At 41.0% G+C, this 57,671-nt stretch carries 33 protein-coding genes, 3 tRNA genes and 3 pseudogenes (2 of these 39 running past the window's edge); 17 read left to right on the top strand and 22 right to left on the bottom strand.

The window, feature by feature from the left end:
* A protein-coding gene (gene pfkA / locus ACDG22_RS07825) for a 6-phosphofructokinase (protein ID WP_040312041.1) crosses the window boundary here: on the bottom strand, positions 1 to 551 show its 5' portion. 430 nt of this gene lie to the left of the window's left edge; only the first 551 of its 981 coding nucleotides appear in the window; its start codon is at positions 549 to 551; its stop codon lies off the left edge, out of view.
* A gap of 301 nt (positions 552 to 852) precedes the next feature.
* On the opposite strand from pfkA, the pseudogene ACDG22_RS07820 reads away from it, so the two are divergent.
* A pseudogene (locus ACDG22_RS07820) lies at positions 853 to 1,368 on the top strand (family 43 glycosylhydrolase); the annotation flags it as partial.
* Positions 1,369 to 1,600: 232 nt separating this feature from the next.
* On the opposite strand, the gene ACDG22_RS07815 reads toward ACDG22_RS07820, so the two are convergent.
* Positions 1,601 to 2,947 carry an IS1380-like element IS616 family transposase gene (locus ACDG22_RS07815; RefSeq protein WP_004295325.1) on the bottom strand — a complete coding sequence of 449 codons (1,347 nt, stop codon included), beginning with the start codon at positions 2,945 to 2,947 and terminating at the stop codon, positions 1,601 to 1,603.
* Positions 2,948 to 3,188: 241 nt separating this feature from the next.
* Between ACDG22_RS07815 and erm(F) the strand changes: the two genes are divergently transcribed.
* Positions 3,189 to 3,989, top strand: a complete 801-nt coding sequence (gene erm(F), locus ACDG22_RS07810; RefSeq protein WP_004295323.1) for a 23S rRNA (adenine(2058)-N(6))-methyltransferase Erm(F) — start codon at positions 3,189 to 3,191, stop codon at positions 3,987 to 3,989.
* 202 nt (positions 3,990 to 4,191) lie between these two features.
* On the opposite strand, the gene ACDG22_RS07805 is transcribed toward erm(F), so the two are convergent.
* Positions 4,192 to 5,016, bottom strand: a complete 825-nt coding sequence (locus ACDG22_RS07805; protein WP_004295324.1) for a class D beta-lactamase OXA-347 — start codon at positions 5,014 to 5,016, stop codon at positions 4,192 to 4,194.
* 240 nt (positions 5,017 to 5,256) lie between these two features.
* Between ACDG22_RS07805 and ACDG22_RS07800 the strand changes: the two genes are divergently transcribed.
* The gene (locus tag ACDG22_RS07800; protein WP_004295325.1) at positions 5,257 to 6,603 is read left to right on the top strand and encodes an IS1380-like element IS616 family transposase; all 1,347 of its coding nucleotides are present in this window, start codon (positions 5,257 to 5,259) and stop codon (positions 6,601 to 6,603) included.
* Positions 6,604 to 6,837: 234 nt separating this feature from the next.
* Positions 6,838 to 8,046: pseudogene (locus ACDG22_RS07795) on the top strand (family 43 glycosylhydrolase); the annotation flags it as partial.
* Between the two features lie 96 nt (positions 8,047 to 8,142).
* Here the strand turns inward: ACDG22_RS07795 and ACDG22_RS07790 are convergent.
* Together ACDG22_RS07790 and ACDG22_RS07785 are read right to left on the bottom strand one after the other, a co-directional pair.
* Complete coding sequence (locus ACDG22_RS07790) at positions 8,143 to 8,493, bottom strand: hypothetical protein (RefSeq protein WP_227994662.1); 351 nt, start codon at positions 8,491 to 8,493, stop codon at positions 8,143 to 8,145.
* 57 nt (positions 8,494 to 8,550) lie between these two features.
* Positions 8,551 to 8,799 (bottom strand): lipocalin-like domain-containing protein, encoded by a 249-nt coding sequence (locus tag ACDG22_RS07785; protein ID WP_227994664.1) that lies wholly within the window; start codon positions 8,797 to 8,799, stop codon positions 8,551 to 8,553.
* Between the two features lie 94 nt (positions 8,800 to 8,893).
* On the opposite strand from ACDG22_RS07785, the gene ACDG22_RS07780 reads away from it, so the two are divergent.
* Positions 8,894 to 9,376: a hypothetical protein gene (locus ACDG22_RS07780; protein ID WP_083779575.1), complete on the top strand. Its 483-nt coding sequence runs from the start codon at positions 8,894 to 8,896 to the stop codon at positions 9,374 to 9,376.
* A 262-nt stretch (positions 9,377 to 9,638) separates the two neighbouring features.
* Here ACDG22_RS07780 and ACDG22_RS07775 read toward each other — a convergent pair whose 3' ends face one another.
* Entirely contained in the window at positions 9,639 to 10,298 is a 660-nt protein-coding gene (locus tag ACDG22_RS07775; RefSeq protein ID WP_007569128.1) for a DUF4840 domain-containing protein, read from the bottom strand.
* Between the two features lie 247 nt (positions 10,299 to 10,545).
* Here ACDG22_RS07775 and ACDG22_RS07770 point away from each other — a divergent pair, with 247 nt between their 5' ends.
* The gene (locus ACDG22_RS07770; RefSeq protein ID WP_442439631.1) at positions 10,546 to 11,265 is read left to right on the top strand and encodes a NigD-like protein; all 720 of its coding nucleotides are present in this window, start codon (positions 10,546 to 10,548) and stop codon (positions 11,263 to 11,265) included.
* A gap of 234 nt (positions 11,266 to 11,499) precedes the next feature.
* Here the strand turns inward: ACDG22_RS07770 and ACDG22_RS07765 are convergent, their stop codons facing one another.
* From ACDG22_RS07765 to ACDG22_RS07725, 9 genes and pseudogenes are all read right to left on the bottom strand, one after another.
* Positions 11,500 to 13,722, bottom strand: a complete 2,223-nt coding sequence (locus ACDG22_RS07765) for a glycoside hydrolase family 3 C-terminal domain-containing protein (RefSeq protein ID WP_270230836.1) — start codon at positions 13,720 to 13,722, stop codon at positions 11,500 to 11,502.
* A gap of 27 nt (positions 13,723 to 13,749) precedes the next feature.
* Positions 13,750 to 16,266 (bottom strand): glycoside hydrolase family 2 TIM barrel-domain containing protein, encoded by a 2,517-nt coding sequence (locus ACDG22_RS07760; protein WP_370858835.1) that lies wholly within the window; start codon positions 16,264 to 16,266, stop codon positions 13,750 to 13,752.
* Positions 16,267 to 16,271: 5 nt separating this feature from the next.
* The gene (locus tag ACDG22_RS07755) at positions 16,272 to 19,154 is read right to left on the bottom strand and encodes a TIM-barrel domain-containing protein (RefSeq protein WP_270212570.1); all 2,883 of its coding nucleotides are present in this window, start codon (positions 19,152 to 19,154) and stop codon (positions 16,272 to 16,274) included.
* 153 nt (positions 19,155 to 19,307) lie between these two features.
* Positions 19,308 to 23,330: a two-component regulator propeller domain-containing protein gene (locus ACDG22_RS07750; protein ID WP_442439629.1), complete on the bottom strand. Its 4,023-nt coding sequence runs from the start codon at positions 23,328 to 23,330 to the stop codon at positions 19,308 to 19,310.
* Positions 23,331 to 23,689: 359 nt separating this feature from the next.
* The gene (locus tag ACDG22_RS07745; protein WP_270230840.1) at positions 23,690 to 25,393 is read right to left on the bottom strand and encodes a cellulase family glycosylhydrolase; all 1,704 of its coding nucleotides are present in this window, start codon (positions 25,391 to 25,393) and stop codon (positions 23,690 to 23,692) included.
* A gap of 78 nt (positions 25,394 to 25,471) precedes the next feature.
* The gene (locus tag ACDG22_RS07740; protein WP_270230841.1) at positions 25,472 to 27,274 is read right to left on the bottom strand and encodes a hypothetical protein; all 1,803 of its coding nucleotides are present in this window, start codon (positions 27,272 to 27,274) and stop codon (positions 25,472 to 25,474) included.
* Positions 27,275 to 27,288: 14 nt separating this feature from the next.
* Positions 27,289 to 29,022 (bottom strand): RagB/SusD family nutrient uptake outer membrane protein, encoded by a 1,734-nt coding sequence (locus ACDG22_RS07735; protein ID WP_178270172.1) that lies wholly within the window; start codon positions 29,020 to 29,022, stop codon positions 27,289 to 27,291.
* A gap of 26 nt (positions 29,023 to 29,048) precedes the next feature.
* Positions 29,049 to 32,222: a SusC/RagA family TonB-linked outer membrane protein gene (locus ACDG22_RS07730; RefSeq protein WP_270668964.1), complete on the bottom strand. Its 3,174-nt coding sequence runs from the start codon at positions 32,220 to 32,222 to the stop codon at positions 29,049 to 29,051.
* A gap of 221 nt (positions 32,223 to 32,443) precedes the next feature.
* Positions 32,444 to 34,852 (bottom strand): annotated as a pseudogene (locus ACDG22_RS07725) (glycoside hydrolase family 127 protein).
* A 254-nt stretch (positions 34,853 to 35,106) separates the two neighbouring features.
* On the opposite strand from ACDG22_RS07725, the gene ACDG22_RS07720 reads away from it, so the two are divergent.
* On the top strand, positions 35,107 to 37,263 hold the full coding sequence (locus tag ACDG22_RS07720; protein WP_270212577.1) for a glycoside hydrolase family 3 C-terminal domain-containing protein: 2,157 nt from the start codon (positions 35,107 to 35,109) through the stop codon (positions 37,261 to 37,263).
* Between the two features lie 220 nt (positions 37,264 to 37,483).
* Here the strand turns inward: ACDG22_RS07720 and ACDG22_RS07715 are convergent, their stop codons facing one another.
* Both ACDG22_RS07715 and ACDG22_RS07710 read right to left on the bottom strand, forming a co-directional pair.
* A complete protein-coding gene (locus ACDG22_RS07715) occupies positions 37,484 to 39,487 on the bottom strand; it encodes a glycoside hydrolase family 2 protein (protein ID WP_370858834.1) in 2,004 nt (667 codons plus the stop codon).
* 17 nt (positions 39,488 to 39,504) lie between these two features.
* Positions 39,505 to 40,260, bottom strand: coding sequence for an SGNH/GDSL hydrolase family protein (locus tag ACDG22_RS07710; RefSeq protein ID WP_270230224.1), 756 nt, complete (start codon positions 40,258 to 40,260; stop codon positions 39,505 to 39,507).
* 243 nt (positions 40,261 to 40,503) lie between these two features.
* Here ACDG22_RS07710 and ACDG22_RS07705 point away from each other — a divergent pair, with 243 nt between their 5' ends.
* The 4 genes from ACDG22_RS07705 to ACDG22_RS07690 all read left to right on the top strand — a co-directional run bounded on the left by ACDG22_RS07705 (position 40,504) and on the right by ACDG22_RS07690 (position 48,605).
* Positions 40,504 to 42,066, top strand: coding sequence for a glycoside hydrolase family 43 protein (locus ACDG22_RS07705; RefSeq protein ID WP_270230223.1), 1,563 nt, complete (start codon positions 40,504 to 40,506; stop codon positions 42,064 to 42,066).
* 2 nt (positions 42,067 to 42,068) lie between these two features.
* Positions 42,069 to 45,089, top strand: a complete 3,021-nt coding sequence (locus ACDG22_RS07700) for a glycosyl hydrolase family 95 catalytic domain-containing protein (RefSeq protein WP_270230222.1) — start codon at positions 42,069 to 42,071, stop codon at positions 45,087 to 45,089.
* A gap of 38 nt (positions 45,090 to 45,127) precedes the next feature.
* Positions 45,128 to 47,476 (top strand): glycoside hydrolase family 3 N-terminal domain-containing protein, encoded by a 2,349-nt coding sequence (locus ACDG22_RS07695; protein WP_118485268.1) that lies wholly within the window; start codon positions 45,128 to 45,130, stop codon positions 47,474 to 47,476.
* Positions 47,477 to 47,879: 403 nt separating this feature from the next.
* Positions 47,880 to 48,605, top strand: coding sequence for a hypothetical protein (locus tag ACDG22_RS07690; protein WP_270230219.1), 726 nt, complete (start codon positions 47,880 to 47,882; stop codon positions 48,603 to 48,605).
* 87 nt (positions 48,606 to 48,692) lie between these two features.
* Here ACDG22_RS07690 and ACDG22_RS07685 read toward each other — a convergent pair whose 3' ends face one another.
* From ACDG22_RS07685 to ACDG22_RS07670, 4 genes are all read right to left on the bottom strand, one after another.
* Complete coding sequence (locus ACDG22_RS07685) at positions 48,693 to 49,277, bottom strand: hypothetical protein (RefSeq protein WP_007568822.1); 585 nt, start codon at positions 49,275 to 49,277, stop codon at positions 48,693 to 48,695.
* Between the two features lie 11 nt (positions 49,278 to 49,288).
* The gene (locus ACDG22_RS07680) at positions 49,289 to 49,768 is read right to left on the bottom strand and encodes an RNA polymerase sigma factor (RefSeq protein WP_040312015.1); all 480 of its coding nucleotides are present in this window, start codon (positions 49,766 to 49,768) and stop codon (positions 49,289 to 49,291) included.
* A gap of 333 nt (positions 49,769 to 50,101) precedes the next feature.
* Positions 50,102 to 50,186, bottom strand: a tRNA-Ser gene (locus ACDG22_RS07675).
* Between the two features lie 100 nt (positions 50,187 to 50,286).
* Complete coding sequence (locus tag ACDG22_RS07670; RefSeq protein ID WP_007566665.1) at positions 50,287 to 51,504, bottom strand: transposase; 1,218 nt, start codon at positions 51,502 to 51,504, stop codon at positions 50,287 to 50,289.
* A gap of 358 nt (positions 51,505 to 51,862) precedes the next feature.
* On the opposite strand from ACDG22_RS07670, the gene ACDG22_RS07665 reads away from it, so the two are divergent.
* The 5 genes from ACDG22_RS07665 (at position 51,863) to ACDG22_RS07645 (ending at position 55,348) form a co-directional block, all read left to right on the top strand.
* The gene (locus ACDG22_RS07665; RefSeq protein WP_040312017.1) at positions 51,863 to 53,158 is read left to right on the top strand and encodes an L-cysteine desulfidase family protein; all 1,296 of its coding nucleotides are present in this window, start codon (positions 51,863 to 51,865) and stop codon (positions 53,156 to 53,158) included.
* A 94-nt stretch (positions 53,159 to 53,252) separates the two neighbouring features.
* On the top strand, positions 53,253 to 53,903 hold the full coding sequence (locus ACDG22_RS07660) for an RNA-binding domain-containing protein (protein ID WP_270230217.1): 651 nt from the start codon (positions 53,253 to 53,255) through the stop codon (positions 53,901 to 53,903).
* Between the two features lie 57 nt (positions 53,904 to 53,960).
* Positions 53,961 to 54,590: a hypothetical protein gene (locus ACDG22_RS07655; RefSeq protein WP_007568829.1), complete on the top strand. Its 630-nt coding sequence runs from the start codon at positions 53,961 to 53,963 to the stop codon at positions 54,588 to 54,590.
* A 15-nt stretch (positions 54,591 to 54,605) separates the two neighbouring features.
* Positions 54,606 to 55,202, top strand: a complete 597-nt coding sequence (locus ACDG22_RS07650; RefSeq protein WP_270230216.1) for a uracil-DNA glycosylase family protein — start codon at positions 54,606 to 54,608, stop codon at positions 55,200 to 55,202.
* Positions 55,203 to 55,275: 73 nt separating this feature from the next.
* A tRNA-Trp gene (locus ACDG22_RS07645) sits at positions 55,276 to 55,348 on the top strand.
* 357 nt (positions 55,349 to 55,705) lie between these two features.
* On the opposite strand, the gene ACDG22_RS07640 is transcribed toward ACDG22_RS07645, so the two are convergent.
* Positions 55,706 to 55,790: transfer RNA gene (locus tag ACDG22_RS07640), tRNA-Ser, on the bottom strand.
* 156 nt (positions 55,791 to 55,946) lie between these two features.
* Here ACDG22_RS07640 and ACDG22_RS07635 point away from each other — a divergent pair.
* Positions 55,947 to 57,671: the 5' portion of an endonuclease MutS2 gene (locus tag ACDG22_RS07635; RefSeq protein WP_270230215.1), read on the top strand. 786 nt of this gene lie beyond the right edge of the window; the window shows 1,725 of its 2,511 coding nt (coding positions 1-1,725); it begins with the start codon at positions 55,947 to 55,949; its stop codon lies beyond the right edge, outside the window.

Genomic DNA, 57,671 nt, shown 5'->3' with positions numbered 1-57,671 from the left:
CTGTTTTGTGCCAGAAAACCGGCATCACGTCCCATCACTTCAACGAAGAAAATACGATCGTGTGAAGTTGCTGTATCACGAATCTTATCCACACAGTCTACAATTGTGTTCAAGGCTGTATCATATCCGATAGTAGAGTCCGTTCCATACAAATCATTATCAATAGTTCCCGGCAAACCGATGCAAGGAACATCAAACTCATTGGCAAATATCTGCGCTCCGCTTAATGAACCGTTTCCGCCGATTACAACCAATGCATCAATACCAGCAGCTACCATATTATCGTATGCCACCTTACGGCCTTCGGGAGTCATAAAGTCTTTCGAACGTGCAGTCTTCAAGATTGTTCCCCCACGCTGGATAATGCTGCTGACATCCTGAGTCGTAAGTTCCTTAATCTCATTACGGATCAAACCTTCATACCCTCTGTAAATACCTTTCACAGTATAACCGTTACAAATGGCACTGCGAGTCACAGCACGAATCGCTGCATTCATTCCTGATGCATCACCACCTGATGTCAGGATACCAATACACTTAATTTGTTTCATAATAACTCGTTTGTTGAATTTTCCAATTCCTAAATATTCTAAAAACAGTCCCCAAAAGTAGAACATTTCTACAAAACAAAGTAATCCGTATGTATAAATAACTATAAAAAGACAGTTTTCACGTCCGATAGAACATAGTATAATCTATGTTACTTATTTTTTCAAATACCGTACATATCCTCAATATTTACCTGACACGCTGGTACATAATGTTATCAATAGAACAATATTTGCAACATAGCTGTCAATCTCCAACAACATAAATCCATATTTTTGCAACAAACATTAATTCAAATCAACAATGAAAAAACACATCCGTCTACTCACATTAGCAGCCATAAGTCTGGCAGGATTTACTTATGGCAACCAGCTTCAGGCTTCATCACCCGATAATGCCATTTTCAGTCATTTCACCTATACCGGACAGGACAAAGTTTATAACGATAACAAGCTTTCAGCAAATGAATTTTATAGTCCCATATTACAAGGATGCTATCCAGATCCTAGCATTTGCCGAAAAGGAAATGATTATTATCTGGCATGCTCTTCATTTGCCGTCTATCCGGGAGTACCTATATTCCATTCTACTGATCTGGTAAACTGGAAACCGATAGGTCACGTCCTCGAACGTCCTTCACAACTAAAACTACAAAACTGCAAGATCAGTGAAGGTATTTATGCCCCCACTATCCGATATAATCCATACAACGATACTTTCTATATGATTACGACCCATATCGGAGGAGGATTGGGGAATATCATTGTGAAAACATTCGATCCGGCAAAAGGCTGGAGCGATCCTATCAAGCTAACCTACATTATTCATAGTGGATTCATTTCAGGTTATCAAAACAGATATGGGGACAATCTGAAGCCTCCAACTAATGTCTATCATCGAATGACCGCTTGATGTAGAGTTATAATCCTGTCCGAAGCCTTGATTTCGGCATGCTCAGGTCTGATTATCACGTCCATTTTTATGGAGCGGATATGACTTATAAGTCCGATTACAGAATCGGACTCAGGTTGATTTCAGATTATTCCACTTGTCAGGCAGAGAGTCTCGTCAAGGCTTGCGACAAAGCTTCAAGGTGTCGATGGTGTGGGGAAAAGCTGAACCTTATAAAAGTCTTTTTTTCGACTATGAAGACGGCACTCAGCATAATCCGCTTCATGAAGCTGTCCATCGTGAAGGCGCCGACCTCTGTATTGGAGAAAGCCTTCGACCTGAGACGGTATGCGGTCACATATGCCGCGCCATATAGAAACAGCCGGAACATATTGGCTCTGAAAGAACTGCACGACATCCTGTCGGCTCGAAAATACTTCAGGTCTTTTATCCATAGCTCCATTGTGCCGCGCTTACAGTAACGTCGATATACTGTCTCGGGCTTGTTGTTACGGTTGCTTGTGACTATGAAGCGGACGTTTACACCCTTGTCGGAGACTTCGATTTTTGCAATCACCCTCTGTCTGTATTTCCATGATTTGGCTTTGTACTCAAAGCTGTAGTAACGGCGTACATCCTCATGGTGAAGTTCGAAATCCCCCTTGGCACGGCGCAATTGCTTGTCGATTTTCTTCATAAGCGCAGGATTGCCCGACAGCCCTGTGATAAATCTCACATAAAGATGTGTCTTGACCCAGTCCATAAACTCATGGCTGCAGAAATGACTGTCCCCGCGGAGTTCTATTATTGTGTGAGGCCATTCCTTATGGATGTATTCAATGACTCTGCGCAGTATACCGAAGATGTTCAGCGACTTGTTGCGTCGTCCCGGTCTCAGTAGAGGAAGTATCAGCTTGCCGTTCATACCGTCGAAAATAACCATCGGCATGTAGCAGTATTCGTCATAGTAATCATTGAACAGCGACAGCTGCTGCGCCCCGTATGTGTTGGCATTTGTATCGTCAACGTCAAGAATAATCTTACGCGGAGCTTTGTCGAAGGATGAGATGTAGTCCTTGACAAACAGTTCTGCTATTTTCCATAAGGTCCTTTTGTCAATATGATTCTCAAGCCGTGTCATCGTCGGTTGTGAGCACAGGCCGGGATCCGATGCCTTGCGGCCCACGCTCATCTTAAGGGCACTGTCGTGGCGCAGGCGGTCGCAGTCGTTGGCATCCTCGTAGCCGCACATTATCTGTCCGACACGCTGGCAGACCATCTCTTCGTAGGAATGCTGTACGAAAAGTTGATTTCGATAATCCGGAATTAGGCGCGCTATCTTTCGCGCTATGCTGTCTTTCATTAGACCGACAAGCACCAGTCCTCCATTGGACGAGATGTCCGGGGCATTGAAATCGACCTGAATTTTCCTGTCAGGAAGCACGTCTTGAAAAGAAAAAAGATTTTTCTCTTGACTGACTCCGTTATTTGTTGTATCTTTGCACATGAGAACGCCGGTATTAAGTTTATTTTTAACACCTTAAAGTTAATGCTTTTCTTGCAAATATACAAGAAGGGCGTTCTCTTTTTTGTGGAGACTATGAATTATTCAGGTTAGCACTTAACCTGCCATTTTGCCAATGCGATGTTATGTGAAGGAATTTTTAGTATCTTTGTATTCAAATAATTCACATTTTATGTATTTCTCCACGATTTGAATTCAAGTATTCACCTGTAAGAAGTTACTAATGACAAAAAAGAAATTGCCCGTTCGTTTTACGGGTCAGCACTTTACTATTGATAAAGTGCTAATAAAAGATGCAATAAGACAAGCAAATATAAGTAATCAGGATACGGTTTTAGATATTGGGGCAGGCAAGGGGTTTCTTACTGTTCATTTATTAAAAATCGCCAACAATGTTGTTGCTATTGAAAACGACACAGCTTTGGTTGAACATTTACGAAAATTATTTTCTGATGCCCGAAATGTTCAAGTTGTCGGTTGTGATTTTAGGAATTTTGCAGTTCCGAAATTTCCTTTCAAAGTGGTGTCAAATATTCCTTATGGCATTACTTCCGATATTTTCAAAATCCTGATGTTTGAGAGTCTTGGAAATTTTCTGGGAGGTTCCATTGTCCTTCAGTTAGAACCTACACAAAAGTTATTTTCGAGGAAGCTTTACAATCCATATACCGTTTTCTATCATACTTTTTTTGATTTGAAACTTGTCTATGAGGTAGGTCCTGAAAGTTTCTTTCCACCGCCAACTGTCAAATCAGCCCTGTTAAACATTAAAAGAAAACAGTTATTTTTTGATTTTAAGTTTAAAGCCAAATACTTAGCATTTATTTCCTGTCTGTTAGAGAAACCTGATTTATCTGTAAAAACAGCTTTAAAGTCGATTTTCAGGAAAAGTCAGGTCAGGTCAATTTCGGAAAAATTCGGTTTAAACCTTAATGCTCAAATTGTTTGTTTGTCTCCAAGTCAATGGGTAAACTGTTTTTTGGAAATGCTGGAAGTTGTCCCTGAAAAATTTCATCCTTCGTAGTTCAAAGTCGGGTGGTTGTCAAGATGATTTTTCTGGTTTGGTGTCGTCTTTTAAGCTGCCGCATAACGAAAAATGGTAGCCGTAGTTGCCGGATTTACAGCACTTTCGTATCAATTTAGCACTTCGGTTCGTTAAAAGCACCAAAGTATCAAGTTGGCACGAAAGCCGGCAATTATCGGCTACCATATGTTAGTGGCATTTATCATTTCATTATATTCATTTGCTTTAACGCATTTTTTGTTACATTAATTCTCGATGAAATAAAATCATCAACATTCAATCCGTCTGTCGGAATTACATTTGTTGCAAAAAAATAAACATTAGATTTTGTTTCAACATAACCAACAAACCAACCATTATATTTTTCTTCTATCGAACTTAATCCAGTCTTACCGCTTAAAATGTAATTTTCAGTTCGCTCAATTTCCATAATATTTTTGACAATCTTTATTGTCCTATCAGAAATTGGAAATTTTGAAAAATAGAATTTCCTTAAAAAGTCGATTTGTTGTTTTTGAGATATTTTTGAATTTCCTTCAAGCCAAAAATTGTCAATCGTTAAACTGTCAAAAATCATATTTTTATACTCAAATTTTTCTAAATATTCTTTCATTTTAATTGTTCCGATTTTCCTTGCAATTTCCTGATAGCAAGGAACACAGGAAATTCTAAAAGCATCTTTAAATGATAAATCTTTTTCCCAAATATCCATTTTTCTCTGCTCGCCATTCCATTTTAAAATAGTTGTATCATTTTCAATAATGCCTAATTCAACAGCAATTATAGAATTTGGAATTTTGAATGTTGATGCAGGTAATTTTCCGTTTTTAGCCCAATCAAAGTCATTTGAGTAAAAAGTATTCTTGTCGTTATCATAAATTAGAATTGAACCATTTACTTGAAAACTATCTAAAATTTTGTCAAAATCAGAAATTTCTGTTTCAATTATGTTTTTATTCGTTGTTGTGTTACAGCAAACAAATAAAAATATCATTGAAATAAAAACTACAAATAAAATATTTTTCATTTATTGTCTAATTATCGTTTGTTTTTGTTGCCACTAACGGGAAACGCATTGGCGAAGTGGCGGATAAATTGGACAAAAAGTTCAATTTAGCAGTGACGTAGCCGATGTGTTTCCACAGAAGCTAAATTATTAACCTGAATAATTCATAGTCTCCACAAAAAAGAGAACGCCCTTCTTGTATATTTGCAAGAAAAGCATTAACTTTAAGGTGTTAAAAATAAACTTAATACCGGCGTTCTCATGTGCAAAGATACAACAAATAACGGAGTCAGTCAAGAGAAAAATCTTTTTTCTTTTCAAGACGTGCTTCCTGACAGGAAAATTCAGGTCGATTTCAATGCCCCGGACATCTCGTCCAATGGAGGACTGGTGCTTGTCGGTCTAATGAAAGACAGCATAGCGCGAAAGATAGCGCGCCTAATTCCGGATTATCGAAATCAACTTTTCGTACAGCATTCCTACGAAGAGATGGTCTGCCAGCGTGTCGGACAGATAATGTGCGGCTACGAGGATGCCAACGACTGCGACCGCCTGCGCCACGACAGTGCCCTTAAGATGAGCGTGGGCCGCAAGGCATCGGATCCCGGCCTGTGCTCACAACCGACGATGACACGGCTTGAGAATCATATTGACAAAAGGACCTTATGGAAAATAGCAGAACTGTTTGTCAAGGACTACATCTCATCCTTCGACAAAGCTCCGCGTAAGATTATTCTTGACGTTGACGATACAAATGCCAACACATACGGGGCGCAGCAGCTGTCGCTGTTCAATGATTACTATGACGAATACTGCTACATGCCGATGGTTATTTTCGACGGTATGAACGGCAAGCTGATACTTCCTCTACTGAGACCGGGACGACGCAACAAGTCGCTGAACATCTTCGGTATACTGCGCAGAGTCATTGAATACATCCATAAGGAATGGCCTCACACAATAATAGAACTCCGCGGGGACAGTCATTTCTGCAGCCATGAGTTTATGGACTGGGTCAAGACACATCTTTATGTGAGATTTATCACAGGGCTGTCGGGCAATCCTGCGCTTATGAAGAAAATCGACAAGCAATTGCGCCGTGCCAAGGGGGATTTCGAACTTCACCATGAGGATGTACGCCGTTACTACAGCTTTGAGTACAAAGCCAAATCATGGAAATACAGACAGAGGGTGATTGCAAAAATCGAAGTCTCCGACAAGGGTGTAAACGTCCGCTTCATAGTCACAAGCAACCGTAACAACAAGCCCGAGACAGTATATCGACGTTACTGTAAGCGCGGCACAATGGAGCTATGGATAAAAGACCTGAAGTATTTTCGAGCCGACAGGATGTCGTGCAGTTCTTTCAGAGCCAATATGTTCCGGCTGTTTCTATATGGCGCGGCATATGTGACCGCATACCGTCTCAGGTCGAAGGCTTTCTCCAATACAGAGGTCGGCGCCTTCACGATGGACAGCTTCATGAAGCGGATTATGCTGAGTGCCGTCTTCATAGTCGAAAAAAAGACTTTTATAAGGTTCAGCTTTTCCCCACACCATCGACACCTTGAAGCTTTGTCGCAAGCCTTGACGAGACTCTCTGCCTGACAAGTGGAATAATCTGAAATCAACCTGAGTCCGATTCTGTAATCGGACTTATAAGTCATATCCGCTCCATAAAAATGGACGTGATAATCAGACCTGAGCATGCCGAAATCAAGGCTTCGGACAGGATTATAACTCTACATCAAGCGGTCATTCGATGATAGACATTAGTTGGAGGCTTCAGATTGTCCCCATATCTGTTTTGATAACCTGAAATGAATCCACTATGAATAATGTAGGCTAAACTTCGACGGAATAGATCCGTCTATCTTTTTCGATGACGACGGTAAAGCTTATATAGTGCATAATGACGCTCCCGAACAGGCTTTATATGAAGGACATCGAGTAATTAAAATCTGGGAATATGACGTGCAAACAGACCAAATAATAGCCGGAACAGACAAAGTTATAGTAAATGGAGGTGTTGACATCACCAAAAAACCAATATGGATAGAAGCTCCTCACCTATATAAAAAAGAAGGCAAATATTATCTGATGTGTGCAGAAGGAGGTACGGGCGACAACCATTCGGAAGTAATTTTTATCAGTGACAGTGCTACCGGACCGTTTGTTCCGTCGAAACAGAATCCGATTCTTTCGCAAAGACATCTTCCGGCAAACCGTCCGGATAAGGTCGACCGGGCAGGACATGCCGATATAACAGACACTCCTTCCGGAAAATGGTACGGAGTATTTTTAGCTGTACGCCCTAATGAATGCAACCGAGTTAATACTGGAAGAGAAACCTATATACTGCCTGTCGACTGGTCGGAAGAGTTTCCCGTTTTCGAAGGTGGCATGCAAGCGTTGCAACCCAAATTAAAAATGCCTGATGGTGTAAAAAACCAGACGGGAACAAACGGGTTTGTTCCCAACGGAAACTTCACATTTACAGATAACTTGAATTCACTCCCACTCGATAACCGATGGGTAGGCATTCGTGATGCCCGTGAAAAATTTATCTCAATAGGAGAAAACGGATTACAAATAACTCCTTATGCTACTGACATAACAGAGGCAAGACCAACTTCAACACTTTTTTTCCGCCAGCAACACAACTGCTTTACGGCTTCTGTAAACCTGCAATATAAACCGACAGCAGAAAATGAACTTGCCGGAATGGTGTGTTATCAGAAAGAATCGTTTAATTATGTATTCGGGATAACCCGAAAAGGAAATGAATGTTACTTACTGCTTCAGCGTACAAATAATGGAAAATCGGAAATCGTTGCTAATACTCCTGTCGATATGCAACAACCCTTATATTTACAGATACAAGCCGAAGGAGATAAATACACATTCAACTATTCTACCGATGGACATTCTTTTAAAAATTTAGGAGGTATTGTTTCCGGAGATATTCTCTCAACTAATGTAGCTGGCGGATTTACAGGAAATATGATTGGGCTATATGCTACGTCTGCCAATATGGCTCATCCTCAATAAACAGGTAAGCAATTATCAGCAAAATCCCGGCTCCTCTCTAATAGAAAATGAGCCGGGATTTTGATATATATCAGATAAAAGAGTTTTCTGCTGCAACTATTTAGCAGAAAGTTTGTCGATTTTTACAACTTCGTACACTCCATCGTACTCTGCAGCAAAACCTTCCTGCGATTTACCCATATCTCTTACCTCTAGTTCTGCATGCACAGGTACTCCATTCTTTTGTCCTTTAGTCAGTTCATCATACTGCTTGTAAAGCTCTCCGGTTTTGTCTATCACCCAATAGCAAACAGTATCTCCATCAGCAACAAACGACCGGACTTCATGAGCTATAATCAGCTCTCCTTTTACAGAAATTGTTTCTTTTTGTTGTGCAGGCAATGCTGTCTGAGAGGTCTGTGCCTCATCACTTCTGGAATAGGAATATACCGTACCGTTTTTCTCCAAAAGTAAAGTTTTATCAGACAAATCTTTAATCACCAATGTATCAGAAAAAGCAATCGTCTAGTGGTTGCCAATACTTTTACCGGCGAAAATAAGTACATCCCCCTCTTTTTTCCATGATTCATACTGAAGAGTAGCCATATTTATAGAAGAAGCTGTTCCATCGGGCTCAAGAACAAAACCCTGCTGCATATTTTCCATACCCGGTACAGGTTCAACCCATGCACCTTCTATACTGGCTCCGTTACATGCCGGAAGTAAAGCCATACAACCTAAAGCCATTGTGCTTATCCAAATAAGATTCTTCATAACTTTTATTAATTTAATATTGAATTTAAAATGCAATTTATCAAGAAAATATCGAATCTGCAAAAACTGAATCTAAAGATAATTTAATGCACGCCTGAAAAATCGAGTAGGAGGAAAACGAAGTAGTTTTCTTCCTACTTTCGTTTTCCGACCTCTCACACCACCGTACGTGCCGTTCGGCATACGGCGGTTCTTTACTATGGATGCCTTTCGTATTCTTCGAAAGACACTTCCACGACATCTTCTTCAACCATCCATTTGTAGGTCTGCGCTCCTTTATACCCTTCGGATTCCGTCCTATCTCTTTAAAGGTAGCCCAATACTTCTGTTTTGGTTTTATGCATTCGTTCCAACAAACGGTAGTTTTCAGTTATGCCGTTTAAATAAAGTTTGGTCCTTCCCTATAGGCATACATGCCTTGGGTACTACGACCTCTGCTGACTTCTCACGGCAAGCTTTACTCCATCATGGTACTTCGAATCATTCATCCTCACCATATGTCCGTGAGACCTCCTCGGATAAGGGTATTAACTTTCAATCTTATGTCTGCTCCATTTACACTAACCGTCCCGAATAGCTATAGGGCTTTAGTTTGTTTCGCAACCTTACCCACGGTCATATGCCTTATATGAAGTTTCTGTTCGTCAGACCAGATGTTTGCCGCCAGCTTCTTTCAGATTCCAACTCGCGATGGACACCCTTGCTTTTGGCTGTATGATTCCCGCTATTAGGGCTCATTGGGGACTTGCACCCGTTAGCTAATACTCATGCCGAGCATACGAAAAAAGATAATGCCCGTAAAAACCGGGCATTATCTTAAAAACAGAAGCATAACCTTATCAGTTTTTCTTAAGTTCAAAATCGAATGTTGCCGGAACAAAACCAGGCAATGCAACAGGTTCATTGTCACCTTCACCCAACGAAACTTCAGGGACATAAATCTTGAACTTCAGATTTGTTGTTTCTACTTCGTAATTCGCTCCATCAACCGGAGATACTTTAACCTCAATATGTAAATTCTGAGCCTCTCCACCTTCAGTTTCCGACGGAATTGATACATTCAGTTCCAAAGGCTTCGGATCGAGAACGAATAAAATACTATCTTTTTCTGTATTCAGTTCCGGTTCGTATCCTATCTTATAACTTACATCACCTACTGCTTCTACAATCTTATTCGCAGTTTCCTCATCACCAACAATATCAAGTACAATATCTTTTATCGGGAAACTGTCAAAATAAACAGTATCATTGTCCACCTTTACCGCAACATCTGTGCCCTCAGGAGTATCTTCTCCTCCATCAGTTCCGTCTTCCGTTGTAGTAGATTCGGTCAGATAAAACATTTTTCCTGTATAATTGCCAAACATATGATCTGTTGTCACTTCGACAGGAGGTGTCGGAGTTGTTTCGTCGTCATCACTGCAAGCTACAAAGCCCAAAGAACATCCAAGCATCAGCATGGAAATAAATAAACGGTTCAGTTTAATTTGTTTTTTCATTTCTCTAATTTTTCGTTTGAAACTTCAATTATTAGTTTTATCAGCTGACACATAAAAAATGTCAGGCAACAAGTATTACCGCACAAGTTTATAGAGAAAAATAAATAAAATTTTTATTGAAGAATTTTAACATTTAGCCATGCAGGATTCATATCAATTCATCATTTAGAGAGTAAAAAGCCATTTAATGTTCAACAAAAAAACATATATTATGAAAACTCATTTTCCATTTTGCAAGGGATTTATAATGGCAGCAGCACTGACAAGCATTATGGGATTGTCATCTTGCCTGGATGACGATGATGAAAACTATTATAATATTAATTATCCTAATGCACTGGTTACTGTTAAGAGTGATGCAAATGATAGTTTTTTCCTCCAGCTGGATGACAGTACAACACTGCTACCGGTAAATCTCGCATCTTCTCCCTTTGGAGATAAAGAAGTGCGTGCTCTTGCCAATATAGAAGAAGTAGATGAACCGAGCGGAGCATATACTAAAGCTGTACATATTAATTGGATAGACAGCATTCTCACCAAACCGATAGCTACTGACTTGGGAGAGGAAAATGACCAGACTTACGGAACAGACCCTGTAGAAATAGTTAAAGACTGGGTAACAATAGCAGAAGACGGATATCTGACCTTACGATTCCGTACTGTATGGGGAGCAGGATCTCAACCTCATTTTGTAAACCTATTACTGGGAAATAATCCTGACAATCCGTATGAAGTAGAATTCAGACACAACGCATATGGAGATACATACGGCGAGTCTGGAGATGCACTGGTAGCATTTAAGCTGGACGGGCTTCCTGATACAGAAGGAAAGACAGTAAAGCTTACTCTCAAATGGAAATCATTCAGCGGAGATAAGTCTGCAGAATTCGATTATTGTACACGTAAATCGCTGGCTCCTCAGAACTCAGCAATTACATCTGTAAGAAGCAATTACAAACTCAAGTAACCCCTTTATAAATATATAGATACACTTAAAGAAGACAAAAACCTAGAAAATGTCCCGGTAGCATGATTTTCCATATTCTAAATAACCGCATACCATAACTTTTATCATGCTTACCGGGACTTTTATTGTAATATGTTATCCCTACGTATTATACAATCTTCACCAATTGATCCCTTTCCTATTGAAAAAATATTGGTTGCCGAAAACCATGTCCCGACAACCAATAACGAATCTTTATTTACACTCAAATTCCACAATATTTTGCGTATCAGCCGATGAAGAAGATATATAAGCTTTAAACTTGCCCGGCTCTGCAACCCATTCATGTTTGCGATCATCAAAGAATTGTAAGTCCTCCGGTTTTATCGTAAAAGTTATTTCTTTTTCTTCACCTGGTTGAAGTGAAACTTTCTGAAATCCTTTTAACTCTTTCTGCGGGCGAAGCAAAGAACATTTTTCATCTCCAATATACAATTGAACGGTTTCTTTTCCGGCTACCGTTCCTGTATTCTTAACCTTTACTGAAACCGACAGAGTTTCTCCTTCATTCATTTGTTTAGCCGACAAAACAGGCTTACTATACTTGTAAGTAGTATAACTCAATCCATAGCCAAACGGGAAGAGAGGTTTAATCTTCTTAGTGTCATACCAGCGATACCCAACTAATATATCCTCTTTATATTCCTGTTTGATACTATCGCCCGGATAACTCATTTCGCCATAAAAATGAGCCGGACAATCTTTCAGTTTTACCGGATAAGAGAAAGGAAGCTTTCCGCTAGGATTTACTTTTCCAGTAAGCACATCAGCCAGTGCATCTCCTCCAACCGAACCTAGATACCAGGACTGTACGATAGTTGGAACCTCTTTTACCCACGGCATCTCGACAGCATTTCCACTTACGATTACAGCTACCAGATTCTTATTTACTTTCAACAAGCCCTCAATCAGTTCATTCTGACCAAAAGGAAGTTCGTAAGACAAGCGGTCACCTCCTTCACAATCTTGGAAATGATTCTTGTTCAATCCGCCAATAAAGATAACCAGATCAGCCTTAGCTGCCTTTTCTACGGCATCATTGCGTAAAGAATCGACTTTAGCCTGAGATATTTTTTCCTCACGTCCATACATTGGACGGCCAGCTGCATATCCTTGTGCATATACAATACGATTGCCAAAGTATTTTTTCAGTCCATCCAACGGTGATATAAATTTCTTCACCTTCAATTCGGAAGAACCTCCTCCCAACATCAAATTACGTGTAGCATTATCACCTACAACCAATATCTGCTTATACTGATCAGGAGCAACAGGCAATAAAGCTGGTTGCTTTTTGGCTGCTTCATTTTTCAATAGCACGATACCTTCTGTTGCTACCTGATAAGCAGCCTGTTCATGAGCTTCATTGGTCATCGATCCAAAAGGTTTCTGACGATTCATGGCTGTACGGAAAATCAAGCGCAAGACACGAGCAGCCTTATCGTTCACTACCTCCATCGGTATTTTTCCTTCCTTAACCATCTTCAGATAGTTCTTTCCCAAATAGTAGTCGTCATACCCAAACTCCGACTCAGAAGTCAAACCATTGGTATACGATCCCATTTCAATATCCAGTCCGTACATGGCAGCTTCATATGTATCATGTGCGGCTCCCCAGTCGGTTATCACACACCCGTCGAATCCCCATTCATCTTTCAGTATGTCATTATTCAGCAGTTTATGGTGAGTAGCATGCATTCCGCGTACTTTATTGTATGCTCCCATGATGCTCCATACACCACCACGCTGTACGGCGGCTTTAAATGCCGGAAGATAAATTTCATACAAAGCACGATCACTAACCTGTACATCGATGTGCCCGCGCCAAAGCTCCTGATTATTTAATGCATAATGTTTCACACAAGCAGCCACACCGTTTTTCTGAACTTCCTGAATATAAGGAACACACATCTCAGAAGCCAGATAAGGATCTTCTCCCAAGTATTCAAAATTTCTTCCGTTAAGTGGAGTACGATAAATATTCACCCCCGGTCCTAACAGTACATCTTTCTTGCGGTAACGCGCTTCTTCACCAATCGCTTTACCATACTTCGCAGCCAGATCCGGATTCCAGCTAGCTGCCAGACAAGTCAATGCCGGAAAAGCTGTACAGCTATCACTCGTCCATCCGGCATATCCCCAGTCGTTCCAATTAATTTCGGCACGAACTCCATGTGGCCCGTCACTCATCCACAGTTCAGGAATACCCAAACGTGGACAACCGGGTGAACTGAATTTACCCTGAGCGTAACTGAGTCTTGTCTTCTCTTCCAATGTCATTCGCTTCAGAGCATCCTGTACTCTTACTTCCAACGGCTGTTTATCATCCAGATAAACAGGAATATCCGTTTTATTTTGTGCATGTAACGAAGCACATGCAATACTCAATAATCCTATAAAAATAAACGTCTTTTTCATAATATTCTTTTTTCAGCCAAGATAATATTATTCTGAAACAATATCAACTACAGCTTCTTTTAATCCCTCAGAAATCGCTTTCAAACGCGCTGCTCCTGTTTTTCCATTATTCTGCAATACGACCAAGCATTTACCGTTGAACGCCTTTCGTTTATTATCTTTAAAACGTTCCATCGAAGTCTGGCTTCCATTGTCAACTCCAGCTATAAACAGGTTTCCTTCTACCTCAAAACGAACCAGATTATCCGCAAGAGGACAAATATTTCCTTCTGCATCCAAGATTTCTACTGTTACAAAACTCAAATCAGTACCGTCTGTTTTCAAGATATTTCTATCTGGAGTCAGATGTATCATACTCGGTGTTCCCGCTGTACGAATTTCTTTTTCGGCAACCACTGTTCCTGCTTTTCGAGCAACAACCTTAACACTTCCCGGCTCATATTTTACACGCCAAAAAACATGTAAATGATTATCATCTTTCGATTTTATTCCTTGTGATTTACCATTCACAAACAGTTCCACTTCATCTGCCTGATTATAATAACACCACATATCAACATCCTGTTCCTCGGTCCAGTTCCAATGCGGGAAAAGATGCAAGACTTGTTTATCTGTCCATTCCGACTGATAGAGATAGTATACATCTTTAGGGAAACCAGCCAAATCAACAATACCAAAATATGAACTGCGTGCGGGCCAGCCATAAGGAGTCGGTTCACCGATATAGTCGAAACCAGTCCATACATATTGCCCGCTGATAAAATCATTTTTCTTTATCAACAGCAAACTTTCTTCATGAGTATTTCCCCAGGGAACATGACAGTTTTCATAAGAAGAACATGCAAATGTTGAATCATAAAATGGTTTATCCCAGCGTTCAGGCCAAATAAACATTTGGTCGCTCGGCATCCGGTAATATCCACGTGTCATCAGAGCCGAATTACTTTCCGTAATGATAAACGGTTTGCCAGGGAAATTTTTTGGAACCTCAGGAATGTTGACATTATGATAATTATAGCCAATGATATCCAACGCTCCGGAACGGAACAAATGATTAGCAGGATTAGGTTCATTGCATCCAGCTGTAATCGGACGAGTCGGATCCAAGGTTCTTACAAAATCGGCCAGTTTCTTTGCAAGTAAAGAGTTTACACTTTCTTCACCTTCCTTAGCCAGCATGTCTGCCGAGTGGCCGAAATTCAGAATCAGGTTAGCTTCTTCCAGACTTAAAGTATCAGCCTGCGCATCACTCCATTGTTCCAATACCTCATTTCCGATACTCCACATAAAAATAGAAGGATGATTACGGTCGCGAAGAATAAAATCGTGCAAATCTTTTTCATGCCATTCATTGAAGTAACGTGCATAATCATGAGCAGTCTTTTTCTTGCGCCACATGTCAAACGCTTCATCCATTACAATAAATCCCATACGGTCGCACAAATCAAGCAGTTCTGGTGCCGGAGGATTATGTGAACAACGGATACCATTACAGCCCATTTCTTTCAAGATCTGCAACTGGCGTTCGATGGCACGTACATTGACCGCTGCTCCCAGACATCCCAAATCATGATGCATGCAGACACCATTTATTTTGACCGGCTTGCCATTCAGCGTAAACCCTTTTGCTGCATCAAAAGAAAACCTACGAATACCGACAGGAGTTACATAACGATCGACACATTGTCCATCTTTCTGAATTTCTGTAACCAAAGTATACATGTAAGGACGCTCAATGCTCCACAATAAAGGAGAGCTTACCTTTAAATCTTGAGAAACATCAACAGCCTTTCCTGCTATTGTATTCAGAGAAGACTCTGCCTGAGCAACTTTCTTTCCCTCTGCATCTTGCAGGATAGAATAAACAGATACTCCAGCATCTGCCTGCGTTCCTATATTCTCAACCGTTGTAACGACTTTCAAAGAAGCCTGCTGAGTATCGACACTTGTTGTAGTAACATATGTTCCCCACTCTGCAACACGGATATCTCCTGTTTTCACCAACCATACGTTACGATAAATACCACATCCCGAATACCAGCGAGAATTAGGCTGTTCAGCATTATCAACACGTACAGCTATCACATTCTTTTCTCCCCACTTCAGATATGGAGTCAAATCGTAACTGAATGAAATATATCCATAAGGACGCTTGCCCAACGAAATTCCATTAATGAAAACTTCCGAATTCATGTAAACTCCATCAAACTCGATACGAAAATGTTTTCCTTTATCTCCGTCCGCTGGAATAAACGTCTTCCGATACCATCCGATACCACCAGGCAAAGCACCTCCACCTGTTCCCGAAGAATTATCCTGACTGAAATCTCCTTCGATGGCCCAGTCATGGGGTAAATTTAATTTTCTCCAACCCGAGTCAGCAAAATCTACTTGTGCAGCCAATGAATCATCAATCAGAGAAAAACACCATCCGTCATTAAAGCTCAGTCTTTCTCTCGGCTCAGAAGAAGGAGAGCTGCATGCTCCCAATAAGAACATGCAGCACACTCCTATTATAATAGATTGAATAAATTTATGACTCATAAATTTTACAACTGAATGGTTTGTGAAGTTCCATTATATTTTACAACAATACCTTTAGCATTCATATCGAACGGCTTCGGGCTATTGGCATTCACTTGAATTATTTCGAATGTACGTTCTTTCAACATACCGTCAAACTCACCTGTACGTTCTCCTATTACCAATTGCTTTTTAGCTTCGTTGTAAGTCATCGGAATCATCGCATATTTACCTTGCTCATAATTATAGTTTACACCTTCATCTTCATATAAAGTAAAGGCAGCATCCGCACCCTGATAAACATACAACTTGATATGTTCTGCCTGCTTTTCATCCGTATACTGGATCTCAGGACCGAAAGGTACAATTGAACCGGCACGCACGAACAACGGAATACGTTCGTAAGGAGCATCTACCATTTTCTTCTCACCACCTGCCTGGAACTTGCCAGTATAGAAGTCGTACCATCCTGCTGATTTCGGGAAATATACCTCACGACTTCTGTCACCGTAGTGATAAACCGGAGAAACCATGAATGACGGACCGAACATGAACTGATCGCCAACATTGTTTACATTCGTATCGGCAGTAAAGTCCATTACCAGCGGACGCATAATCGTATAGTCGTTAAACCATGTCATACCAGCCAATGAGTAGATATACGGCATCATGCGGTAACGCAGTTTAGAATAGTAAACAACCGAATTGTAAGCCGGATGACCTTCGGGAGCAATTTCCCATATTTCGCGGAACGGATATTGTCCGTGTGCACGATACAACGGACAGAATGCACCAAACTGATACCAGCGTGCATTCAGTTCACGCCATTCCTTATAATCAGCATTTTCTGTTTTTGTTTCATTCCACTGTTTCTGTCCTGCTACATAGCGGTTCTCTACACAGAAACCACCAATATCCATTGTCCAGTAAGGTATACCGCTTACTGCAAAATTCAATCCGGCAGTAATCTGTGCTTTCATATCTTCCCAGCGGGTTCCTATATCACCACTCCATGTAGCTGTAGAATAACGCTGCAAACCGGCGAATCCAGAACGGGTTAGCAGGAAGACACGCTTATTATTGTCTACACTGCGCTGGCCGTCATAGATTGCTTCAGCATTCATCAGTGCATAAGCATTGAAATATTCGGCAGAAGGTCCCAATGCTGTAGGACCGCATAAATCCTTACGATATTGCAAATCCGTACAGTCGCGTACGTTCGGTTCGCTGGCATCCATCCACCAGGCATCAATACCCAACGGATAATAATGTTCGTACATCTGCTTCCAGAACAATTTACGTGCATCTGCATCGTAAGCATCATAGAAGCCATAATGATAACCCGGACCTACCCAGTCTTTCAGGCTGTCCTTAACTGACTGCTGATAAATCCAGCCATTCTTATCAAACTCCTTGTAATGTTCAGTTGTTACATAGAATTTCGGCCATACAGAAATCATCATACGCCCGTGCATGGCATGAATGGAGTCGACCATAGCCTGAGGATCAGGGAAACGGTTCTTGTCGAATTCATGACTTCCCCAGGCATCTTCCGGCCAGTGATTCCAGTCGAGGACAATATTGTCAATCGGAATCTGACGGTTGCGGAAACCTTTCAATGCACCAAGCATTTCATCAGAGGTATTATACTTTTCACGGCTCTGCCAGAATCCCATTGCCCATTTCGGCATGATAGGAGCTTTTCCGGTAAGAGTACGGTAACCGCTGATTACATCATCCATATTATCACCGGCTACAAAATAATAATCAAGCTGCTTGGTCATTTCACTCCACCACGACTGCTTGCCCTGTTCTTTCGGATCAACTGGGCTCAGTACACGCAGTCCCGAGTAAGAAACAGCTCCATCCGGCTCCCATTCTATTTTAAGAGGAACTTTCTTTCCAGCTTCCAGGTTGACAGCAAATTTATAACTGTTCGGATTCCATGCCGTACGCCAGCGTTCAGGAACTACCAGTTCATTATTTATATATACTTTCGTATAACCGGCATAATAAAGGATAAACTTAAACTCACCCGATTCTGAAGGTTCAATCATACCTTCATACGTTACTTTTGCTCCCATGAACGGGAAATTCTCAGGCAGGTTAACTACCTTCGACAAGTCTTCACGTTTCAGATGTTCGAAATAAAGAGAAGGCTCACGGCAAACAATGGTTTCTGCTCCTGACTTCGCATCAGGTACATAAGTACCGGTCAGTGCTCCTTCCTTGCCGTCCTTGTCATATAGTTTAAATACCTGTCCTAGCTGAGAATAGTCATTGGGGTTACCAAAACGACAAAGAGAATAACTGTCCAGCAGAACACCATAATTCTTGTTCGATACAATGAATGGAACAGATACCTTTGTATTATACTGGAACAACTCTTCGTTCTTTCCTTTATAGTTGAATTCCTCTGCCTGATGCTGACCCAGCCCATAAAAAGCTTCATCATCGGGAGATTCGAATACCTGACGGATTGAATATCCTTTGGTACCTTCCACTTCGATAGGAGTAAATGTCTTTCCTCCCCCCTTATTTTCCTGAAGAATCATCTTTCCGTTTTCATCCGTAAACCAGACTTCACCGGTAGAGCTTAAAACAAAAGCCTTGACTTCTTTGGTTGAAACAGTGATTGTATCTCCCTGCTGTGAAACAGTAAACGGAGTCTGTTTTTCCTGAGGAACAACAACCAGACTCTTTGAATCGGTAAATTTGCTTTCCGGAGTAGCAGATACATGTATCAACTTATCTCCCATTACCTGAAAACGAACCAGGCGAGTATCCTGTCCTCCCTTTTGCTGAACCTTAACGATGACACCATTATCTGTCTGTTCATAGACCTTGCCAGAGCAGGACCCAAAAATCAGCCCCGCCAACAAACAGTAAGAAATGTTTTTCATATTCATAAACCTATGTTTAAAGTTAAATACTAAATACATCTTTATCTCGTATTGCAAATTTAAACATTCCCCTATAAAACAACTAGTTATAATGTTTTACAAAAGGGAAAGTTTTCAATACATAGGTCTATCAAATGTTTCTAACTTAGGTATAATTTGTTACTTATCTTCCCTTTCCTGATATGCAGAAGGCAAAACCCCAAATTCTTCTTTAAAATAACGACTGAAATACTTAGGATTATTAAATCCTACCTGAAAAGCAATTTCCGAAACATGAAGCTGACTGTCACGCAACAGTTGAGCTGCTCTTTTCAGACGAATTACACGAATAAACTCGATAGGAGTTTTTCCTGTAATCTGTAACATCTTCTTATACAAATGAACCCTGCTCATGCCCAGTTCACGACTCAGCTCTTCTACCGACAGATCACTGCGAGAGATATTGTCCTCTACATATTTTATAGCTTTCTCTATCAGCTTTTCATCCAAAGAAGTAATGACAATATCACTAGGCGCAGGATCGATAGTACCCTTTGACACATTATAACGGCTTAATTCTATCAGTTTTCTGATACGCAGAACCAAAATAGTCATATTAAACGGTTTCGTCACATAATCATCTGCCCCCATGGTCAATCCTTCCACTTTCGATTCCGTATTTTGTTTAGCTGAAAGCAGAATCACCGGAATGTGTGCTGTACGTTTATCTTCTTTTATCAAACGGCACAATTCGTTTCCATCCATTTCAGGCATCATAATATCACTAACCACCAAGTCGGGCATTTCTTCACTGTTTTGCAAGATATCCCATGCCTCTTTTCCGTTCGATGCCAGTTTCACCCGATACTGCAATCCCAGACTATACTCCATAAACAGACGGAAATCGTCATTATCATCTACAATCAGCAACAATGGGAATTTGCTCTTGTCGGCCTCTTCATTAGACTGTCCTGCTGCTTCAGGAAGTAAATCCGGAACCGGCATGGAGTTAGCCGGATGATATTGCACATCAACATGCTTCACCGGTATATGTACAACAAATACAGCTCCTTTACCGATATTATCGAAAACTGTGACATCTCCTCCATGTAAAGCAACAAAATCGTGTACCAGACTTAATCCAATGCCTGTACCGCTCGTTGCATCCACGTTTTCTTTGTTTTCTGTCTGATAAAAACGATCGAATATATGTTCCTTATCCGCATCACTTATTCCTACCCCTGTATCGGCAACCTTTATTTCTATCACATCGATATCTTCCTGAATGTGCTCTACCATAACCGTAACCCTGCCACCTTCAGGAGTGAACTTAAACGCATTAGCCAGCAGATTCATCACAATCTTACCTACCTTGTCGGCATCGAAAGCCATTGTAAAATGATCCACACTCGAAAAGAACGAAAAGTGTATCTGCTTTTTATCGGCCATCAGCAAGAAAGAATCGCATACCCCTTGTATGTAAGTAATGATATCTCCTTCAGAAAGTGATAAATGATGAGAACTCATTTCACCTTTTCGGAAATCAAGCAACTGATTGACCAATGCTAGCAAACGATGTGCGTTGCGGTACATGAGCTGAAGTCTCATTTTTCGGGATTCATCATTGCTTTCTTCTTTCAGCATCTGTTCCAGCGGAGCAATAATCAGAGTCAGCGGAGTACGAAGTTCATGACTGATATTGGTAAAGAAACGGAACTTCATATTATTTACTTCCTCATTCTTGGCTACTTCCAGTTCTATCTGATGTAACTTGAACTTTTCTCTCTCACGCTTCAGCAAACGGGAACGTGCCAGGAACAGTAGTCCTACACCAATCATAAAATACAATAAATAAGCCCACCAGGACATCCAGAACGGAGGCAAGACTTCTATTTCAAGACTCGATACATCCTGACCGATATATCCGTCGCTATTGACAGCTTTCGCGCTCAGAATATACTTTCCGGGAGCCAAATTTGTAAAAGTCAGACTATGCACGCCCTCAGGCAGTGAAAGCCATTCTTTGTTAAAACCTTTAAGCTGATACATATAGCGTGTTTTCTCCGGCAAAAGCAAATTGTCGGAAGCCAGGAATATAGAAAAAATATTCTGCTTATAATCCAGCGTAAGTTTGCCTATACGATTAAGAGATTCTGACAACAATACACGACCGTCTACACGTTCGCCTACCTGTATTTCTTTGTTGAACAATGAAAGACCAGCAAACAACACCTTAGGAAGTAATTTATTATAACGGACATTTTCCGGACTAAATACATTTATGCCATACAGTCCTCCTAAAAGTATTGCTCCATTATTCAATTCACGGATAGACCTGAGATTAAAATCACAATTTTGAAGTCCATCTTTGTCATTATATACATGCGGAACAAACTGATACTCACCTGTATCACCTTTCGTTACATTCAGATGAATCAGCTGGCGTGCCGATGTTACCCACATATCTCCGCTATTATCTTCTGCCACTCCTGCAATAATACCTCCGTTATCCGGCATGACATCAGACAAACCCTTCACTTTTCCAGACTTTACATTATAGATATTAAGCCCGCCACGAGTGGCAATCCATACAAGTCCCCGACTATCTTTAAATACCTGATTTATTTCATTATGAGTAATTCCTACACTATCTTTTTCCTGCAAAACAGCCTTTATCTTACGACTTTCTACATCAAAGACAGCTACTCCCTGACTGGCAGTACCTATCACCAGGTCGTTTTCATTGGTAAAGCACAAGGAAACAATATGATTATCATTTAAGCCTGCCTTCTCCAAGTCTATCGTCTGAAAACTATGATCAGAAGGATTCAGACATTGAATACCGGCATCCAAAAAGCCAATCCATATATTACCTTTCCGGTCTTCCTGCAAAGCCCAAATCTTATCACTCAGAAGCTTACTTCCATCACCGGCTTTAAACGAACGTACCGCAGTACCTTCGATACAATACAAGTCCCCATTGAATGTGCCTACCCACAGTTTTCCGTCGGAAGCTCTCAGCAAAGCAACAACAGGTTCTTCTCCCAATGTAAAATGTTTTTCTATTTGACGAGTAGTATAGTTCCAAAGCATTACTCCATTGTCATTTGTACCCAGCCATGCCTTATCTTTTCCTTCAGGCTCTATACTTGTCACATCACCTGTATAATCTATTTCGAATTTAAATATGCTTTCGCCATAGTAAGAGATACCTTTCTTGTAAGTTCCAACCCATACAATTCCATCTCTGTCTGTATACAACGTATAAACCGTATTATGAGATAGGCTCCGGTCTGTATTTTTCTCAGAAGAAACAGATACTACTCGTCCGTCAGCTTTCGTAAGAATATCTATACCGCTATAATCCTTGCCCATCCAAATTCTGCCTTTAGCATCCTGCGTAATGCTATGCACAAAGTCAGAACGGTTACGCCAACGTTCCGTAACGTCTTCCTGCCATTTTCCTTTCTCCAAATCGTATACCCACACGCCTGAGATACTATATATCCAAATACATTCCTCCCGATCGACAAATAAGGAAAAATCTATTTGCTTACCATCCTGGTTATCATTCTTCACTTCTTCCTTTATCCATCTGACAGTCAACCGGTCACGATCAACACAAACCAGCAAGCCTGTATCATAGACAAATAAAATTCCATCCTTACACTCTGCTATATCCGAAATACCGACCAACGGCAATTTATGTTCCTGAAAAGAAAAACATGCCGGCTTACTGTTCTTATTATACCGGTAGCATCCCTCTCCCATTACATAAATCCAAACATTTTCCTTTGAATCGACAAAGATATCACTTGGAACTCCTCTGCTTCCCAATGAAGTCATAAACGGAGTTAAATCGGTTTGAAACACTTCTTTTGCCTTGTCAAACAGTACATACCCCTTTGCTGTCTTTACCCAAAATTGCCCGTCAGGCAGTTCTACTATACTCTCTATAAAGTTATCAGGAAGTGAATTCTGATTATACTCCTGACGAGTAAAAACCTTAAATGTATACCCATCGTAACAGTTTAACCCTGCTAATGTACCAAACCACATAAGTCCCTCACGGTCTTTATAAATACACCGTACAGAATTATTTGATAATCCGTCGGATACTTCGAGATGCTTAAACATGAAAGACTGCGCATGCAGGGAAAGCAATGAAAAAAGCAAGGCTAGCAAAGTGTATATTCTTATCATATCACATATCAATTTCTAAAGCAAAGAAAGTAAATTTTTGTAAAGCAAACAAACCTTTTACTTCCTTTTTTCTCTCTCGACACAATGACTAACTCAATCTGTTATCGTTGTATTCCGCATAAGCAAAAAAACGATTTATCTATCTGAAATAAAAGGAGTTGCATACCCATTCCCGAATACTATAAAAAATATCAAGATGAGTTACTTTTTCTTTGTACAAATTTTCAAAAAACATCAGCATAAATAAAACAAAACATGCTGATCTTTTCTGAGAAAGAACAGCATGTTTTTGTTCCATATATAAAAAGCCCTTCACACTTACACAAATAAGTAAAAGGTGTGAAGGGCAAAACTAGTATTTATTTTATACCTTCCATCAATCCATTATATTCCAGTTCATCATAAACCTGCAAATTTTTACGGTCGAACACTCCATCACCTCTATCCCAGTAGAACGGAACGAGTCCACGAGCATTGGCCTCGCGTACAACACACTTATCGAAAGCGGCACGCGACAAATCATGTCCTTCCTGAGCCTGCTGATCGGACAAAGTACGACGGACAGCTGCAAATTCTCCAATAATAACAGGTACTCCCTGATCGGTAAACTTCTCTTTCAGCTTCTGGAACTGCGACTTTATATAATCTTCCCCACAGATATTATCCCATCTGCCTTCATACGTTCCGGTAGCATATTTTTTGTTTTCCTCACCCCAGAAATAGAAAGCCTTTCCCCAGCTTTCATCATTTTCCATTCCACAGAACTGCCAGGAACTATAATAATGCACTTCCACACTCAAGCGGTCAGGAGTCATATCAACAGGCAAAGAAGTCATATACTGCATCGTTTTGTCTATGTCAGTAGAAGGTCCCTGAACAATCAGGTTACGGTAAACATTCTTTCCACCGGTAGCTCTTACAGCATCCACAAAAGTCTGTTCGTATTTCAGCAAAGTAGCCATATCATCTTCATCTTCTACATTAGGCTCATTACATCCGGCAAACAGCAAATGTTCATCATAGTCGCGGAAATAGGTGGCAATCTGTGTCCACAATACTTTCTGCTTATTATTTACCTCTTCACTATATCCGTTGGGAATATCATTTTCAAGCCATCCGCCATCCCAGTGTATATTCAGAATAGCATATAAATCGTTCTGCATGCAATAATCCACCACTTCCTTCACACGTGACAACCATGAAGATTTTATTTCGTAAGTAGTTTCATCACTCAGATACTGATCCCATGCACACGGAATACGTACAGCGTTGAATCCCATCTCACGTATCTTGTCTATCATGGCAAGGGTTGTAGCAGGATTTCCCCAAGCAGTTTCACCACCTGTTGCCTCCAGTGAGTTTCCCAAGTTCCATCCTGTTTTGATATTTTTCATCAATTCAGGAGCATCCTGTTCCATTCCAGTCTTGTCAGCTTCAGGTACAGAAAGAGCTTCCTGAGTAACAGTAACAGATTCTGTCAGATTATCCAATGTAAATACAATGGTAGCAGTACGTATCTCTCCTGTTGCATTCTGAGCCACCATGAATGTTTCAGTACGTGTTTCTACCGCACGTGTATCCACATGTTGAATCCAGTCTGCATTAATGTCAATCTGACAATCACCGGTAGTCTGCATCTGTACTGTAAATTCTCCTCCTTCACCAGGCAACGTGTATTCATGTTGTTCTACCAGCAAATAGTCATTGGCTGTCTGTACCACCTTCACCGTTCCATTTACCTCAGCTCCTTTTACTGTAATTACAGCTGTTCGATTTTCTGTATTCGGATTTTCTGTGACATGTACCAAATATTTAGCTGTTTTTTCGGATGTTGAAACTTGTTGAACAACAGAACACCAGTCGGCTGCATCGGAAGTTACTTCATAAACAGCATTAGACTGTATATACAAAAGAGCTTCACCTTCATGCTTTCCAAAAACCAGTTCCTCTTTCGAAATCTTCAGATATGGAGCACCGGTAGCATCATCTTCAGAGCAAGCACTCAACAGCAAACTCATTAAACAAGTAAGAGTTCCCAGAAAATAAATAAAAGTATTTTTCATAGTTCGTTATGGTTAATAGTTTAAGAGGCATACATATCTGGCAGCAGCCATCAATATGTATGCCTCTTTATATTTGTATTACAAAATTTTCAGACTGTCAATTGTAACATTTACAGCATCCAGATCAGCTATATCACTGAACATATCGAAGATATCGATTACAAATACAATGACACCATTATAAGCAGCTTCCGGTTTCATCTTGATGGTATAAGTACCGTTACCTTTCACCTTCACATCGCTTGTACCTGAATAAGCAGGCCACCATCCATCAGCAGTACACATCAGTCCTGCATTATATTCTTTGGTAGCAGCATCTCCAGTAAGGCCACTGATAGTAAATGTCAGTTCCATCGAATAATCGAAAACAATGCTTGCCGGATCAATCGGACTGGCAGATGCAGTTTCGCCATACATATTATAAAGCTCGATACGGAAATTATTCTTATCGGTTTCCAGATGTCCCCAAACCAGTTTAGAGTTGTCTACAGCTATCGATGTAGCCTCCGGCTGTGAGGTTCCTCCTCCTGCATTAGGAATAAAGTGATAAGCCTGGTATTCATCTTTTTCAGCACTGCGTGCACCTACCCACATTCCCATAACATTACCGGCAGCTGACTCAATGCTCAAAATACGTAACTGATTATTGCCATCAGCTCCAAACATGATATCACCACCACCGATATGATAAGAAGGAACATTTCCACTAAAGGTATAAATACCCTTTTCATCCAATGTATAAGTTCCACTTGCAGTAGTACCGTCAGGCATTGCAAACTCATAAGTCATAGTTTTTGAATCGAGAGTCATAGAAAGCTGATCCAATCCGCTAACAGGTGTTGCCCAGTCTGGATAATTGCCAGCAGTAAAGTTATTCATCAGACTACCGTCCAGATTTGCCCAGTCAAAAGGAACATCGGCCGACATTGTCCATTTTATTTTGCTGGTAACCACTTCCGATACCATATCTTCCCATCCGTCGGGCAAAGCTGGTTCTGGATCTGGTTTATCTTCAGGCACATAATTGTCAGCATATTCTTTCGAAACGAAGTTCCAGATTAACCACCACGGACCTTCACTGTTATCACGCATTACTCCAATACGCATATGGTTTTCATCCAATTCGAGCAACTTCAAGTCGCGGCTCCAGTTAGTACTTCTGTCGCTCCAAGAAGGAGTATGCAGCAGTCCACAGTCAGTAAATGTGATTGTATGATTGCTTGTATTAAGCATGAACGTACCAGAAGCAGTTTCTTTCGAAGAAGAATTGTAAACAGTCACGTTTGCTCCACCTTTCAGACCAAATGTCATGGTACTTTCCCAAATAGCATCATCAGCAGTATGACCTACTCCCGGATCCCAGTTAGCACTCCAGTTATTCCATTCTACTGTTGTACTAGGATCGGCATAAGTCATTTCTCCAGCAGCATAGCCATACGATCCATTATCGAATATCCATACTTTTTTATTGTTTACACCTCCGGTAAGATATGTCCACAAATCATCATTTACGAAATCTGCACAGAAGCTATCTATTGTAAATGTTGCCGGATTACCATAAACAATACCACCTCTTGTCTGAACACCGAAAGTCACTTCATACTCTCCCTCAAAAGGCATTTGCAATGTTACTTCTCTTTCCTGACTTCTTCCCTGAGGATGTTGCCAGCAAACCTGATAACTTGAAGGCATTAAACTCTTCAGATAAACAATATTTGGATTTTCCGAATCGTGAGTGATAGAGAAAGCTATTCCTTCTACCAGATCGTCTACGGTAACGTCTTTCCCTTCCAGTTCAAAGGAATCGGGAGTACATGCCGAAAACAGTCCGACTGTTATAATCAGCCATGCAATATATAATTTAGATATCAGTTTTTTCATAACTTCTTGTATTTTTAATTCCAACCTTCATTTTGTTTCAATACCCCATTTGATAATGTAATCTGATTGTTAGGTATCTGAGAGAGTCCCTGCTTCTTTACGATATCTGATTCCTTAATAGTTACATTATCAGGATTGCCACCACTGGTTACAGAAGTATTGGTTGCAATCTGAGAAGCGGCATATTCTACTCCCTGACGTAACAAGTCCCAATAACGCTGTCCTTCGAAAGCAAACTCCAGCATACGTTCATTCATGATATTATCTTTTGTAGCTGTCACTTCACGATAGTTGCTTGAAAGAGTCAGACTACCATCTTCATCCTCAGAAGTATAAGCACGCTGGCGAACTTTATTCAAATACTCTTGTGCATTTGGACTTCCCAGCTCTGCGGCCATCAACAAGACATCAGCATAACGCATTACAATGAAATTCTGATATTGAGAAATCTGGAAATCTCCTTCTCCAAGACCTGAAATTTCATCAACCAGCGACCAGGCACCACTAGCTTCGTCTTTCATCCATTTAGACATCGGAGTATATTTCTTCACTGTATATCCGGTGTATTCACGCTGGTCTTTATAAGAAGTTTCAAAATCAGCTTCATCAGAAATACCCTCACTTACCAGATTAATGATAGAAGCTTCACGACGTTCATCACCTGTACCGTATGATGTCCACATCTTAGGATTTACTGTACATCCTCCCCAGCCTCTTCCGTAAGGTGCATGTCCCAGATAGTTACGTAATCCCATGTTAACCAGCCAGCGGTTACCATCATTGTTTCCGTTATAGTCTTGAGTATAGTTAAACTTCTGTGCCAAAACAACTTCTTTATTACCGTCGCCAGCATAAGTAGAAGTTTGTTCGTAATCGTCAGTACTCTTATTTAAAGCCCATGTAGTAGAAGCAGCAGGCCACAAATTTTTAAATTCGTCTACCAGTCCGTAGCCTTCAGATTCGGCAACAGCGATGAAATCTTCCAGTCCCTGCAAAACAGTGCTCTTTGTTACACCTTCTACCTGAGGTTCCTTTCCATAATAACCGGTATAGAACAGATATACTCTGGCCAAAAGAGCTGATGCTGCATATTTGGTAATATGACCATCATTTGATGCTGCCGCACTCTTCGGATAAGCACTAGCCGGAATATTATTGACAGCATACAGCAAATCACTGAATATTACATTATAGACTTCATCCGGATCTGACTGTGGACGATTTTCATTGACAGGTTCAGTAAACAAAGGAATATTTCCCCACATACGTACCATATCAAAATAACATAATGCTCTTATCGCACGACATTCGCCCAGATAAGTACCTTTTGTTTCTTCGCTGCTCCAAGCTATCTGGCTTTCATGAGCCAGCAATTCATTACAACGATATACTGCTGCATAATAATTAGTCCATTCTGTTTCCAGAATATTCATATCCGAAGGCGACTGATTGACATCAAAACGGTCGAGTACCTGATAATTACGGGCATCTGTATTTCCCATGCCGGCAAAACATTCATCAGCCATAACTTCTGAGGCAAAATAGAATGCACATCCTGCACTAGAACTTGTACATTGCCATCCATCGTAACAACCAATCAGTGCACGCCATGCATCACTCTCAGTACGATAGAAATTGTCTGTCGTTGATTCTGTTTTAGATTCCACATCCAGGAAACCAGCGGTACATGAGACCAATCCCATAGAAGCCAGCCCCAGTCCCAACATATATAGTTTAAATTTATTCATAGAGATGTTCTTTTAAAATTTATAAATTAGAATTTCAGATTAACACCAACCAAGAAGGTACGTGGACGAGGATAATATCCTAAATCGATACCAGAAACCCAGTCGGAAGTACCGTAACCGATTTCCGGATCCATACCGTCATACTTGGTAAATGTAAATGCATTCTGTACCTGGAAGTACAAACGTGCCTGACTGATAGCCTTCACATTTATCAACTTGGCAAAATCGTATCCCAACGTGATATTACTGATACGAAGATAATCGCCATCCTGTATATACAAATCAGAGAACTGCCAGTTGATATTAGTATTAGTCACACGCGGAATTCTGTTTGAAGTACCTTCACCAGTCCATCTGTCCAATATAGCTGAAGTATAATTGGCTTTGCTGTTTGCATGGTTTCTATAAGACTGTACAATCTGATTGCCTGCAGCTCCATATGCCACCAACGAGAAGTCAAAGTTCTTATAATTGAAGCCAAGGTTAAAGCCATAGGTAAAATCAGGAGTACCGTTACCCAGATCTACTTTATCGTTATCGTCAATGATACCATCCTGGTTCTGGTCGACATAAATCACATCACCCGGCTGAGGATCAGACTGTAAAATACCATGTTTTCCGTCAGCATTCCAGTTTGCAATCTGTTCCTTGTTCTGGAAAATACCAGCTGTCTGATATCCCCAGAAATAACCGATAGCATGACCATTCTCTGCACGATAGAATTCAGGAGAGTTATCATACAACATATTGACATCACCATGAATAATTCCATCTTCAGTCGGAATGTTACCTACCTTATTTTTATTGTAAGCTCCGTTGATACCAACATTATAGCTAAAATCACTTCCGATCTGATCATTCCAGTTCAAAGCCAGTTCAATACCGGTATTTTTCACATCACCACCATTGATGTATGGTGCACCAGTACCAGCTGTAGCCAGAATAGGAGCCTCAACCAACCAGTCTTTGGTAGTCTTGATATAGAAATCGGCAGTCAAGCTCAAACGGCTTCTCAAGAAACGTGCATCAATACCGATGTTAGTCTGTTCTGAAGTTTCCCATGTTACATCAGAGTTTGCCAGACGGCTTGGATATGCTCCCCAATAACTAGACTGAGCAGAAGCGCCATAATTAGTTCCGAAAATATAATGTGTATTCGAAGAAGTAATAGGAGCTGTATACTGGTAATTGTCTATATTCTGATTACCAACCTGTCCCCAGCTGATACGTAATTTCAAGAAATCCAACCAGTTCTGAGTAGTTTCCATAAACTTCTCGTTCGAAATAGTCCATCCGGCAGATACAGAAGGGAATACACCATAACGTTTACCTCTTGCAAACTTAGAAGAACCATCGGCACGCAAAGTAGCGTTAATCATATATGTTTCTTTCCAGTTCCATCCAAAACGTCCGAAGTAAGAAACTGAGCGGCTTTCATCCTGAGGATATCCGTCAACCGACATACCATCGTCTGCACTCGATGCTGTACCGTTTGCAACATAAGCATGATCCCAATCGTCGAAACCTTCTCTCAGTGTACCTGTACCGGCAGAAAGATAAGTTCCTGAATACTGATAAACTTCCATACCAATCAACGCATTGAAAGCATGATCTTTTACTTTCCAGTCGTAAGTAGCTGTATTAGTCCAAGTCATACCCAAGCTGTGACTCATATTCTGTGAAGCAGAAGTACGTGTATTGTTGTAGCTGTAAATAGAGAACTGATACATCGGAGTAAAACTACGATATTCAGAAGAGCCGTAAACAGCACCAAAAACAGTTCTCAATTTCAAATTTTTCACAGGCTGCAATTCAGCATAAACATTACCAGAAAAAACAGCATTTTTATTTTCATTATTTGTGTTTGTCATCATTAATCCATAAGGATTACCGTCGCCGTTATACCAATCAGAATTGGAAGTATCGTTGTAAGGAGAATCATAAATATTGTTATCACTATAAATCGGCGATAAAGGAGAAGTACTGAACGCTCCTCTTAATGTATTGTTATATTGATTACCTACTGAAACACCATTATTTAATTTATAAACGAAACTAACTTGTTCGCCAACCTTCAACAAATCCGAATCCTTAAAAATCTTATGTTCCGAATTGATACGGAAATTATAACGTTCATAGTTTGAAACATCCTTACCACCTACAATACCTTCCTGGCTCATATATCCCAAAGACATAGCGTAAGTTGATGTTTTCGATCCACCAGTAACACCCAATGTATAGCTCTGTGTCTGAGCGTTATCCTTAAACATAGAATCTACCCAATCAGTATCATAGACATTTCCATTGGCATCATAAATACTTTTAAATGAACTCCAGTCATAAGGAGCATTACCTGAATTGACAGCCTGTTCGTCCATGATAGTCATGTATTCTTGTGCATTCAGCATATCAGCCTTACGAGCTACATTCTGTACACCGTAATAAGCATCGAAAGCAATCTGTGCCTTACCTTCTTTTCCAGATTTAGTAGTAATCAAGACAACACCATTGGCAGCCTGTGCACCATAAATAGCGGCAGAAGCAGCATCCTTCAAGACATCAATACTTTCGATATCGGCAGGATTCAATGTTGAAATATCACCACCAACACCATCAATCAAATAAAGAGGAGAAGCATTTCCTACTGTACCCAAACCACGGATACTTACCTTCATATCAGAACCCGGCTGACCAGAAGTAGAAGAAATATTCACACCCGGAGTCTGTCCCTGCATAGCCTGCAAAGGGCTGTTAGTATTCATCTTTGCCAAGCTTTCTCCTTTCACCTGCACAGTAGCACCGGTTACCAGTTTCTTTTTCTGAACACCATAACCTACAACCACAACTTCTTCGAGGGTTTCGGTATCTTCTTTCATTTCAACATTTAATGTTTTCTGATCGGCAACAACAATTTCTTGTGTAACAAAACCGATATACGAAAATACTAAAGTCTGACCTTTTTCCACTCCCAAGGAGTAGTTTCCGTCAAAATCCGTAATAGTTCCATTAGTGGTTCCTTTCACCAACACACTCACGCCAATTAAAGGCATCTTGTCTGTTGCCGAAGTAACAACTCCCGAAACTGTCAAACTCTGAGAAGCAGCCTTTATTGCCATCGAAGGCAAGAACAATAGTAACATTACCATTGCAAGACTACATAGATGCACGTTTGTGCATTTTACGAATAAGTGTTTACTCATGGTACATTGTTTATAGTTAAAGTTTACATTTATTATGTTTTTCTTTCCAGTATTATTATATCATCAACATTGCAAAGTAAACCAAAAAGAAGAATCTTAGAGGTACGGTTTTGTTTCCCTATAGGGTATATTTTGTTTATATCACCTCTTTATAACTTTTTATACCCATATAGATAAAAAGTTAATTATCAGAGAGAAACAATATAATCAATCTCTTTATCTTACTTTACTTGCCATTCATATATACCCGCTGTTTTTTCAGCGGGAAGTACGACTTCCAATTTTATTGCTTTCGTTTTCACTGTTTTAAATTTAACAGCACTTCCCTCTCCTTTAATGATACTGTATGCATTCAGATTCTCTACAGGGAGCCATTTTCCTTCAGCATTTTTATAATAAATCTTCCATGATTTCGGAATGCTGCAACTGCCCCAAGGAGTGTCATCAAACCAATAAACAGTCGAAGTGGAAACCTGCACTTCTTCCGGAAATTCATAAGAAATCCATTCGGTCGTACCAGTTTTAGGATACCAGTGGTAATAAGGAATTGTACGGTCATTTTCATCCTGAGGTATTAGTCCATCGGCAACAGAAAATAATGTCGGTATTTTATGTGATGCATCTATCTTACTTTTTGAAGCCAAAGCAGGAATAGCTTTCGGACGAGTTGCATTGACTTCATCCGGTAACCACACTGCCATATTCCCAGTTCCACGATGTGCCCATGCATAATAAGGAATCAGTGTCAGTATACGGTCTTTTACCAGCAACCGTCCTGCCTTATCATATTCCAGCGACTGTGCCTGTGTCTGAATCTGATTAATGCCACAAAGCAAATCTTTCCTCTCGATTACTTTAAACTCCGAACGAGGATTCAAGAGTACACTTAATACATCAAAATCATTATCTGCCCACTCAGCACAATAAACGACAGGTCCACGTTCTATAGCTACACGTCCCCGATCGGCTTCTACTTTATTATTGGCTGTAACTGTACGCACATTCATATCAAAATGTACTTCCACTGAATCTCCTTTCTTCTATTGGCGGTTAATAGAAAAATAGCCATCTTGCAAATCGGCATGAACTTCTTCACCGTTCACCATCACACGATATGAAGGATCAAACTCATCCGTGTATGCATACAAATTACTAGGGACAACCTGATTTCGTACCCAACCAGGAATACGGATTTTCAGTGTAAAATCCTTTGCAGAGTTATGAGTAATCCTAAGCTGGATATCTCCATTCCACGGATACGAAGTTGTCTGCGAGAGAGAAACCTTCTTACCTCCTACATTCAGTGTAACATCATTCGACATGAACAGATTAACATATACATCCTTGTCTTTCACAGCATATATATAGCCGGGGACAGAAGGTATAAAACGACAGATATTGGAAGGACAGCATGCACATCCGAACCAAGGCTGACGTTGATGTTGCCCCATAGACTCCAGTGGATTAGGATAAAAGAATTTACCACCATCAAGAGAAACTCCCGAAATCAGTCCATTATATAATGTACGTTCAAGTACATCATAATATTTTGCATCTCCATGTAATAAAAACAGCCGGTAATTGACATACACATTTCCAATAGCCGCACAAGTTTCACAATAAGCCGACATATTAGGAAGTTCATAGTTCTTGCCAAAAGCCTCTCCGTTGCTTGTCGCTCCGATACCTCCTGTAATATATAATTTCTTTGATACTATATTTTCCCAAATCCGGTCTATAGCATGCACATAAGCAGTATCGCCTGTAAGTGCCGCAACATCTGCCATGTCGGCATACATATATGCAGCACGCACTGCATGTCCGACAGCTTCATCTTGTTCTACAACTGGCTTATGTGCCTGACTATATGCATCCCTTCGGGAAGTATATCCGCGCTTATCCAGAAAGAATTTTGCCATATCAAGATATCTCTGTTCACCCGTTACAAGATAAAGTTTAGCCAAAGCCATTTCCGCAATCTGATGTCCGGGTACACGTACCAGTTTTCCCGGTCCTTCCCCTATCTCCCTACAGACACAATCTGCATAGCGAATTGCAATATCAAAAAAATTACGTTGTCCCGTAGCCTGATAATGAGCTATGGCCCCTTCAATCATATGTCCCAAGTTATAAAATTCATGACTTAGCTCTTCCACTTTTTCCCAACGCCGACTGCCAGCCCATTGATGTGGATGTGCCGGATTCATAGTGCGTGAAGTATATAGATAGCCGTCAGGCTCCTGTGCACCGGCAACAATGACCAGCACACTGTCTATGTATTTCTTTAGTCGTTTATCCGGATAAGTCTGAAACAGATAACTTGCTCCTTCAATGGTTTTATATACATCAGTGTCATCAAAAGAATATCCCGTCACTTTATTGCTGTCACTGGGGTGGGCAGCCATTTCAAAATTTTTATAACGTCCAGTTTCTTCACATTTACTAAAAGCCAGTGGAATGGTAACTTCACGACTTGCCTGTAAACGTTGTCCCCAAAATGAATCCGTCAATTTCACAGATGTAAAAGGTACTGGAGTTATAGGATAACCGTGAGATATCACCTTTTCACGAGCATAAATTCCACCTCCTGTTATTCCCAAAAGCAATGCAGAAATTATCAGTTTTTTCATAGGTTTATTTTTGTGTTTTCCATATTGATTCAAAATCTCAATCGTATAATACAAATGTAAAAAAGACATATTTGCAAACTGGTATAAATTTGTTTCTTTATATGGTACATTTTGTTTTTCTCTGCATCAAAAAGACAGTATTTTCCCTGTTTCAGAAGAGGTGAAAACATTTTATACCCTTTTGTGAAACATTTTTCATTCCATTAAAAAACGCTTTCCATTAGTTTTGTATCAGTCTTTAATAACATCACATTATGAAAACACATAGGAAACTTTTTTTCACCTTGCTCATAGCAAGTACTACAGGAATCATACATGCCCAAAATGTATTTAACGATCCGGCAATAAACGAAGAACAACGGCTTGATGATTTGATTGCGCGAATGACTCTCGACGAAAAAGTGGATGCTTTGGGAAACAATACTCAAGTCCCCCGCCTGGGAATACAAGCATCAGGAAGTGTAGAAGGACTGCACGGAATCGTACTGGGAGGACCAACATACGGCGACAGAGCTAATACTCCAACAACAGGCTTTCCGCAAGCTTACGGACTGGGAGAGACTTGGGATACCGACTTACTACATCGAGTAGCAACTTACATCAGTACAGAAAACCGTTATCTCTTTCAAAACGCAAAATATCGGAAAAGCGGACTTATCATGTGGACTCCCAATGTAGACTTGGGCAGAGATCCTCGCTGGGGACGAACTGAAGAATGTTATGGTGAAGATGCATTTCTTACTTCACGGCTTGCTGTAGCTTTCATCAAAGGCATACAGGGAGATCATCCTAAATACTGGAGAAATGCTTCACTTATGAAACACTTCTTATCGAACAGTAATGAATACGGACGTACATTTTCTTCTTCCAACTATTCCGACAAACTGTTCCGCGAATATTATGCTTATCCTTTTTATAAAGGAGTAACCGAAGGAGGATCACAGGCTTTGATGACTGCTTATAACGCCTACAACGGAACTCCGTGTATCATGCACCCCGTATTACGAAACATCGTCATGAAAGAATGGGGACTGAACGGTACGCTACTGACCGACGGAGGAGCATTCCGACTGCTGTTGAGCGACCATAAACGTTTTGACAACGACCGGGCAGCTGCGGCAGCTGCATGCATCAAAGCAGGTATTACGAAGTTTCTGGATGAATATAAGGATGCCGTATACGAAGCACTGCACCGAAAACTCATTAGTGTGGAAGATATAGAAAAAGCAATCCGAGGAAACCTCAGAATATCTCTCAAACTTGGTTTGCTGGACCATGCAGAAGACAATCCTTATGCAGCCATCGGTGTCACTGATACCATTGCTCCATGGAGCAAGCCGGAAACCAAAGCACTAGTACGCGAAGCTACGCTTAAATCGATTGTCTTACTCAAAAATCAAGACCATTTGCTTCCACTTGACAGACATAAGATAAAGAAGATAGCAGTCATCGGACAACGTGCGACTGAGGTCCTGCAAGACTGGTATGCCGGCAAACCTTTTTATACAGTAAATGTACTTGATGCTATTCGCGAGGAAGCAGGTAACGATATTGAAGTACGATATGTAAAAACCAACCGAATGGACAGCGCACGCACGGTTGCAGCATGGGCAGATGTTGCCATTGTATGTGTCGGCAACCATCCTACCTGCAATGCCGGCTGGGAACAAGCTCCCGTCATAAGTGAAGGAAAAGAAGCCGTCGACCGCCAGTCGCTACAACTGGATCAAGAAGATTTGCTTTTACAAGTTGCTCAAACTAATCCCAATACAATTGGAGTATTGATCAGCAGCTTTCCTTATGCCATCAATCGAGCCAACCAGACAGTACCCGCTCTGCTTCATCTCACCCAATGCAGTCAGGAGTTGGGACATGCTGTAAGCGATGTTATATTCGGACATTATAATCCGGCAGGCAGACTAACCCAAACCTGGGTGAAAAATATCACCGACCTTCCTCACATGATGGATTACGATATTACTCACGGTCGGACATATATGTATTTTAAAGAAAAGCCATTATATCCTTTTGGTTATGGACTAAGCTATACCCGCTTTAATTACTCTGGAACAACTCTCAATGACCGTGTTATTGAACGTGGCGATACCTTAAGGGTATGCTTCAACCTGAAAAATTCCGGCGATATGGATGGTGATGAGGTTGTACAACTTTACGTTTCCGCACGAAAACATACGGACAAAGATCCTATCAAACAACTGAAAGCATTCCAGCGCATCAGTCTACGTAAAGGAGAAACGAAAAAAGTAGAGTTAACCGTCCCTTATACGGAGTTACAAGTATGGGATGAAAAGCAGAACCGTTTCATTCTTCCTGACAAAGAAATGACACTGGAAATAGGAGCCTCATCATCGGACATCCGTTTACGGACAACATTCCGAACAGAAGAATAAACCTCCAGCCAATTAATAACAGGAAGGAGTTGTACCACTACCACGATACAACTCCTTTTTTGATAGTTCAAAATTAGAAAACTCCAAGCTATACAGCCAAACTTACCATATTTAAATCGTTTTACTAGAGTGAAACGATAGCTTCACCTAAATGGAAATAACGTTTCACAGTAATGAAACGATAGACTCAGCCTAGTCAAACGTTATTTAGATATTCAATTCAGTCATTGTTATACCACACACAATTATCAGAAAGCCCCGAAGCACGCACTGTTACCTGATTCTCTCCCGACTGTAAAGGAACATTGTTCCATGTAGCCACACAAACCTCATCAGGCGTACATTTTCCCATACTTTTCCCATTCACAAATAACTCTACATCACCACAATTGCTAAACACCTGAATGTCAACCGATGAATTCGACTTATTCTGACAACGCTTCGATGCGATATACAGCACTTTTTCTTTCTTGTTCCAATTTGCTTTATAAAAATAAAAAGCATCTTTCTTAATCCTCCGATCGTATGTCACCAATCCCTTATCGTTTCGGCCAAAAGTCGTGCCTTCTTTTCGACCGGCCGCCGAGAAATCAAACATACACCAAACAAATTTACACCACAAAAACGGACGTGAAGCAAGCTGTTTCCAGTTTTCTATATGGTAATAAGTCTGCCAGTTTTCTGGATGCCACTGTCCCCACGGCTCTGGATGAATCAAGGAATCTGCCTGTTGAAACACATCCGCACCAGCACCGTATTCACTTATGCCCATACATCGCTGAGGATATGCCCGATGCTCCTTATCGATCCACTCACCCATCTCTTTACAATCGTCCCCATACCATCCGAAATAACGGTTGAATGCAATCAAGTCAGGTATTCCGTTCAAAGGATCTTCCTGGTTACTTGCCCCCGTTGTCGGTCGTGATATATCCCATTTTTTAGCCAACTTGTTCAGTTCTTCTGCCATAGGGTTTGGATTTTCCAGCCATCCCGGGTTGATTTCATTAAAAAGTCCCCATGTCAAAATACAAGGATGATTATAATACTGACAAATCAGTTCCACTAATTGCTGCTTTAAATTTTCTCTATACAGAGGATGGCTGACAAATACATTTACAAAAGGAATTTCAGCCCAGGCAATCAGTCCTCTCCTATCCATTAAATTATGCAACTGTTGTGCATGCGGATAATGCACCAGTCGAACAGCAGTACATCCCATTTCCTGTATCAAGTTCAAATCCGATTCAAAATCTTCAGGACGAAAAGCCGATGCTCTTTCTGCACGGTCCTCATGATAATTGACTCCATGTATCGAATAGGGCTTACCATTTAAGAAAAAGCCTTTATCCGGATCTGCTGAATAAAACCGGAAGCCAACATGTTCTTCCCGACGATCAATCTCTTTACCACCTCTTTTCAGAACGACAACTCCGGTATATAAATATGGATTATTAACTCCATCCCACAAATGCGGATTATTAAGTTCCATCTTCACCAGGGCTTCCTTACCAGACACACTTGTTTCCTTACACAAAACAACTTTACGTTTCGCATCCAACAAAGAAAACTCAATAGAACAATCATTCAATGCCATTTCAGTTCCCGATAGCAATGCTTTCATTTCCAGTCCGGCATACTTTTCGGAAACATCACACTGAGTAAAGAAAACTCCAGATGAGCCATAAAATGTCGGATCAATACAAGCATCATCCGTATACAAAAGCTCCACACCACGATTCAGCCCACCCCATATATTAAAATCGCCGCATATCGGAGCTATTTCCATAGTTTGAGCATTACTCACCCTGATATCCAGTTTATGTTTTTCTCCTTTCCGAATCAGATGAGTCAGCTCTACGGTAAAAGAGGTATATCCACCTTTATGCTGAGCTACAAAATGATTATCCAAATACACATCAGCTACAGTCTGTGCAGCTTTTACGCGCAAGAAAACACGCTTAAAGTTCTCCGATGAAGGTACAACGATAAAACGTGAATAAGTTGACATTCCCCGATAATAAATCACATTACCAAACATCGCATCAGCAGCATTCCACGTATGCGGAAGATCAACCGTTACCTTATCCGCAGCCTGAGATTCATACCCGCGATTAAAAAACCATCCCCTATCTAATGACTCAACTTTCATTGCAGCCAGCTTCACCCCCGTAACACACCATAAAACAAGCAATATGCTCCACCTGATATTCCATCTGCCCATCTGTTTATCCTCCTTTATTACAATATATGATATTTTTCTATTTGTTCTATCCACAAGTCTGCCATCCGCTTATGTCCGGCAGGTGTCGGATGAATTCCGTCCCAAATCCAATAAGTATCCGGCAATTCCGGGTTTTCTTCCAGCAAACGGTGAAACATCGAAGCATATGGGATGAATACAGCTCCATAATCGGCTGCTATCTGTAAGGTTATTTTTCCCAGACGCTGTATCAGGCTATCCCGTAAAGCAAAATCTTCAGTCTTTTTCATATTTCCCGTACAAGCTGTAAATGGCTCACCCAATACAATCTTCACCTGCGGATTATCCTGATGCAGACTATCCAGTAAATTCCGATAAGTCTGTTCCCACAAAACAAAATCGAAAGCTCCATTGTCTTTTTTACCTAAATATTCATTCACATCATTCGTTCCTATCAAGACAGAAACTACATCAGCATGTATCGCAAGAGCATCTTCCTTCCACCGGGTCTTCAAATCGTTCAATGTATTTCCGCTGATACCCCGGTTGAAGAACTGATATTCTTGCTCAGGATAATTACTTTGATAGTAAGAAGCACACAGATACATGTACCCACTTCCATAGATATGATTCATATCCCAATGATTGCGGACAGAAGAAGGTTGGGCACTTCCATCACTATTTCCCCAGTTGCCATCAGTAATGGAATCACCGATGAACAATATTTTATGTCCTGCGGTCCAAAGATTACCCCCGCCAATTAACAGAAAAAATAACCAGACAAAAAATTTCATAGTAAAATAAGATTATAGATTTTATTATTAGATACCTACTTTATTCAACAAAAATAATGTTTTCTATGTACGTTAAATCATAAAAGAACAGGGAAATAAACAGGTTTGAAACATTTGAATACCCTATTGGAAACATTTTAGCTCGTGACAGGAAACAAAAGAACGGATGCAGAAAATCAAAATTATGTATCTTTGTAATCGAAGTCAAGTAAAGACTTAGTAACTTTTTAACTTTAATGAATTATGCGAAACATTGGTATCTTACTTTGCGCCTTAGCTTGTTCTCTATGCGAAACATTTGCTCAGGGTTATAAAAACCCGGTAATTCCCGGATTTCATCCTGATCCTAGCGTATGTAAAGCTGGCGATGACTATTATCTGGTAAACAGCAGTTTTCAATATTTTCCAGGAGTACCTCTCTTCCATAGTAAAGATTTGGTAAACTGGGAGCAGATAGGCAATTGCCTGACACGGGAATCACAACTTAACCTGAAAGGAGCCAATGGAGGAAGCGGTATCTTTGCTCCTACCATACGTTATCACGAAGGAGTATTCTACATGATTACGACCAATGTATCAGGCAAAGGTAATTTTCTGGTTCACACAACCGATCCCAAAGGAGAATGGTCGGAACCCGTATGGCTGGAACAAGGAGGAATCGACCCTTCTTTGTATTTCGAAAACGGTAAATGCTACATGGTAAGCAATCCGGACGGTTACATCAATCTGTGCGAAATAGATCCGATGACCGGAAAACAGCTCACACCTTCCAAAAAGATATGGAACGGAACCGGAGGACGTTATCCGGAAGGACCACATATTTATAAGAAAGACGGCTGGTATTACCTGCTCATTTCAGAAGGAGGAACAGAAGTAGCACATAGCATCACCATCGCACGCAGCCGTTACATTGACGGACCGTACGTAGGAAATCCGGCAAATCCGATTCTGACTCATGCTTGTCAGGCTGGAGAAACTAACCCTATCCAGGGTACAGGTCATGCCGATCTGGTAGAAGGTACAGACGGTTCATGGTGGATGGTTTGTCTTGCTTACCGTATCATGCCGGGATTCCATCATACCCTGGGACGTGAAACTTATCTGGCTCCCGTACGCTGGGACAAAGATGCATGGCCCGTCGTAAACGGAAATGGTACAATCCAGCTGGACATGAATGTTCCTACTCTTCCACTTCAGACAGTAAAACAAAAACCCGAAACCATCACTTTCGAGAACAAACAATTATCCCCCGAATGGATGTACCTGCAAAATCCCAATATGCAGAACTATGAATTCAAGAACGGAAATCTCCGTCTGAAAGCAACTCCGGTTTCTTTGAATGAGCAAAAGAGCCCGACTTTTGTTGCTATCCGACAAGAGCACTTCAATATGGAAGTCGCTACTTCTTTGGAGTTGAAAAATGCACAAGCGAATGATGAAGCTGGTATCAGTGTATATATGGAATACCACTCACACTACGATTTGTTCGTCCGTCAGAACAAGGATAAAAGCCGTTCGGTTGTCCTTCGCTACAAACTGGGAGAATTGGAACATATCGAAAAGGAGATGCCACTAAACAGTAAAGGAAACATAGAACTGAATATTAAATCGGACATAAACTTCTATTACTTCGGCTATACAGAAAACGGTATTTATCATGAGCTGGGAAAAATGAATACCCGTTACCTCAGCAGTGAAACAGCTGGAGGATTTACCGGAGTCGTACTCGGACTATATAGTGTATCTGCTTCCACACAATCGAAAGCGTATGCCGACTTCCGATACATAAAATATAAAGGAGAATAAACATGAGAAAACTATACCTGTATATATTAGGAATATTCCTGATTCTTCCTCTTGCCATACAGGCACAAACGGAAAAGAGAATCAAGATAGCTTGTGTAGGTAACAGCATTACCGAAGGGTTTCTGTTGAAGAATCCTTCAGAAGAAAGTTATCCGGCTGCCCTTCAGAAATTACTGGGAAACAATTACGAAGTAGGCAACTTTGGCGTGACCGCCCATACATTGAGCCAGAAAGGAGATCTGCCTTATATGAAAACTACACGTTTTCAGGAAGCGCTGGATTTTCTGCCCAATATCGTAACCATCAAACTTGGAACCAATGATTCCAAGCCGCAGAACTGGCAGCATCGTGCTACATTCAAGGACGATCTGAACCTGTTGATCGATAAATTCCAGGCACTTGCATCACATCCTCACATCTACCTTTGTCTGCCTATTCCTTCTAACCGTAAAGAATGGGGCATCAACGACAGTATCATTGTAAACGGAATCATTCCATACATCCGGGAAGTTGCAGCCGAAAGAAGCTTACCCGTGATCGACCTCCATACAGCAATGCTTCCTTATTACCCACAACTCTACGTCGACGGAGTGCATCCAGACAAGTACGGAGCTGCTATTATTGCTGAAACATTGTATAAATGTATTACCGGAGAAGAACCTCATCCAACTCCAGGACGCAGTGACCAAACATTGTGGTACGACGAACCTGCTGCACAGTGGGAAGAAACTCTTCCGTTAGGCAACGGCAGACTGGGTATGATGCCCGACGGAGGAATCGGCAAAGAACATATTGTTCTGAATGAAATCAGCATGTGGAGTGGGTCGGAAGCCAATTATCTGAATCCCGACGCTTCCAAAAGCCTGCCCGAAATACGTCGGCTGTTGTTCGAAGGAAAGAACAAAGAAGCACAAGAACTGATGTATACCAGCTTTGTTCCTAAGAAACCGGAAAAAGGAGGAACGTATGGAGCCTTTCAGATGTTGGGCGATTTATTTTTGGAGCATCAGTACGGAGTACATGAAAAGGATGTTCCTGCTGATTACCACCGCTGGCTGGATTTAAGTAAGGGAATCGCATACACAACTTTCTCCCGCGGGAATGTAAATTATGTGCGCGAATACGTCGTTTCACGTGATAAAGATGTCATGCTGATACACCTGAAAGCAAACGTTCCTGGTTCCATCAATTTCAAAATGAATTTGAGCCGTCCGGAAAGAGGAAGCGTACGCAAACTGGCTGAAGGAAAACTGGAACTGTACGGCAGTCTGGACAGTGGTTCTTCGCAAACGGATGTCCGTTATGCTGCCATTGCCGGAATAACATGCAAGGGCAGGCAGACAAACCAGTCGACTGACGAACAGTCTATCACTGTACAAAATGCGGACGAAGCATGGATTGTAGTATCGGCAAAGACCTCCTTTCTGGCAGGAGAAATTTATGAAACGGAAGCAGACCGAATACTCAACGATGCATTGAAAAGCAATCTCTGCGAAACTGTATCGGAAGCAATCCTAAGTTACCAGGCTCTGTTCAACCGTGCAGGAATCCGTCTGCCCGAAAATGAAGCCGTTTCACATCTGACTACCGATCAGAGAATTGAAAGATTCCAGCAGCAGGACGATCCTTCGCTGGCAGCTCTTTACTATAATTACGGACGTTATTTGCTGATAAGCAGTACACGTCCGGGAAGCCTGCCTCCCAACTTGCAAGGACTTTGGGCTAACGAGCCGGGAACTCCCTGGAATGGCGACTATCATACGAACATCAATGTACAAATGAACCACTGGCCGGTAGAACAAGCTAATCTATCGGAACTATATCTACCACTGGTTGACTTAGTGAAACGCCTGGTTCCCAGTGGAGAAGAAAGTGCAAAAGCCTTTTACGGTCCGCAAGCAAAAGGCTGGGTACTCCACATGATGACCAATGTATGGAACTATACCGCTCCCGGAGAACACCCGTCATGGGGAGCAACGAATACCGGAGGAGCATGGCTTTGCGCACACTTGTGGGAACATTATCTTTTCAGTGGCGACCGGAACTATCTGGCAGATATTTACCCGATTATGAAAGGAGCTTCAGAGTTTTTCTACTCTACCATGGTACGCGAGCCCAAACACGGATGGCTCGTTACAGCTCCCACTTCTTCACCCGAAAATGCTTTTTATCTACCGGGAAAAGACCGTACGCCTATCAGTGTATGTATGGGTCCGACAATGGATATCCAACTGGTACGTGAACTTTACACCAACGTGATAGAAGCTTCACATATTCTGCATACAGATACTGCTTATGCCGAAGCTTTGCAAGAGGCCATCGGGTTATTGCCACCTCACCAGATAAGCAAGAAAGGATACCTGATGGAATGGCTGGAAGATTACGAAGAAACGGATATTCATCACCGTCATGTATCTCACCTGTATGGTCTGCATCCGGGAAATCAGATTTCGGTTCTTAAAACTCCCGAGCTGGCAGAAGCTTGCCGGAAAACCTTAAACCGACGAGGGGACGAAGGTACAGGATGGAGCCGTGCATGGAAAATCAACTTCTGGGCACGACTGGGAGACGGCAACCGCGCATATAAGCTGTTCCGCAGCCTGCTTTACCCGGCATATACGGCTCAGAACCCCACACAACACGGAAGTGGAACATTCCCTAATCTCTTTTGCTCACACCCACCCTTTCAAATGGATGGCAACTGGGGGGGAACTTCAGGTATCAGCGAAATGCTGTTGCAAAGTCAGGATGGCTTCATCCACCTGCTTCCCGCCCTGCCTGAATCCTGGAAAGACGGAAGTTTTTACGGACTAAAAGTAAGAGGAGGCGCCACAGTCGATCTTGTATGGAAAGATGGAAAGCCAGTACAGGCAACCATCACCGGAGGATGGCAGAACAATCTGAAGATGAAATGGCCCAAAGGAGTCAAAAAAGTACTCCTCAACGATACAGCCTGTCGCACAGACTCTTTCATCCCGTTCACTGTAAAACAAGGAGAATGTATTACGTTCATATTCGAATAACTGATAAACAAACTATAACAACTAAAAAATAATTGACCATGAAAAACTTCAAGAAACTGGCACTGGCATCTGTGTTATGTACTGGTGTCTGCCTGACAGCAGGAGGACAAAAACCAGCTCCGGCTATTCCTTCCGATCCGGTTATCGAGGCACATATTCAGAAATGGCTGAAGAAAATGACACTCGAAGAAAAAATCGGCCAGATGTGTGAAATCACCATCGACGTAGTGAGTGACTTCGAAGCTAGCAAGAAAAACGGATTTACACTGAATCCTGCCATGCTCGACACTGTAATTGGTAAATATAAGGTAGGTTCATTGTTGAATGTTCCACTGAGTGTCGCACAGAAAAAGGAAAAATGGGCTGAAGCAATCAAACAGATTCAGGATTTGTCCATGAAGGAAATCGGCATACCTTGTATCTATGGTGTCGACCAGATTCACGGAACTACCTATACACTCGATGGAACCATGTTCCCGCAAGGCATCAATATGGGAGCAGCTTTCAATCGTGAACTGACAGAAAAGGCAGCAGCCATTTCGGCATACGAAACTAAAGCCGGCTGTATCCCCTGGACTTATGCTCCGGTAGTCGATTTGGGACGTGATCCACGCTGGTCGCGTATGTGGGAGAACTACGGAGAAGACTGTTACGTAAACGCTGAAATGGGTAAGGCTTCTGTCAGAGGTTTTCAGGGAAGTGATCCGAATCATATCGGCGAATATAATGTGGCAGCCTGCATGAAACATTACATGGGATATGGTGTTCCTGTTTCGGGTAAGGACCGTACACCTTCTTCTATCTCACGCAGTGATATGCGCGAAAAGCACTTCGCCCCGTTCCTTGCAGCTATCCGTCAGGGAGCACTGAGTGTAATGGTTAACTCAGGTGTAGACAATGGCATACCTTTCCATGCTAACCGTGAATTGCTGACCGAATGGCTGAAGGAAGATTTGAACTGGGACGGTATGATTGTAACCGACTGGGCAGATATCAACAATCTGTGTACACGCGACCATATTGCAGCAACCAAGAAAGAAGCTGTCAAGATTGCCATCAATGCCGGAATCGACATGTCGATGGTTCCCTACGAAGTAAGCTTCTGCGACTACTTGAAAGAACTGGTACAAGAAGGTGAAGTCCCCATGAGCCGCATCGACGATGCCGTAGCCCGCGTATTACGTCTGAAGTACCGTCTGGGACTGTTCGAAAATCCATATTGGGATATCAAGAAATACAACAAATTCGGTTCTGAAGAGTTTGCCCGTGTTGCTTTACAGGCCGCCGAAGAATCAGAAGTACTGTTGAAGAATGAAGGCAATATCCTGCCACTTGCCAAAGGAACAAAAATCCTGCTTGCCGGTCCAAATGCCAACTCCATGCGCTGCCTGAACGGAGGATGGTCGTACAGCTGGCAAGGACATCTAGCTGACCAATGTGCCGGTGCTTACAACACAATCTACGAATCTCTATGCAACAAGTATGGTAAGGAGAACATCATCTACGAACCGGGCGTGACTTACGCTCCTTATAAAAACGATAACTGGTGGGAAGAAAACCAGCCGGAAATCGAAAAATCAGTTGCCGCAGCCAGTCGTGCCGATGTGATTATTGCCTGCATCGGAGAAAACTCTTACTGCGAAACTCCGGGTAATCTGACCAACCTGACCATGTCGGAAAACCAACGTAATCTGGTAAAAGCCCTTGCTGCAACCGGAAAGCCTGTCATTCTGATATTGAATCAAGGTCGTCCGCGTATCATCAACGACATTGTTCCACTGGCAAAAGCCGTAATTAACGTGATGCTTCCGGGCAATTATGGTGGCGATGCCCTTGCCAACCTGCTAGCCGGTGATGCCAACTTCAGCGGAAAGATGCCTTTCACCTATCCTAAATATATCAACGCATTGGCAAACTACGACTATAAGCCTTGCGAAAACATGGGACAGATGGGCGGAAATTACAACTACGACTCGGTAATGGATGTACAATGGGAATTCGGATTCGGTCTGAGTTACACAACTTACAGCTACTCAAATCTGAAAGTCGACAAGACTTCTTTTACAGCCGATGACGTGCTGACAGTCAGCGTTGATGTTACCAATACAGGAAAAGTTGCCGGAAAAGAAAGCGTACTGCTTTATTCAAAAGATTTGGTGGCAAGCAGCACTCCCGACAACATCCGTTTGCGTAATTTCGAAAAAATCGAACTCAATCCGGGTGAAACCAAAACCGTAACCATGCAACTGAAAGGCAGTGATCTGGCATTTGTTGGTTACGACGGTAAATGGCGTCTGGAAAAAGGTGATTTCAAACTGAAATGTGGCAACCAATGGACAGATATTCAATGCAGCGAAACCAAAATCTGGGACACACCAAATAAATAATTTTCCAGAAAGTATTCATTTGAAAATCAATAAGTTTTAAAGTTCCCCTCGCCTATACGTATTAGTTAAAAAAACTTAACGGAAAAGGCGAGGGATTTTTTGTACAATTTTAAAAAAAACATCAAGATAAATCAGACAAAAGATGCTGTTCTTTTTAATAAAAGATCTGCATCTTTTTATTTTTAGAGTCTCTGCTCATTCCTTCTTATCCCATCATATACTTTAATTTAGACATTGAATTAATCATATCAAACTACTTTACTTCTGTTTCTTGTACCTACATAAAATATCAGCAGGAGAATAAATAAAAATATCCAATTATAATTATATTTGTAACTACAGAATTCAGGAAATCAGAAGAAACCAAAGATTATTTTATTTATAGAAACCTATAGCCAAGCTTATGAAGAAACACAAGTTTGCAGCGATCATTCTTTTCATCATCGGCACATTACCGGTAGCTGCACAAGACAAAGCTTCCTCCCTATCCTCTCGCTCCCCATTTATCATGTCGTTTTCAATAGGTCCTAATTTCAATACCGGAGGAAGTGAACATATTGAATATTTCGGGTCACGCGCAGATGTTGCTACCCAGTTCGACTGGCGGATAGCTGTAGGATTCGCACGCCACTGGAACGCCTATCTGGATATAGGATTAAGCTTCTTCAAAATTCAAACAGATGATGTATGGAGCAACATCGCTCAAACCATAGGCGATAAATTACTTCCCGGATTAAGCAGAATAAAACCTTCTGCAAGTATAGGTATCGGCTACATGGAAGAAATAGGAAGATGGCAGTTGATGCCAAGAGTCGGTATAGGACGCATGAGTGCCGGAGGCTCTGAAAAAACTCAAACCATTGAAGATACAACATATAAACTTGAAATAAGCCGTTCATCCACATACCTCAATCCCGGAATATCAGCAGGATACCGTACTTCCAATCTGTGCAGTATAATTCTAGACGTCAGCTATCGCTGTCCGTTACAGTCCTGTAATACAACCTATACCGTAACAGAACCCGATCTGCCATCTGTAACAGAAACCGTAAAATCCCGTTCATGGTCAAACGATCTCAGCGTTTCTGTGGGCATTCAATTACATATGGGACTAGGCAAGAAAAGGTGAAAGTAAAAATTTTCCCCAGCCGGAACACAATCCAACTGGGGAAAACAACATTCAGTAATCCGAAAAATAATCAAGATAAGCAGTTACTCAATTATCCTTAGTATATTCTTCAATATCATGAATAGCTTCTTTGGCTTTATGACGAACACGAATACAGTGTAAAATACCTCCGGCAGCTCCCAAAACAAAACCAACACTTCCTCCGTAACATATCATTTCACCTCCTACTTTCGGATAACTTTCAAACATAAACCAAACAATCCAGCATAAAGCAAACGGAATGCCGAAATAAAGCCATCTTAAATTCAGTTGGTTCATGCGAAGCAATGCCTTACTGATATCCAGCAAATTACCTTCTGATATGCAATCTATACCTACTCCCTTATGACTATATCGCTGGTAACATCCGGCAATAATTAAAAAGACAGAAGTAACAGCACAAAAAATCCATGAATATCCCATCAGCAAGAAAAATACATTACAATAAACAAGTGCAAAGACTATAAAAAAATACATGAACTTCTTCTTCCGGTTGATATAGGACACCTTATCTTGGGTAGAATGTCTAATTAACTTTTCACTAACAATGATTTCTTTAGCCAGCTTATCCTTCAGCAACTGAATCTGTTGCTTCATCTCGTCTAACTCACATCTATCTGCATAATTTTCCATGACAGTACATTTTAATGGTTCGACATTTTTTTCAATTCTTCCTTAATACGATACAAACGTACAGATACGTTCTTGGTGGAAATTCCGACAATAGCTCCAATTTCTTCGTAACTCATATTTTCCAGCCATAATAAAACGATAGCACGATCGAAGGGACTCAACCGGTGGATACGGTCGTAGAGCAAACGAATCTGTCGGGAATTTTCATCCTTATCTTCAAAAAGGTTGATATCCATGGTCAGAGGAACAGCGGCCCGCCTTTTCTTTTTCCGCTCACATGAAATACATGTATTAAAACTCACTTTCCAAATCCAGGTATTGATGTTACTGAGATTCTTAAAAGAATCATATCCTTTCCAAAGATTGATAAGTACTTCCTGAAAGAGATCACTCACTTCATCGGAATCTTTCGAGAACATAAAACACACTGTATAAATGGTACTTTTATGCTCTTTCACCATTTGCGCAAATGCAGTATCCAATATTTCCATATCGTATGAATTTATTTTTTGACCATTAGACGCCTGGAGTATCACAAAAACTACACAAAAGTAGAAACTTTTTTAAACGGAATATAAAAAACACAAAACTCAAAGATAGAATAATCCTAAATCTACAGTCTGCTTCAAACAAAACCTGTAACGATATCATTACAGTTTATTACACATAGAAAAAAGAAAGTATCTGTTTCTGCAAGAATAAATCTTAAACAAATAAATACCACAATATATTTAGACTTCAGATCTATCGAATCGGTTTTTAAATTGACATAAAAAAAGTCCCGTAAAACCTTAGTTTTACAGGACTTAACTTTATCAGCCTAGCGGAGAGACAGGGATTCGAACCCCGGGTACCTCGCAGTACAACGGTTTTCAAGACCGCCGCAATCGACCACTCTGCCACCTCTCCAAAACTCTTTTGTAAGAGTGCTTCCTTTCAAAAGCGATGCAAAGATACATATTATTTTTTAATTTACAAATTTCAATAGTTCGTTAAAAATTCGCCAAGCCTAAGCGGCTCTGGCAGTAAATAAAATGAGTTCTTTGAAAAGTTTGTCAATAACTTGCGGGTCTGGGCTAATCCCAAACACGCAAATAAATCGTTCAAGCATATAAGCATTGTGTATGAAAGACTTGCAGGAGGATATGGAATAGGTTATTCCGAGCCTCTTACATGCCGCTTTGGCCAAGTTGACAGCAGCAAGCGATGCATTGAAGTGAAAATCCAATTTCCTGAAGTCGGTAGACTGGCAGCTGGTGATTCCTGCATGCTGCTTGCCATCTCTAAAGCAAAATTCCAGTTGGAACCTGGTTCTGTAATAATCCAGCACCTCACGTCCATCCATGGAATCGTCTGTAGAGAAGTAAAGCTGCCACTTGTCTGTCCTCCCGTCCATCGGATACCAGATGGCTAAGGAAACATACCTTTTGAGAGCTTTTGCATATACCCTCAATCCGTATAGCTTTCCCTTGTTCACCTCGTATTCCTTGCACCGGGTCAAATCCAGATTGGCAAAGTCAATCCTGCCGTCAAACCACTTGGGATGGCCACGTTTTCCTGTTTTCTGTTCCAATGTCGGATAGTACAGGATTACGTCATTCCGAAAGCGGCTGATGACATGGAAATCGTTCTCACACATAGGTGTTACGAAAGTTTCCTTGGAAAAGAATGCGTCTGCAACCACCGTTTTGGATATGCTTTGCAGCTTGTCTTTTCTGCTGATAAGATAGCAGCTGTACCAGTCAACAAGGTTCTTGTCCATATTATCCAAGGTCTTACAATCCGGCGTCTGAATGGAACCTAAAGTCATGCATTCATGGTTGTCGATGTCAATGACACCGATGCCCATGATTTCCAGTCCACGCTTGTATTCTCCTGCACAACCGGACCAGAAGTAACCTATCCAAGGTGTCTTCTTGCCTGATTTGGGAATATAGGAAGGATCGATGGCGATGGCTTTTCTTTTGCCTGTGAGATACTTGCTGATGATAGATCCGTTGAACGCAAACCAGTCGAAAGTTTCATGCTCAAAAAGGTTGCGATAAGTCTGTTCTGAGAAACAGCCATATCTGCCCAATTGAAGGAAATTTATACGATCCGGGATGGCCATGAATAATTTCATGGTGTCCATGAATGCTTTTTCAAAAGGTTTGTGTATATTCGCTACTGATTTGAGAGCCGACAGGCACTCGGATTGGTATTGCATAAGGAGTGTTTCTTTAGTCATAATCAGAAGAGTTCAGAGACTTCTAATTTACTAAGAAATAACGAATTATGCAATACTTTCCTCCTTTATTATCAGCAGGTTAGCTCTCTTTTTTCAGCACATTTCTTCATGCTTAACCATTCGTTTTTGACAACATTTCAATGACCTCTTTAGTGTTTCCGAACCAGCTTTTGCCGGTTCTGTTGTTTAACTTTTAATCTTTCGGTAAAAATTTACCGAAGTATTGCAAATTTTCAACAATATATTTTTATCTCTTTACTATACTTATTTATTCCTCTAAAAAATGTACTTTTGTACATTCATTGATTTGAAACAATAGGAATTTTCATCAGTTTAAATACGTAACCGAATGGAAAGTATTATCGCAAAACCTGAAAGAGAGCAAATTATAGCTCTTATAAAAAGAGAAGTAGTCCCGGCGATTGGTTGTACAGAACCTATTGCCGTAGCCTTATGTGTTGCAAAAGCTACAGAAACTTTAGGCTGTCATCCTGAAAACATAAAAGTATTTTTAAGTGCCAATATCCTGAAAAATGCCATGGGAGTAGGTATTCCGGGAACGGATATGATCGGTCTTCCCATAGCTGTAGCTTTAGGGGCTTTGATTGGAAAATCTGAATACCAACTGGAAGTATTGAAAGACAGTAACCCCGAAGCTGTTGAAGCAGGAAAAAAAATGATAGAATCACAATGCATCGACATTGCCTTAAAGGAAAATATTGAAGAAAAACTTTATATAGAGGCAGTTTGTACTCATGGCAATGATTCGGCAACGGCTATCATTAGCGGCGGACATACTAATTTTGTTTACATAAGCCGCAATCAGGATGTTCTTCTCGACAATAGAACACCAGCCTCAGCCGAAGCTCAGGCTGCTCACGTTGAACTGACCTTACGTAAGGTCTTCGATTTTGCAACAACAGCTCCTCTTGAAGAAATTGAATTTATTCTAGAGGCCAGGCGTCTGAACAAAAATGCAGCCGAACGTTCCTTCCAAGGGAAATATGGACATGAACTGGGCAGAATGTTAAGAAACAGTCAGACAGAAAGAAATATCATGGGAAATAATACATTTACCCACATATTATCGTATACTTCTGCTGCCTGTGATGCCCGTATGGCAGGAGCCATGATACCGGTAATGAGTAATTCTGGTAGCGGTAACCAAGGTATTGCCGCCACATTGCCTGTCGTTGTTTATGCTGAAGACAATCATAACTCGGAAGAGGAATTGACACGTGCCCTTATACTCAGCCACTTGACAGCTATCTACATCAAACAAAGCCTGGGACGTTTATCAGCCTTGTGTGGTTGTGTTGTTGCCGCAACAGGAAGTAGCTGCGGTATCACCTACCTTATGGGTGGAGGATATCAGCAGGTAATGTATGCAGTACAAAACATGATTGCCACACTTACCGGCATGATCTGCGATGGAGCCAAACCAAGTTGCGCACTGAAGTTGACAAGTGGAGTTTCGACTGCTGTTATGTCTGCCATCATGGCGATGGAACAGAAATGTGTAACTGCCGTAGAAGGTATCATCGAAGAAAACGTAAATCAGAGTATACGCAATCTTACCAAGATAGGTTCGGAAGGAATGAACGAAACCGACAAGCTTGTATTAGATATTATGACCCATAAGCACTGTGACTAAATAAGTACAGAAGCCTAAAGACAACGGCTGTTTTTCGCAAAAGATAGCGTACTTTCATGCGGGAGAACAGCCGTTTTTATTTATTTGCGCCGTTATGAAAACAAATTCAAATACATTATACATACAAAAACTCATATCTGAAGGAGAACATATACATCAGGATTTTAAATTTGCCATATCCGACGCAAGAAAAATTGCCAAAAGCCTGTCTGCATTCGCCAATACAGAAGGAGGAAGACTGCTGGTTGGAGTAAAAGATAATGGGAAAATAGCCGGTGTCCGCTCGGAAGAGGAAATCTATATGGTAGAGGCCGCAGCCACATTATACTGCCGGCCGGAAATAGAACTGGAAACACATATCTATCACATAGAAGGGAAAGATGTATTGGAGGTACAAATAAACGAAAGTACACAAAAACCCATATATGCATTAGACGAAAATAATCATCCATGGGCCTACGTACGCATCAAAGACGAAAATATATTGGCCAACCCTATACATCTGAATATATGGAAACACGACCGCGAAGAAAAGAGAGTAATCATAACCTATACTCAGCGGGAACAGCAAATCCTGACTATCTTAAAACAGCAGGGGGCTCTGACGCTGGGACAATGCAGTAAACTTACACGTATGAACCGCAAACAAATAAGCCGCTTGCTGGCCGACTTCATCCGCTTCGGACTGATAGAACAATATTTCGAGGAACATACATTTTATTTTCGCCTTAAAGACGGTGAATGAAAAGAATGAACAAAAAGATTTTCTATCTTTGCACCTAAATAAACAAATTATATCATTATGAGCATATTTTCTAAAATATTCGGAAAAAAACAAACTTCAGAAACCGACGAAACTGTACGCGTAGGAGGAATGGAAGATTTTATGACACTTATACGTGTATATTATCAGTCGGTAATGGCTGCGCAGCTAGGTATCAGCAACATCAATTTCCTGCCTGACATGGCTGTATTCAAGCGTACTCTTAAAATTCCTACCCAAAACAATAAACTGGGAATCGCTGAACGTTCAAAATGTAAAAAGATGCTAAGTGATATCTATGGATTGAATGACGTATTCTTTAAAGAAATTGACAATTCTATCAAGAAGAACTGTAAAAATGCAAATGATATCAAGAATTACCTCTTCATGTTCCAAGGTTTCAGCCAGGATCTGATGATGGTAATAGGCAACCTGATGCAATGGAAATTCCGTATGCCGGGAGTGTTTAAGAAAATGTTGCGTGGCATGACAGAAAAAGCTATCCATGACATTATGACTAAGACAGACTGGAAAGATGATGGAGTACGTAAAACTTGTCATAATATCCGTATTTACCAGCACACCTTAGGCTATTCAGAAAGCTGGATGACCGAATATGTATACAACATTGTATTGCTGGCTAAAAAAGAACCTAAACCTAAAGCCTGATTGACAGATTCAGATATGAACGCAGAAAAGATTATTCCGCCAATAGAAACTCATCCATTGGAACCTTTCCTTCCCGGTAACGCGGTGTTATTGATGCTGGGAAGCTTTCCTCCCCAGAAGAAACGATGGAGTATGGATTTCTTCTACCCCAACCTGCAAAACGATATGTGGAGAATCATCGGAATAATCTTTTTTTCTGATAAAGATCATTTTCTGCATCCGGACAAAAAATCATTCGACAAAGAACGAATCATAGAATTCCTCAACGAAAAAGGGATAGCCCTATACGATACAGCTTCTGCCGTACGACGGTTACAGGATAATGCATCAGACAAGTTTCTAGAGATAATTAAACCTACAGACATCGATTTGTTGCTAAAACAACTCCCTAAATGTCGGGCAATCGTTACCACAGGTCAGAAGGCAACAGATACATTACGCCAACAAATACATGTATCAGAACCTCCTATTGGAGGAAAATCCTCCTTTGAATACAACGACCGTACACTTTATCTATACAGAATGCCTTCATCCAGTCGAGCTTATCCACTAAAAATAGAAAAAAAAGCAGAAACATATCAACTCATATTCAAAGACTTAGGATTAATATAAGAAAAAGGGTACTACTTTTTATAGGAAAGGATTTGCAAATATAGAAATTTATCGTACCTTTGCAACCGCAAACACGGGAATAGCTCAGTTGGTAGAGCATCGGTCTCCAAAACCGAGTGTCGGGAGTTCGAGCCTCTCTTCCCGTGCCGAGATAAAAAGCTGTAACTCAAAAAGTTGCAGCTTTTACCCGTTTATAGGCCGGACAAATATCGGACAACCCATTTTCATGATGTCAAACCGTACTGCGTTTTCAAACTCAACAAAATACAACAAAGAATCACAAGCAATAAAAACGCGCTATACCCCTAGAAGATTAATTCAGCTATTCAAAAAAAACATTTCTGATTTTTTCAGATTCAATTACACGAGCAACCGATCATATAGAAAACTAAATACACGATTTATCCCCAAAGGAAATTACGACTTTTTCTAAAAATTTAGATTGATTATCATAAAAAAGTCCCATAGAATAAATTCTACGGGACTATATTTAATCAACCTAGCGGAGAGACAGGGATTCGAACCCCGGGTACCTCGCGGTACAACGGTTTTCAAGACCGCCGCAATCGACCACTCTGCCACCTCTCCAAAACTCTTTTGCAAGAGTGCTTCCTTTCAAAAGCGATGCAAAGGTACGCATTATTTTGAAACCTGCAAATAAATTGCCGCTTTTTTGATTATTTTTTCTCATTATCGTAACTTTGCAAACGAAAACTTATTTGTTATACAGACTAAAATACAGTAATGATATACCCTCAAAATTTTGAACAGAAAATCGGATTTGATCAGATTCGTCAACTTTTAAAGACCAAATGTCTTAGCACATTGGGAGAAGAAAGAGTTGAGTCAATGGATTTTTCTGATAGCTACGATGAAATAAACCGCCGGTTGGAGCAAGTGACGGAATTTGTACGTATCATTCAAGAAGAAGATGATTTTCCCAGTCAGTACTTTTTTGATGTACGCCCATCACTCAAACGTATCCGTGTAGAAGGCATGTATATGGATGAACAAGAATTGTTCGACCTGCGTCGTTCATTGGAAACAATACGTGATATCGTACGTTTCCTGCAACAAACGGATGATGAGTTGACTGACAATGATGAAGCCCACTCTCCATATCCTGCTTTATATGAGCTTGCGGGAGATATCATGGTTTTTCCCCAACTCATTACACGCATAAACAACATTCTCGATAAATTCGGAAAAATAAAAGATAATGCATCTCCAGAATTACTGCGTATCCGACGTGAACTGGCATCTACGACGGGAAGTATATCACGGAGTTTGAATAATATTTTACGAATGGCTCAATCGGAAGGTTACGTCGATAAAGATGTAACTCCTACGATGCGCGATGGACGACTTGTCATTCCAGTTGCTCCGGGTATGAAAAGAAAAATACGAGGAATCGTTCATGATGAATCGGCTACCGGAAAAACAGTCTTCATCGAACCAGCTGAAGTTGTAGAAGCCAACAACCGTATCCGTGAACTGGAGGGAGAAGAGCGACGTGAAATCATCCGTATACTTACCGAGTTTTCGGCAACTGTACGCCCACAAGTTCCTGCGATTCTACAGTCGTATGAGTTTTTAGCTGAAATAGATTTTATCCGTTCTAAAGCTCTTTTTGGAATCGACATCAAAGGCGTAAAACCTTCTTTCGAAAGCAAACAGGCCATAGGTTGGTTCGAAGCTGTACATCCGCTTCTTCAAATGTCACTTGCCAAACATAATAAGAAAGTTGTACCACTCGACATTGCATTGACAACGGAGCAACGGATTCTATTAATTTCGGGTCCTAATGCCGGAGGTAAGTCTGTATGTTTGAAAACTGTCGGCTTGTTGCAATACATGCTTCAATGTGGTATGCTTGTATCAATGAATGAGCGGAGTCATGCGGGTATTTTCCATAGTATATTCATCGATATCGGTGACGAACAGAGCATCGAGGATGATTTGAGTACTTATTCTTCACATTTGACGAATATGAAGAATATGATGAAGTATTGCAATGAAAAGAGTCTGATATTGATCGATGAGTTTGGAGGAGGAACAGAGCCACAAATCGGAGGAGCCATAGCAGAAGCTGTACTGAAACGCTTTAATGCTAAAAAGACGTTCGGAGTCATTACAACTCACTATCAGAACCTGAAACATTTTGCAGAAGATCATGAAGGAGTGGTAAACGGAGCCATGTTGTACGATCGTCACGAGATGCGTGCCCTGTTTCAGTTACAGATTGGTAATCCGGGAAGTTCTTTTGCCGTAGAAATAGCACGTAAAATCGGACTTCCGGAAGAAGTCATAGCAGATGCTTCTGAAATTGTGGGAAGCGAATATATACAAAGCGACAAGTATCTGCAAGATATCGTACGTGACAAACGATACTGGGAAACTAAACGCCAGAATATCCGCAAGCGAGAAAAAGTAATGGAAGACACCATTGCACGCTACGAAAGAGAACTG

Origin of the sequence: Phocaeicola coprocola, from assembly GCF_041333015.1 — a bacterium.
Classification (GTDB): Bacteria; Bacteroidota; Bacteroidia; order Bacteroidales; family Bacteroidaceae; genus Phocaeicola; species Phocaeicola coprocola.
The sequence above is the reverse complement of the archived record's forward strand: the minus strand, read 5'-3'. Positions and strand labels throughout refer to the sequence as shown.

Bases quoted from the DNA above. Each gene is read 5' to 3' on its own strand.
- ACDG22_RS07735 (WP_178270172.1), bottom strand. From the start codon at position 29,022: ATGAATAAATTTAAACTATATATGTTGGGACTGGGGCTGGCTTCTATG.
- ACDG22_RS07710 (WP_270230224.1), bottom strand. From the start codon at position 40,260: ATGAAATTTTTTGTCTGGTTATTTTTTCTGTTAATTGGCGGGGGTAAT.
- ACDG22_RS07660 (WP_270230217.1), top strand. From the start codon at position 53,253: ATGAAAACAAATTCAAATACATTATACATACAAAAACTCATATCTGAA.
- ACDG22_RS07760 (WP_370858835.1), bottom strand. From the start codon at position 16,266: ATGAGTCATAAATTTATTCAATCTATTATAATAGGAGTGTGCTGCATG.
- ACDG22_RS07730 (WP_270668964.1), bottom strand. From the start codon at position 32,222: ATGAGTAAACACTTATTCGTAAAATGCACAAACGTGCATCTATGTAGT.
- ACDG22_RS07685 (WP_007568822.1), bottom strand. From the start codon at position 49,277: ATGGAAAATTATGCAGATAGATGTGAGTTAGACGAGATGAAGCAACAG.
- ACDG22_RS07700 (WP_270230222.1), top strand. From the start codon at position 42,069: ATGAGAAAACTATACCTGTATATATTAGGAATATTCCTGATTCTTCCT.
- ACDG22_RS07650 (WP_270230216.1), top strand. From the start codon at position 54,606: ATGAACGCAGAAAAGATTATTCCGCCAATAGAAACTCATCCATTGGAA.
- ACDG22_RS07695 (WP_118485268.1), top strand. From the start codon at position 45,128: ATGAAAAACTTCAAGAAACTGGCACTGGCATCTGTGTTATGTACTGGT.
- ACDG22_RS07705 (WP_270230223.1), top strand. From the start codon at position 40,504: ATGCGAAACATTGGTATCTTACTTTGCGCCTTAGCTTGTTCTCTATGC.
- ACDG22_RS07655 (WP_007568829.1), top strand. From the start codon at position 53,961: ATGAGCATATTTTCTAAAATATTCGGAAAAAAACAAACTTCAGAAACC.
- ACDG22_RS07785 (WP_227994664.1), bottom strand. From the start codon at position 8,799: ATGAAGAATCTTATTTGGATAAGCACAATGGCTTTAGGTTGTATGGCT.
- ACDG22_RS07740 (WP_270230841.1), bottom strand. From the start codon at position 27,274: ATGAAAAAACTGATATCTAAATTATATATTGCATGGCTGATTATAACA.
- ACDG22_RS07680 (WP_040312015.1), bottom strand. From the start codon at position 49,768: ATGGAAATATTGGATACTGCATTTGCGCAAATGGTGAAAGAGCATAAA.
- ACDG22_RS07720 (WP_270212577.1), top strand. From the start codon at position 35,107: ATGAAAACACATAGGAAACTTTTTTTCACCTTGCTCATAGCAAGTACT.
- ACDG22_RS07775 (WP_007569128.1), bottom strand. From the start codon at position 10,298: ATGAAAAAACAAATTAAACTGAACCGTTTATTTATTTCCATGCTGATG.
- ACDG22_RS07745 (WP_270230840.1), bottom strand. From the start codon at position 25,393: ATGAAAAATACTTTTATTTATTTTCTGGGAACTCTTACTTGTTTAATG.
- ACDG22_RS07800 (WP_004295325.1), top strand. From the start codon at position 5,257: ATGTGCAAAGATACAACAAATAACGGAGTCAGTCAAGAGAAAAATCTT.
- ACDG22_RS07765 (WP_270230836.1), bottom strand. From the start codon at position 13,722: ATGAAAAAGACGTTTATTTTTATAGGATTATTGAGTATTGCATGTGCT.
- ACDG22_RS07815 (WP_004295325.1), bottom strand. From the start codon at position 2,947: ATGTGCAAAGATACAACAAATAACGGAGTCAGTCAAGAGAAAAATCTT.
- ACDG22_RS07715 (WP_370858834.1), bottom strand. From the start codon at position 39,487: ATGGGCAGATGGAATATCAGGTGGAGCATATTGCTTGTTTTATGGTGT.
- ACDG22_RS07670 (WP_007566665.1), bottom strand. From the start codon at position 51,504: ATGACTAAAGAAACACTCCTTATGCAATACCAATCCGAGTGCCTGTCG.
- ACDG22_RS07690 (WP_270230219.1), top strand. From the start codon at position 47,880: ATGAAGAAACACAAGTTTGCAGCGATCATTCTTTTCATCATCGGCACA.
- ACDG22_RS07750 (WP_442439629.1), bottom strand. From the start codon at position 23,330: ATGATAAGAATATACACTTTGCTAGCCTTGCTTTTTTCATTGCTTTCC.
- ACDG22_RS07805 (WP_004295324.1), bottom strand. From the start codon at position 5,016: ATGAAAAATATTTTATTTGTAGTTTTTATTTCAATGATATTTTTATTT.
- ACDG22_RS07755 (WP_270212570.1), bottom strand. From the start codon at position 19,154: ATGAATATGAAAAACATTTCTTACTGTTTGTTGGCGGGGCTGATTTTT.
- ACDG22_RS07770 (WP_442439631.1), top strand. From the start codon at position 10,546: ATGGCAGCAGCACTGACAAGCATTATGGGATTGTCATCTTGCCTGGAT.